Below are 57,671 nucleotides of genomic sequence, written 5' to 3'. Positions count from 1 at the left end.
ATCTTTTCAGATGAAACACGTCCAAGATTACAAGGTTCAACGTTAACAGCATTAGAACTACAACGAGCGGGGATTGATGTTACTGTTATTACGGATAATATGGCGGCTATGGTCATGTCACAAGGAAAGATTGATGCGGTAATCGTTGGATGTGACCGTGTGGCAGCAAACGGTGATGTAGCAAATAAAATTGGGACATTAGGCGTATCTATTCTAGCGAAATACTACAACATTCCGTTTTATGTAGCAGCACCAACACCGACAATCGACTTAAAAACACCGACAGGAAAAGAAATTCCAATCGAGGAAAGAGATGCTTCTGAAGTGATTAATCGCTTCGGACAATATTCTGCTCCGAAAGAAAGTAAAGTATATAATCCGGCATTTGATGTCACACCACATGAAAATGTAACAGCGATTATTACGGAAAAAGGGATTGTAAAAGCACCGTTTACGGAGAACTTAAAAAATCTATTTCAATAAGTAGATAGATTTAAAAAGTCAGTCATCATAAGCTTCATACTTAGGGGGATGTATATGTTATTACAAAAAGAAAGAGAAGAAATTGTAGCGTATGGAAAGAAAATGATTTCTAGCGGTTTAACAAAGGGGACAGGCGGCAATATTAGTATTTTTAATCGTGAACAAGGTCTTGTTGCGATTAGCCCAAGTGGTTTAGAGTATTATGAAACAAAACCTGAAGATGTAGTTATATTAAACTTAGATGGTGAAGTGGTAGAGGGAGAGAGAAAACCGTCAAGCGAGCTCGATATGCACCTTATTTATTATAGAAATCGTGAAGATATAAATGCGCTTGTGCATACACATTCACCTTATGCAAAGACGATTGCATCATTAGGGTGGGAGCTTCCTGCTGTATCATATTTAATTGCTTTCGCAGGCCCGAATGTTCGCTGTGCACCGTATGAAACATTTGGTACGAAGCAACTGGCAGATGCTGCTTTTGAAGGAATGATTGATCGCCGTGCCGTTTTACTTGAGAACCACGGTTTAATTGCAGGTGCAAATAACATAAAAATGGCGTTTACTGTTGCAGAAGAAATTGAGTTTTGTGCGCAAATTTATTATCAAACGAAAAGCGTCGGAGAGCCGAAGCTATTGCCAGAAGATGAGATGGCGAATTTGGCGAAGAAGTTTGAAGGGTATGGACAGCAGTAGAATGAAATAAAAACCCCCTCAAGAAAAAATCTTGAGGGGGTTTCTTTACGCCTTCTTAAGCAACAAATACATAAAGTAAGGGGCACCAATTAAAGCAACGACAATACCTGCTGGGATGCCATTAGGTTCAACGATGTTTCTTCCGATTGTGTCAGCAAATAGCAATAGCCATCCGCCGATTAAAAGGGCGATAGGCATGAAAATTTGATGTCTTGGACCTACTAAAGATTTCGCGATATGAGGAGCCATTAGTCCGATAAAGCTAATTCCTCCTGTTACGGAAACAGCTGCAGCTGCAAGCGCGACGGCTGCAACTAATAAGTATCTGCGTTCTTTTTCAATTTCAATTCCAACACCGATTGCGACTGGTTCGTTTAATGCTAGAATGTTTAATCGATTTGCTTTATAGAAAACGAACGGAATTAATACGATTAACCATGGGAGCATTGCTAAAACGAAGATCCAGTCATCTCCCCAAATATTTCCGGCAATCCATTTTGAAATAAAGTCTACTTTCATACGATCTGCGGATGAAATAAGGACAATCATCGTTCCAGATAGTGCAAATGCAAAACCGATACCGGTTAATGTTAATCGCACCGGCTGAAGTCCAGTTGATTTACTGTATGAAAATACGTAGATTAGAACAGCTGTCAGAAATGCCCCGATAAATCCAACGACAGGTAGTAAGTAAAGAAATGAACCTACATCTATTGGAAAGTATAAAAAGAAAATAGCAACAGCAACACCGGCCCCAGAGTTGATTCCGAGAATACCAGGTTCAGCTAAATCATTTCGAGTAATTCCTTGCAGAATAGCCCCTGATAAAGCGAGAGCCATACCAGCTAATAATGTAATAACAATTCTAGGTAGTCTTAAAGAGTATAAAACAAACTCCTCTTTAAAAGTCCCTTGTCCCATTAATGTTGGGAGTAGTCGATCATAGGATAAAGATGCTGAACCAAGTCCCATTCCAACTACAATGGTGGTGATGGTCAGTATTAGTAAAGCGAGTATAATAAGACGTTGTTTTCTTAGAATAGATTGCATCATGAGAATGTTTTTCCTCCTTTACGTACAACGAATAGGAAGAATGGTAGCCCTACAATTGCGACAATAGCGGCAACTGGTGTTTCGTATGGAGCGTTAATAGTACGTCCGATTGTATCTGCAAGTAGCATAAAGGAAGCTCCAGCAATTGCTGACATCGGTATAACAAATCGGTAATCTGGACCGACAATTGGGCGTACCATGTGAGGTACCATTAAACCGATAAATGCCATATTTCCGACAAGCGCTACAGAAGCACCAGCAAGTAAGATAATAATGATAAATAGAATGGTTTTAATAACAATAATTTTTTGACCTAGTCCAATAGCCACTTCTTCACTAAAACTAAGAACTGTCAATTTTTTTGCTAGTAAGATAGCGATAAAGATACTAATTGAAATGACTGGAATAATAATTTTCAATTGGCTCCAAGTAGTTCCAATTACGCCCCCAGCAGTCCAAAGCGATACATCTTGTGAAATTTTGAAGTAAATGCCGACTCCTTCTGAAATTGCGAGTAGAAATGCTGAAACGGCAGCACCGGCTAATACAATTCGAAGAGGGGACAGCCCGCCTTTTTTCATCATACCAATTCCAAATACCATAATTGCGCCAATTGCAGCACCGATAAAGCAAGCAAATGTTAAGTAAAGATAGCTGATGGAAGGATTGAAAGCAAGTGTCAGTGCAAGTGCAGCATTTGCTCCACCAGATAGCCCTAATAATCCAGGATCTGCAAGTGGATTTCGTGTTAATCCTTGCATAATTGCTCCAGAAACAGCAAGTCCAGCTCCTACAAAAATAGCAGCAACTTCACGTGGCAAACGTATTTCGCGAATAATAGATATTTTGTCCCCTTTAGCGGAGGAAGTAAGTGCTAACCATACGTCTTTTATTGAAGTATCTGCAGCACCTAATACCATTGCTACCATAAAAATAAGAAAGAATGCAATTATACTCAAAATTAGTTTGTATGTAAAAGCTATAGAACGTGGATTGTCGTGATCTTTTGTCATTCGTTTCACATCTTTTCTGTTCATAGAATAAAGGAAGAGGAATTCTTAAATTAAGAATTCCTCATGTTTGTATTATTTACCAAGAAAGCTCTTCTTGAAGAAGTCTAGTTGGAAATCTAATGTAAGTGGATCATTGAAATAGAATTCCATCATGTTTGCTTCGTATACGCGATTATTTTTTACTGCTGGGATGTTTTTATATGATTCTGTCTCTTGGAATGAGTTATCAGTATCTTTGTTTTTACTTACGATTAAGTAATCACCAGCAAATTCAGGTAATACTTCAGTAGATAATGCGTAGTAACCTTCTTTTAATGCTTTTTCTTTTACTTTTTCAGGCATTTTTAATTTCATTTCTTGGTACAGAATTTCTGTTCCACGGCCCCAGTTCTCGCCGTATACATAAAGTTGTTTGTTGAAGTTTTCTACAACAGAAACTGTTGCATCTTCACCGATTTTTGCTTTAATTTCTTTACCAGCGTCTTGTGCACGTTTCTTGAAGTCATCAATCCAAGTTTTTGCTTCTTTTTCTTTGTTTAATAATTTACCGATTTCTAAATGCTGTGTTAAGTAATCAACTTTTCCGTAAGTGTACGTTACAGTAGGAGCGATCTTCTTTAACTTATCAACATTTTTAATATTTGATAAACCAATGATTAAATCTGGATTTAGTTCAGCGATTTTTTCAACGTTTTCATCTGATACTTCAGCAACATCTTTCAGTTTGCTATCAAAGCGTGGGTTTTGTTTAGACCATGAATCTACCCCAACAAGATTTACATCTAATGACATTACGTTACCAGCGAATGATGATAAAACAACAACACGTTTTGGATTTGCAGGAACTTCTACTTTACCATTTTCAGATTGGTATGTAATTGTTTCTGATTTACTACCTTTTGCATCGTTCTTTTTGTCTGTAGAGCCATTGCTACAAGCGCTCATAACAAGAACGAAAAGAACTGTTAGTGAAATAAATAACTTTTTCATTGTTTTTCTCCTTTAACATAGATGATATGTGTATATAACAATTTGTTTAACTGTAATCTTTTTGAAAGAGTAGTGGTAATGCAAAATGCTTATTAAAAATCTTGAATATGAGATTCTACAATATAGTATTAACCATATTAATAAAAGAAGATGTAATCTCAAATTTGCTAATTATTAACAAATTGATAATGATTATCACTATTGATTCTTTAAATAATATAATTTTATATAGGTGTATTGTCAATAGTAATTTTGATTGTAAATTTTGCGGAAACAGGTTATATTTTATTGAGAATGATAATCAATGACTAGTGGCTGAGGAGTGACACGAATGAATCAAGAAGAATTGTTTGATGTAACTGTGATAGGCGGAGGACCTGCAGGGCTTTATTCAGCTTTTTATAGTGGACTCAGAGAGATGAAAACGAAAATAATAGAATTTCAACCACAGTTAGGTGGGAAAATACATGTTTATCCAGAGAAGATGATTTGGGATGTAGGAGGGCTGCTGCCAGTTACAGGTGATAAATTAATTGAACAACTTGTACAGCAAGGGCTAACATTTAAGCCAGAAGTGGTATTAAGTACAAAAGTAGAATCGATTATTCGTAACGAAGATGGCACTTTTACGTTAAAAGCAAGCACTGGAGAAGAACATTTTTCAAAAACAGTTATCGTCGCAACTGGAAGTGGTATATTGAAACCTCAAAAGTTATCAATTGAAGGTGCTGAGCGATTTGAAGTATCTAATTTAAATTATACAGTGAAATCTTTAAAGCGTTTCAAAGGTAAGACGGTCATTATTTCCGGCGGAGGAAATTCTGCTGTTGATTGGGCAAATGAATTAGAACCAATTGCGAAAAAAGTGTATGTAACATATAGAAAAGAAGAATTATCTGGTCATGAAGCACAAGTAAAACAACTGCTGAACAGCTCGGCGGAGTGTTTCTTTAATACATCGATTACAAAACTCATTGCTGGTGATAATCATGAAGCGATCGAATATGTAGAATTAACGAATCATGAAACAAGTGAAATTTCACATTTACCTATTGATGAAGTGATTATTAACCATGGATATGAACGTGACATTACGTTATTAGAAAATAGTGAGTTAGACGTTGCAATTATAGATAATTATTATATTGCAGGTAATGCGAATAGTGAGTCCTCTGTAGATGGATTATATGCTGCGGGAGATATTTTAAAACACGAAGGGAAATTACACTTAATTGCGGGAGCATTCCAAGATGCTGGAAATGCTGTAAATAAAGCGAAACAATTTATTCAACCTGATGCAAGTGAGTACGGAATGGTTTCTTCGCATAATGAAGTATTTACGAAGAGAAATCGTGAATTGATCAAGCAGATGATGAAATAATAAAGTGAAACTGTAATCAGTGGGGCTATTCTCCGCTGATTATGGCTACGCACTAATATAGCAGGATAAAGAAACAAGTAACCCCCATTTACTTCTCTTTTCGAGTGACGAGAGAGGTAAATGGGGGTTTTCCTGTTTACTATATTTTCAATCATTGTAATGACACCGGTTTCATCAGTTCATGTGATATGAACGTTTTATTTGTAAATCTCCCTAGAAAACAATGAATCTATGTTTTGCTGCCGCAGAACAGTATTACATTATGCTGTCCCTTTAGCTCGTTCGTTAGGAAATGGCATATTTAATATAGAAGCAATGTACTGTTTTCCATGCATTCGAGCTAATGATTCTAATATTTGACGGACGCGTTTTGTAAGATGTCCTTGTTCCTTTATAGCTTCACAATATGCGTCATAGAAAACGTATTTAGCCCAAAGGAAATCATCTTGTTGGAATAAAAAGTGATTTTTGTACCATTCCCCAATTGTATGGTAACAATTGTTTTCATGTATTACTGCGCTTTGAGAAAGAATACGATCAGATAAAGATGTAGTTAAATGAGAAATTGTGTTTTCTGTTTCAAATTGTAATGTTTTTTCTAACATTGTAATGATGTGACGAGTAGCCATATGTTAACTCTCCTTTGTGTAAATGGGTAATACCATTATATATTTAAAAAATCCTTACTATATTATTATACAATATATGGAATGCATCCACCTTCTTTTTAAATTGCATTTACAAAATCTTTTTTATTTGTTTACAAAAATAAAGTAAGATACAGTATATATGAAAAAAATAATAAAGGAATGAACGCGTTGTATATAACAGTAGAAGAAGCTGCGGAGTATTTGAATTTACCAAAATCGTATATTGAAGAGCTAATTCAGCAAAAGAAAATTCGTGCACTATTTGATGGAGAGCAATATTTATTAAATAAAGAACAATTCAATACACATTTAGAACAAATGGAAAAATATAAGCAATTAGTGGAAGATATATTGAACGAACCAATTCCAGAAGATATGGATGTTAAAGACGAAGATTAAACTATGGGAGATCCCGTATGAAGATATGCAGAAATGTATCTTCATACGGGATTTTTTGTTTCAAGATATCAAAATTTTAAGGAGTCTCCAGGGCTTTTCGGGAGTTTGATAGGTATTAGTCTACCAGGTTAAAAGCATATTTTTTTCTAGCTAGGACAAACATAGAGAACGTAACCTGTACAGATACATATACTATCAGTGCAAAAGCTTATAAATTAATGGAAGGGGTTTTCTCGTGAGTTTATTTCATTGGGATTTTTTGAAAGACTTAATTGGATCTTATGTAAGAGTAAACAGAGGTGGACCAGAATCTCAAAAAGGAACAATAGTATCATTAGGTGTGGACTACTTCGGATTAGAGAATGAAAAAGGAGAGAACCATTACTACCAGCTTCGCCATCTGAAAAGCATTACCCAAAATACGAAAGATGGTGGAGTAGGTGATTTAGAATGGGGAGAAGAAGACATTGCAGAAGACTTTGAAACGCTACTTCAAAGCTTCAAATACCGCTGGGTGAAAATTAACCGTGGTGGACCAGAGAAAATTGAAGGTATTTTACAAGATGTTTCTGGCGGTTATGTAACATTGATTATTAAAGAAGAAGTTGTATTAATTACACTATCTCATATTAAGAGTGTTAATTATAATGCATCTGTAAGTGGAGAGAGTGATGAGAGTAGCAATGAGAAAAGTAATGAAAACAGCAATAATTCAAGTCGAGCTCGCGCACTAAGACAATCAAGTAGAGGAAGATAAAACAGAAAGGAGGGTATGAATTTGAAGGATGTATTATGCTGTGATCAAATCAAAGGTTTAGTTGGTGAGAATGTAAAAGTAAATCTTCGTGGACCGGAAAGTCGAGTAGGTGTACTGTCATTGTTAGGAAAAGATTACCTTACACTACAATTACCTCATGGAGAATTAGTGTATTATCAGCTGAAACATGTGAAGAGTCTAGTCAGAAAAGTAAAAGAGGCACAAGGAGAATATGGTTCATGTTTTTATGCGGAAGAAGATACTTTTTTAGATGTATTAAATGACTTGAAGTATAAATGGATAAAGATTAATCGTGGTGGACCAGAGTGTGTGGAAGGTTTATTGAGTGATATACATGATGGAAATATTACACTAGTTAACGGTGATGAGGTCATTTATGTGATTAATTCCCATATTAAGAGCGTGAGTCAAATAGTTAAAAACAAAAAGACTGAAGAAGAATAATGTTTAATAAATAAAAGGGGCATTATGATTGAAAGTGAAGAATGATTTCATATTTCTCTGTAATTATTTTTGGATATATGAAAAAGGGCTTCTTACTATTAAAAAACAGAACATTGCCCCTGGTTATTTTTTGAAATGGAGAATAGGAGAGTAAAAATTCATAGGAAGGAGGATACAGATGAATGAGTTAAACAAAAGTATTGGAGAAAATATATATGTTAAATTAATTGGTGAAAAAAGATTTAAAGGTGTATTAATAGACGTAGGAAATGATATTGTTGTTCTTTACAATGGACAAGACTACGTATATATATCTTTATACCATGTACAATATTATAAGTTTTTAAGACCATATGATGAAGAGATATCAAAACCAGATGTGGATTCTGTAATTAAGAGGGAATCCCCTTCCATTTCTTTGAGAAAAGTATTAAGTACTTCTAAAGGGATTTTTACAGAAGTTTATGTAGCAGGAAATGCTCCAATACACGGTTATGTTACAAGTGTAATGAACGATTATATTGTTTTTTATAGTCCAGTTTATAAAACAGTATATATATCTTTAAAGCATTTGAAATGGTTAATTCCGTATAAAGAAAATCAAGTTCCGTATGCCCTCAATAAAAATGAACTCCCCGTGAATCCGTTAAATATTACGTTAGCTAGAACATTTGAAGAGCAGCTTATTAAAATGGCTGGAAAAATTATGGTGTTCGATTTAGGTGAGGAGTCTAATAAGATTGGAAAGATGGCGAAGATTGATGAGGGGCATATTGAAATATTAAAAGCACGTGATGCAAAAATGTATGTGAATATTCAACATGTGAAATCTGTCCATTGTCCGTAGACGAGTTGAAAGGGCTGGCTTTTTCTTTTATATGTAGAAGAAAAGGTCGAGCCTATTTGTTTAGATTGATTTGAATATGAGGGTAAAAATGAATTGAATATAAATATGTTAGCTTTATCTATGAAGAGCTAATCTTGTGCGAAATTATAAAAAATATGTACGAGCCATCTTGTAATATATTCAATTTATTTTTTGAGGGAGAACTGCTCAACTAATATATTAAAGGGGTTTTGTTTGTGGAGCAGTTTCCAAATTCGTTATCGATTACATTACTTGGTAGTGCTGGTGGAGCAGCAAAAGCAGTTTTAGCAATTTTAAATCAAGCGATAGTAAATGAAAAAGACCCGATTTATGAAGCGATAAAGAATGTTACATTTCATTTGGTTGATATAAAACAAAAAGATAGGGCTTATTATGGTGAGTTGTTTCCAAATTTGAAAGATCAATTGTTTTTATATGAAATTGACCTTCAAGATGTAGTGAAATTCAAACAACATTTGAAAGAAAAAAGCACGGGTGTTGTTATTGATGTTTCGGGGGCAGATACAATCAGAGTATTAAGTTGTTGTAATGAACTTGGAATTTGTTATATTAATTCAGCTTTGGAAAATGAGGAAGTAGATCAGGACGATAGTTTAATCGGCTTTCAGCTTACGGAAAGATATACGAGGTTTGAGAAGGAGAAAGAGAAATTTACAAATACAAAAGCAATTATAGGCTCAGGTATGAATCCAGGTGTTGTTCAATGGATGGTTGTTGAACTTATGAAGGAGCGGCCAAAAGAAAAGCCAAGAGCATGCTATATAGTAGAACATGATACGTCATTTTTGAATGATACAGCACTGATAAAGCCTCATACACTTTATGCTTCATGGGCAGTAGAGCGATTTCTAGATGAAGCGATATGGAGTTATCCGATGTATATGAGTCAGCATCGTCCTCTTTATTTTTATGAAGATGTATATGCTTCAGAGTATAAAGTAAAGTTAGGAGAGAAAGAGTTTTATGGCTGTTTAATGCCACATGAGGAAGTTTTAATTTTAGGAAAAAACTTCAATATGGAAGTGGGTTTTCTTTATCGAATTAATGAGTATACGACTAATGTAATTAGACAGAACTTAGATCAAGTAGAAGATTTATGGAATTGGAATCGTAAAGTATTTAATCCAGCCGAAGAAGAGATTGCGGGCGAGGATCTAGTAGGTGTATTACTCGTTTATGAAAATAGCGAGACATATATGTATAACGTGATGAATAGCAGTCAAGTTTTTCATAAATATAAAACGAATGCGACTTACTTCCAAGTAGGATGCGGAATTTATGCTGGCTTGTGTAGTTTACTGTTCGATAACTTTAAACAAGGTGCCTATTATGTAGAGGAATTATTATTAAATACAGAGAGTAAGTACGGGGAATATTTGAATTTATATATGAAGGATTTTGTAGTGGGCGGAAATGACTTTACGGATGGATTGCTACATGATCGGGTAAGATGGATATAAGTTGTGACGAAAAGGAAGGGGAAATCTCCTTCCTTTTCGTATGATAAGGTTACATCTTACCCTGAAAGCAATTTCATACTTATAATTTAAGGAGATAATATGTAGAGCTTTTGTATTGAGTATGAGGAGTATTTATATGAACAAATTTAAAAGCTTGATATATGAGGAAAGAGAAGCTTTTAAAGTATTTAAAAAAATTAACGGATTTGTTAGAGAAAATCGGTAAAGCTTTTTACAAAACAAAGGAGAATGGTACGGGACTGGGGTTAATGATTACATATAAAATCATTGAGGAACATCAAGGAAGTATCGCGATTCAAAGTAGCATGGGAATAGGAACGAAAGAGGAAATTTTTTTTACCGACAGCATAATGTGCTAGAGGAAAATATTTTTCAGAAAAGTGTTCTTGTTGTGTAAATATAAACATTTTATAAAATGTTTCAAGAAGGGTTTTTTTTATAAAATACTTCGTTTATAATGGAGGAAAATATCGACATGAGATTTGTTATTCATGTAACGGTTCGGTAGTGTTAGAGAAAGAAGGGGTGCACGCGCATCCTTTTTTCTATGCAGATATTATGAAAGAGGTGGTATGATGGAATTAACATTAAATTCGACTGTATGTTTACACACGATTCAATTTCGAAAAGAGCAAAAGAATTATATTGTAAAAGATACAATTACAGGAGAAAAATATGAAATGCCGCCACTTTGGATTGATGCATTGGCAATGATGCGTGACGGTTTTTTATTGGGGGAAATTGAGGAGAAATTAAAAGAAGAGTATCCAGACGAAGAAATAAATATGTTAGCATTTACGAGGCAACTGTTAGAGCTAGAGCTTGTCGGAATGGTAGATGGGGAAGAAATAGCTTGTACAAAGAAGAAAGAGAAAGATTATTTAGCTTGGTTACGTCCTCGTGTCGAGCAATTCTTTCTTAGTTTAAATAAAAAAAATAGAAGCAAAGGTCAGTGATGATCTTTGCTTTTTTGTATAGTTTGTTTAAAAAATTACAGCGAATGCCCTTGCGAAAGCACCGTCGCTATCTTTAATTTTTAAAGGTGCCGCTGAGAAAAAGAAACGTTTCGTGTTAATTGCATCTAAGTTGGTTAAGTTTTCGATTAAATAAATATTATTCCCAAGTAGTATGTGATGAATTGGCGATGTTTCTGTCGTTACCTCATCAGGAGAGATGAAATCTAAACCGACAGATTTTACTTTTAATTGAACTAGTTCTTCAGCTAATTCTTCAGAAAGATAAAAAGCTTCTTTCTCATATGCTTCTGTATTCCATTTCGTAGATAGATTGGAATGGAAAATGACAATATCACCTTCTTTTATGTCAGCGTTGTGTAATACTTCTTTAGGTAGTTTTCGTTCTTGTACATGAGTTACATCAATAAGAACAGCTTCGCCTACAAATTGATCTAGGGGTAATTGATCAATAGTCGTTGCGCCTGAAATGAAATGAGCAGGAGCATCACAATGCGTGCCAACATGAACGACAGAATGAAAATCTGTAACTTGATAGCCTGTCTCTTCAACGCTTGTAATGGCTCCTAAATTGATTTTTGGTGTTCCAGGGAATTGGGACATATTGTTTTCAAATGTTTGTGATAGGTCAATTACTTTCATTTTAAATACCTCCAATATATGTTTTGAAATAAAAAAACTCACCTTTCATAATCAAGAAAGATGAGTTTTGTACACAATAGTTACGTTTTATCTTTCAAAATGCAATGCATTTTGCAGGAATTAGCACCTATTCAGTTTGTATAAACTGAGGTTGCTGGGCGTCAAAGGGCCGGTCCCTCTGCCTCTCTTGATAAAGACATATTAAGTTTTCGTTTCTGAATATTCACTACTTTTAAATTGTAATTCATTTCCTTTTTTCGCGCAATACAAAATAGGTATTCACCCAAATAAAGTTGCTCGCATATTGTAGCTTATGTAAATAGAATGCTGCGAAGGAGTGAGTGCAGTGACAGGGAATGTATTGAATTATTACGCTGGTGGAAATACAGCTAGAGGATTTCATAATTTATACGACGAGAATTTAAAAGGGCTAAACAGGTTATTTATTTTAAAGGGGGGTCCTGGAACCGGGAAATCTTCTTTAATCAAAGCAATAGGCCGTGAGTGGGTTGAAAAAGGATATGATATTGAATTTTTGCACTGTTCTTCTGATAATAAATCGGTTGATGGTGTAATTATCCCGAAGTTAAAAGTAGGAATTGTTGATGGAACATCGCCGCATGTTATTGAGCCGAAAATGCCAGGAGTTGTCGAAGAGTATATTAATTTAGGGGTTGCTTGGGACTCAGATAAATTAAGAAAGCAGAAGGTGGAAATTGAACGATTTGTTTCAGAAGCAAGCAAGGCTTTTCAAACTGCTTACGCTTGTTTTAACGAGGCACTAGTTATACATGACGAGTGGGAGAAAATATATATTAATAATATTGATTTTAATAAAGCAAATGAACTAACCGATCAGCTGATTCAGAAGTTATTTACAGATAAAGGCGGGAAACAATCGCTTGTGAAACATCGGTTTTTAGGGGCAGCTACACCGAAAGGAGCAGTTGATTTTGTTCCTAATTTAACAGAGGGATTACCACATCGTTATTTTATAAAAGGACGCCCAGGATCTGGGAAATCAACAATGCTTAAAAAATTAGCTAAGGCAGCAGAAGAAAAAGGATTTGAAGTTGAAGTATATCATTGTGGATTTGATCCAAATAGTCTTGATATGGTTATCGTAAGAGAATTAGGGTTTGCAATTTTTGATAGCACCGCACCACATGAATATTTTCCGAGCCGCGAAGGTGATGAAATTATAGATATGTATGCCTTGATTGTGACACCAGGGACAGATGAGAAGTATGCGACAGAAATTCGTGACGTGTCGATTCAATATAAAGCAAAAATGAATGAAGCGATGTCTTTCTTAGCGAAAGCGAAATCAGTTCGTGATAAATTAGAACGAATATATATTGCTGCTATGGATTTTTCAAAAGTAGATGCATATAAAGAGGAGATTCAAAAAGAGTTTGAACGAATTGCGGTTAGTGTAACAGAAAAGAACAAGTAAAAAATAAAGGATTTTAGTAGGCTGTCGGGAATTTTCTGACAGCTATTTTAGTATGTAGTAAAATTAGCAGTATATTTGTCGAATTTCCAAGGAAATAATCAAAAAATGGAGAGGGTATGAAATGAGAGAGAAAATTAGAGTGGAGTTAGCAAGAATTGAACAAGAGAATGATGTGAAAATTTTATTTGCAGTGGAATCAGGGAGTCGTGCTTGGGGATTTCCATCGAAAGATAGTGATTATGATGTTAGATTTGTCTATATGCATCCGGTAGAGTGGTATTTATCAATTCATGATAAACGAGATGTAATTGAGTATCCGATTAGTGATGATTTAGATATAAGCGGATGGGATATTAAAAAGGCGTTACAGTTATTCGCAAAGTCAAACCCAGCTTTACTCGAATGGATTCGATCACCGATTTTCTATTCGAAAAACTCTCATTTTCCAGAACAGCTTCAGCAAATGAGTGATAAGCACTTTGATCCAAAAGCAACGATATATCATTACTTACATATGGCTTCAAAAAATTATCGTGAATTTTTGCAAGGTGAGAACGTAAAATTGAAAAAATACTTTTATGTATTGCGTCCTATTTTAGCTTGTAAGTGGCTAGAGGAGAAAACAACTTTACCACCTGTAGAATTCGATCGATTGATTACAGAATTATCGTTAGAACGTAGCGTATTAAATGAAATTGAACAGTTGTTAATAAAGAAAAAGGCAGGTACTGAATTAGATGTTGGATTAAAAATTGAGGTGTTGAATCAATTTTTAGAAGAACAAATTCATTACTATCAGCAATATGTAAAAGGAATTGAAAAGGGATCAGGAATCGATATTGAGAGTTTAAATACATTGTTTCGAGATATGTTGTTTGAAGTATATGAAAAAGAGCACAAGTGAGTTTGTGCTCTTTTTTTATTTTGTAGGAATAAAGAAAACAGATATAGCTGCAAGAAGACCCGCGAATGAGAATAAGTAAAAATTCCATGCTAAGTCATATTGCATTGTCATAATAATACCGACAAGAATAGGACCAGCAATCGCACCAACTCGGCCAAGTCCAAGTCCCCAGCCTAAGGAGGTAGCTCGGATATGGGATGGGAAGTATTGTGTTACATATGCATTTAATATTTGAGTAATACCGACTGATCCAATTCCAGCAAGGCCGATTAAAAGATAAATGATTGTAACAGATGGTTTAATTGTCAATAGTCCAATACATATAGCTGCCATAAGATAGGAGATGCTAATAACAATTTTAGCCCCTATACGATCCGCGATTGCTCCAGCAAATAATGCACCGATTGCGGCAGTAATATTTAGCATAAGTAAAAATGATAGACTAGATCCAAGAGGGTATCCTGCTTGGCGCATCATCTGCGGTAACCAAGTGTTTAAACCGTATATTAAAAACATTCCCATTATATAAGTAATCCAAAAAAGCAGCGTCGCTTTTATGTACTCTTTTGAGAATAACGTAAGAAATCCATTTTTTTTTCTTATATTAGATGGGGCTTGATGAGTTTCCTCTTTTGCATTGATTTCAATTTGAAAACGATTAAGGATTTGGTCCACTTCTTCTTGGCGATTACGTGATAACAAAAATTGAATGGATTCAGGTAAATAACGAATGATGAAAGGAATGAGGAGTAGTGGAATCATTCCGATGCCAAACATAATTCTCCATCCGAAATCTTCTAACATAAACATAGACAAAATAGCACCTAACACGATACCTAAAGGATAGCCAGTAAACATAAGAGCGTAAATAAAAGATTGTCGCTTTTTTGGTGAATATTCAACAGTAAGTGCTGAAGCTGTTGGAATAACACCGCCTAATCCGATTCCTCCGATAAATCGAGATAAACCAAATAATTCAGGGGAAGGAGCAAGTGCAGCAAGGCCCATTGTGATGGAGAAAAGTGCTAAACAGCATATAAGCGTCCATTTTCGTCCAATTAGATCTGTAATGGTTCCAACTAGAATAGCGCCAATAAACATCCCAAATAAAGCATAGCTAGCAATTGTACCAGCGTGTGCCGGTGAAAGTGCCCAGCTTTTGTCTTCTAGGAGCTTTGGCAGAACGGCACCGTAAATACCTAAATCATATCCATCAGCTAGAATGGCTAGCCAACAAATAAAAACAACAAGTTTTGTAATAGAGCTTGAAAAGATAGTTTTTGTAGATTCTAGATGAGGTGGAGCTGAAGTTTGCATAATATTCCCTCCTTTTATTTATAGATAAATATATTATTTTATTTGATGTTAATATTTCCCTTCTTATGTCGAAGTTTATCTGACAAAGGTTTTATAAGAAGTCAACAGGAATCCTGTTGAACTTCTTTATTTGTTTACTCATTATCAACTCGTTTTAACGGTTGATCTGCTGGACCTTCCATAACATCCCCATCAATTGAAAAGCGGGAACCGTGACAAGGACAGTCCCAAGTACAATCACCATTATTCCATTCAACTTCGCAGCCGAGATGTGTACAAGTTGTATCGACAATATGTAATTTTCCATCTTTGTCTTTATAAGCACCTGCTCGTTTCCCGTTAACATGAACGACAGATCCTTCACCAACTTCGAGATCTTCTGGCTTACGTAATGCGGTTTCAATCTTTCCTTCAATTAAATGTTTCGCAACATCAATGTTCTGGGAGAGGAACGTTTTTATATCTGGATTTGCATGGAAGCGTGATGGTGCATACAGCTCTTTATATGGGCTGTGGACTTTTAGAATGGAATCCTTCAGTAAATGAGCGGCAGCAGTTCCAGTTGTCATTCCCCATTTACGATATCCAGTTGCAACAAATATATTTGGATTTCTTTCGTTAATATGTCCGATATAAGGAAGCTTATCTAGGGTGATTAAATCTTGTGCTGACCATCTATAGGGAACTTCATCTACTCCAAACGTTGCTTCTGCAAAAGAATACAGTGCTTCATAATGAAGCATTGTGTTTACTCCTTGTCCTGTTTTATGACTTTCTCCGCCAATTAAAATTAATTTTTCCCCATTGCTTGTTGTATAGCGCAAGGAGCGTTTTGGGTCATCAATACTTAAATACATGCCACCTGGATAATCCGTTTTTGCTTTGATTGCAAGAGCATACGAGCGCTCTGCGTACATTCGTGTAAAGAAAAAACTATTTGCATCATAAAAAGGAAAATGTGAACAAGAAACAACGTATTTGCAAGTGATACGTTGTCCGCCCTTTGTAATGACTTGTGGATCATCACCTTTTTCTACATCAATCGCTGTTGTTTGTTCATAAACTTTGCCGCCCATCTCGACAAACTTTTCTAAAAGTGTTTTCAAATAAAGGAGGGGATGGAATTGTGCTTGATTTTTCATGACAAGTGCAGATTGTACTGGAATTGGAATCGATAGAGATTGAACATAGTCACAAGGTATATTTAATTTTTGATAGGCTTCATATTCTTTTGATAAATTTCTTAATCCATTATCAGTAGTTGTATATAAATATGAATCTTCATTTGAGAAATTACAGTCGATTTTATATGTTTGCACCGTTTCATTTATGAATTGTAGAGCATGATTATTTGATTCATAGTAAAGTCGGGCTTTGTCCACACCGAAATGATTTATTAATTCATCATAAATAAGATCATGTTGTGCTGTTACCTTTGCTGTTGTATGTCCAGTCGTTCCATTTAAAATAAGACCGGAATCAATTAAAACAACGTTCATACCTTCTTTTGCAAGTAAATAGGCTGTGGTGATACCTGTAATACCAGCTCCGATAACAGCAACTTCTGTCTTTATATTTTCAGATAAATGGGGAAATGCAGGAACCTGAGTAGATTCAATCCAATAAGATAATGGCAATTGTGGAAATGTATCGCTTGTCATTATAGAAACCTCCCGATTTTAGAACAATTTTCCTTATAATATTTCCATATTATATGAAAATCATGTGTGCTGTTTTAGAAGGAGTCTATTTTTATTAAAAGAAAGATAAAGTTATTTTAGTATAATTATTTAATGTTGTCGGTATGAAGAGGTGGGAGTTGTGTAAAGCTAGATGCAGGTGAGTTTATTTGTTGTTTACATCGAGGGTTCTTGAATAAGATAGAGTCTATAGGATGTAAGCGTATGTATATGTATAACGGATAAAACCTTATAAAATCTATGTTTTTTCTTTAGTGAAATAAAGTATAATTATAAAAATATAACCAACTTTTATTACTAGGTCATAAAAGTTGTTGACAATATAGAAATTCTATTGATATGATTCATCATGTGGAAAGGTTGATAGAGAGTAAAAAGAGAAATGTTTTTCATTGATAATAAAAGCGAAAAATAAGTGACGATAGAGTGAGTATATTTTCCTTATAATAGATGCTTTTTTAATCACCTAGTAAAATCAATCTGGAAGCAAGAATTGATATATGTAAGTTGCGCAAGGCGCGGCATAAGAAAGGGGCAAAAGGATGAAGGAGCTTCATACGTTTGGGTGGTATGCAGCACGTGTATCACCACATTTGCCGAAAAAAGCATTTAAACCAGTTCCTACTCGTTTATTTGGTGGACTGGCTTATTTGCTTGTGGCATTGGCGGGGTTAATATCGATTGGTGTATTTGAATTGAATGTGTGGGCGAATCTAGGAATTGCGATTGTTCTCGGATTATGTTTTGCTTCACTTGGGTTTTTAGGACATGAAATTTTACATGGAACTGTTGTAAGAAAGGCATGGCTTCGTGATTTCTTAGGCGCCATTGCATTTATGCCATTATCAACAGGCCCTAAACTGTGGAGAAAGTGGCATAATGCAACGCATCATGTTCATACGCAGCATGAAGAGAATGATCCAGATGCATGGCCGACACTTGAGAAGCTTAAGAAGAGTAAGTTTCTGAGTTGGGTGTATCGTATGCCTCTTCATGTACGTTCATTCTTTAGTTTTCTGTCACTAACCATTCAATTTACGTTACATTCGACTCGAATGTTCTTTCATTTTATAAAGGATTTTAAGTCATCCAATCAAAAATCTGTATGGCTTCAACTTCTTTTGCCTTGGACTGTTTGGATTAGTTTATTGTTTATTATGGGACCTGGAAAATGGTTATTTGCATATGTAATTCCATTGTTAATTGCTAACTTTATTGTAATGGCATATATCGCAACAAATCATCGCTTAAATCCAATTGTTCCAGTAAATGATCCGTTAGCGAACTGTTTATCAGTAACAGTGCCGCGCTGGGTAGACGTTTTACATTTCAATTTCTCATATCATACAGAACACCATTTGTTCCCTGCTATGAGCTCTAAATACTATCCGTTAGTAAAAGAGAAAATTAAAGAAATGTGGCCGGAACGCTATCATGAGATGCCAATGACAAAAGCTTTGGCAGCGCTATGGAATACACCACGTGTGTATTATCAAGGAAGTGAATTAGTGGATCCGCATAGAGAGCATTTCTATGGTTCTTTAGGAAATGGACTAGATCCTCATAATATTTCATATCGTGAGGACCATATAGAGGAAGAAGAGAGTATTAAAAAAATAAATCAGTAAAAATTGATATATTTTGCAGTGAAAAAGCAAGCCATTTCAGGCTTGCTTTTTTTTATAAAGAGACTTCTTTTTTATTCTTTTTGCTAAATTGAACTGAATTTGTTTCTTTTCGTTGTAATCGTTTTTCTAAAAGATTAACAAAATAAGTAAATAGAAGAACAAGTACGAGGTAATATAAACCAACAATTATGTATGTATCTAATTGTTGGAAGTTACTTGCAGCAATTGATAAACCTGATCCCCATAATTCGGACAATCCTACATATGCAACGAGAGAGGAGTCCTTTAATCCAATAATAAACTGATTTCCTAAAGGAGGAAGAGATTGACGAAATGCTTGCGGTAATACAATACGGCGCATTGCTAAAGGATAAGGCATACCTAAAGAACGAGCAGCTTCCAATTGTCCACGGTCGACAGATTGAATGGAACCGCGGAAAATTTCAGTAATATATGCACCGTTATGGATTGCTAAAGCAATTGCTCCTGCCCAAAAAGGAGTGAAGACAATAATCGATGTAATACCGAAATAGAGAATGGCAATTTGAACAATTAAAGGTGTACCACGAATAATGGCGATATATACATGAGCAATACTATTTAAAATCTTATTGTTAGAGATTCGAAAAAAAGCGAATAGTAATCCAATTAGTGAACCAAGTAATAGGGATGTTAGTGTTAATTGTAATGTGACAATAGTAGCCTTTAAGAGTGTGGGATAAGTAGACATAAAAATTTCAAACATATGTGTCACCTCATATTGTATGGATTTTGGTAGGGAATGAAATACCCCACATAAAAAGTGGGGCATAATGTATGAAACATTTGACTAGCTAATTTACTTCGTTTTTTCCTCTTCGCCGAGAATATTACGCCCAAACCATTTTTTACTGATTTTTTCATACGTACCATCTTTAATGATTTCATCTAAAGCTTTATTTACTTTCTCAACCATTTCTTTATCATCTTTACGAATAGCAATTCCCATTTCATCAAGATTTAATGGTTTTCCAGCTTCTTTTATATTTGATTTACCTTCTTTGATCATACGTAAACCAACCATTTGATCAGTGATTACTGCATCAATACGTCCAGGCTCTAAGTCCATAAGTGCAGTAATATCGCTGTCATATTCTGTGATTTGATCTGTATGTTTTGCAACAAGGTCTTTAAAAGTACTAGCCTTTACAACACCAATTTTCTTACCTTTCAAATCTTCTGGAGAAGAGATAGATGTATTCTTTTTAGCCACAAAAATTTGGGCACCAGAACGATAATAAGGATTTGAGAAACTAACAGCTTTTAAGCGTTCTTCTGTAATTGCCATACTGCCCAATATAGCATCATATTTTTTCGATTGTAGACCTTGAATTAGCGTTTCCCATGGATTTGTAATAGGAGTGGGTTTCATATTCATTTTTTTTGCAAGTGCCTCACCAATTTCTACATCAAAACCGGCAAGCTTTCCGTCATTTTCTTTATAGTTAAAAGGTTTATATAAGCCACTCATCGCATAACGAAATTCTTTTTTACCATTTGAAGAAGTAGTAGCACTTTCCTTACTACAGGCTCCTAGTATGAAGGATGTACATAATGTAATACTCGCAACAATGGTTAATAGTTTTCTTTTCATAAAACCCCTCCTATATATTGATCATACGGATGGTTTTAAGTATGTTACTGAGATATTTTATTTGGACAATTAGTTGTGCACCGTATGAATGTATTTCTTTTCATTTGAAACAGAAGTTACATTATAAAACGTTGCGTAAAAATTGTTTTGCTCGTTCATGTGATGGAGCTGAAAAGAATTGTGCTGGCGGAGCGTCCTCTACAATCTTTCCGTCATCCATAAATATGACGCGATCAGCTACATCTCTTGCGAAATTCATTTCATGAGTAACAATAATCATGGTCATTCCTTCTTCAGCAAGTTCTTTCATAACTTGCAATACTTCTCCAACAAGTTCAGGGTCTAAGGCTGAGGTAGGTTCATCAAATAGCATAATTTTAGGATTCATAGCAAGAGCTCGTGCAATGGCAATGCGCTGTTTTTGACCACCTGACAGGAGGTGAGGAGTTACATCTGCTTTATCTTGTAGGCCGACTTTTTGCAAAAGCTGATTTCCGATATCCTTTGCATTTACCGTTTCTAATTTTTTTACATGGATAGGTGCTTCTATGATGTTTTCTAGTGAGGTCATATGAGGAAAGAGGTTAAAGTGCTGAAAAACCATACCGACATTTTCACGGACTTTGTTTAAATTTGAATGCTGTGGATCAATTCGTTCACCTTGTAAGCGAATTTCACCTTCATCGTACATTTCTAAAAAGTTAAGACAGCGAAGTAATGTACTTTTACCGGAACCACTGGCACCAATTAAAACAACAACTTCTTTTTCTTTTACTTGTAAATCAATTCCTTTTAAAACATCAAGCGAGCCGAATGATTTTACTAGATTTCGAACCTGAATCATACAAAACCCCCAGTCAAAATATATTTTACAAATGTTGCCCCTTATTTCTGTTATTAGTCATAAATTGTCATAATCCTTTATTTTTTTCAGTTAATTTGATATTCAAAGAAATAATGATTTTTAAAATCCCTATATCTTTCTATAACGAAAATATGGATAATAATATATAGGTAGTACTTATGTTGCTTATAAAAAGGGGGAAAGAAGAGATGGAAAAAGAAAGGAAGACATTTTCCTTTGGTTTACGTACACAACTTATGCTATTTACTACAGTTTTAGCTTTTATTACATATTCAACAAGTATATTTTTTATTTACGTAATCTACGATTATTTTCAAAGTTATGTAAGTCAAACTGTTTATAATATTATCGTTATGTTATTAGGTGTAGTATGGTCTGGAATTTTAGCGTATGGAGCAGCAATCTTTTTAATTAAACCACTTCGAAAGTTGGAGGAGGCTGCAAGGAAAGCGGCCGATGGCGATATTCGTGAAGATGTCCCGTTACCAAAAACAGATGATGAGATTAAATCTTTAAGTGTTGCATTTAATATGATGCTAGGGAACTTAAGAGGTATGGTAAAAAATATTGATACTACATTTTCGTATACAAATAATCAAGTTCAGCAAATTAGAAGGCAAACAGGGGAAGCAACAAAGCAAGCACGAGGTGTGTCTGAAACCCTTGCAGAGATTTCTTCTGGCGCCGAGCAATCAGCAGCTTCCATTCAGGCGATTGTTTCTGCTGTTGATACAACAACTTCTATTGCGAGTGAAGTAGAAGAAAAAGCAAAACAGTCTGACGAGTTGTCTTTAGAAATGGTTCAAGCTTTAGGGCAAAGTACACGAGTCTTCACTTCTTTAATTCAAGGTATTCAAACATTGGCAAAAGAAAATGAAAATTCGATGCAAAATGTACAGAAGTTAGAAGAACGAATGAAACAAGTAGAACATATTGTTTCTGTTGTGAGTGAGATTGCTAGTCAAACGAATTTATTAGCACTGAATGCTTCTATTGAGGCGGCTCGTGCTGGAGAGCATGGAAGGGGCTTTGCAGTTGTAGCTGAAGAAGTACGTAAACTTGCCGATGAAAGCGATCATTCTGCAAGAAATATATCGCAGTTATTACGGAATATGCAAGAAGAAGTGCAACAAGTCGCATTGAAAATGACAGAGCAAGTGAAAACGGCTAAAGAAGAGGCGAAACGTGGGGAAGCTACTGAATTAATTTTAAAAGAAATGTCATCAAGTATTATGGAAGTTGCCGATGCAACGAAGCAAATTAGTGGCTATATGAACGAACAAGTGAGTCACATTCATCAAACCGGAGCACAGACGAAGGCTGTAGCAGCAATTGCTGAGGAAACATCAGCTGGTTCACAAGAAGTAGCACGTGTGACGTTGCAACAATCTAAAAATATGGTAGTAATCGATCAATTGTTAAAGGATTTAGAAAAGCAAGCAACGGACTTAAAACAAACAATTGAACGATTTTCAATGTAAAAAGGAAGAACAGCATTCTGTTCTTCCTTTTTTATGTATGAAAAGGAGGGATACTTTGTTGAAAACGAAAAACATTGCAAGGATCATATATGGTTTTCACTTTACGCAATCTTTGAAAGTTAGGGCCGTAATAACTAGTTTGCCAATTTTTAATGTCGATATCGGGCCAATTGATAAAGCTTTCTCGTAAATCTTTAACCGAGCATATGTAACGTGCGTGGACAAGAGCAGGTGAGGAATGAGATTTGCTTTTGTGAGAAATAAATAAAGCATAAGAATAAGGAATCTACATAGAGTTCAATGAAAACAGTTGCAAACTATTCATATTTTGTTATGATAGTGTTACGAAAACGTTTGCATAAAATTCTGATGGGATGCAAAAGGAGAGAATGACTATGAAAAAGACATGGTGGAAAGAAGCGGTTGCGTATCAAATTTATCCGCGTAGCTTTATGGATTCAAATGGTGATGGTATTGGAGATTTACAAGGTATTATTGCAAAACTGGATTATTTAAAAGATTTAGGTATAGATGTAATTTGGATTTGTCCAATGTATAAGTCACCTAATGATGATAATGGCTATGACATTAGTGATTATCAAGATATTATGGATGAATTTGGTACGATGGAAGACTTTGATGCTTTACTAGATGAAGTTCATAAGCGTGATATGAAGCTTATTATTGATTTAGTTATTAATCATACGAGTGATGAACATCCATGGTTTATTGAGTCACGTTCATCTAAAGACAATCCGAAGCGTGATTGGTATATTTGGCATGATGGTAAAGATGGTGCGGAACCAAACAACTGGGAAAGTATTTTTAATGGTTCGGCATGGGAATATGATGAAGTAACAGGACAATATTATTTACACTTATTCTCGCGTAAACAACCAGATTTAAACTGGGAGAATAAAGAAGTTCGCGAAGTGTTATACGATACAGTTAATTGGTGGCTTGATAAAGGAATTGATGGTTTCCGAGTGGATGCAATCAGCCATATTAAAAAAGAAGATGGTTTCAAAGATATGCCAAATCCAAAAGAACTAAAGTATGTACCATCTTTTGATAAACATATGAATGTGGATGGTATTCAACCTTTATTAGAAGAGTTAAAAGAAAATACGTTTTCTAAGTATGATATTATGACTGTTGGTGAAGCGAATGGCGTTAAGATTGAAGATGCTGAGCTTTGGGTTGGAGAAGAGCAAGGTAAGTTCAATATGGTATTCCAATTCGAACATTTAAGTTTATGGGATGCAGAAAAGAAGAAAGATCTTGATGTTGTAGGTTTGAAAAAGGTATTAACGAAATGGCAAAAAGGGTTAGAAAATAAAGGATGGAATGCTTTATATATTGAGAATCACGATAAGCCACGTATCGTTTCAACTTGGGGAGACGATAAACAATATTGGCGTGAAAGTGCAACAGCTCTTGGAGCAATGTATTTCTTTATGCACGGTACACCGTTTATTTATCAAGGACAAGAAATTGGGATGACGAACGTTCAATTCCCAAATATTGAAGATTATGATGATGTAGCAATTAAAAATTTATATCGAGAGAAAATTGCAGAGGGCGTATCACATCAAGATATGATGGAAATTATATGGGCTTCTTGCCGCGATAATTCACGTACACCTATGCAGTGGAACGATGAGATGAATGCTGGCTTTACAACAGGTGCATCTTGGTTTGGTATGAATCCAAACTATAAAGAAATTAATGTTGAAAAGCAAAAGAATGAAGAGAACTCTATTTTCAATTTCTATAAGAAAATGATTGCCTTGAAAAAAGAGCACGATGTACTGAATTACGGTACGTATGATTTACTTTTAGAAGATGATCCACAAATTTATGCATATACTCGTACATTAAACGATGAAAAAATTGTTGTAATTAGTAATATCTCAAAAGAGGTAGCTGTGTATAATGAGGGTTTATTTGCACTAGAACGCAAACGTTTGCTTTTAAATAACTATGAAGTTGTAGAAAATGAACAAGTAACTTCAATCACGTTAAAACCTTATGAAACAAGGGTTTATCGCATTTCATAATAAAAAAGGATGCTCTTAGAGCATCTTTTTTTATGAAAAAAAATAAATTTCTATTGCAAAGTGAAAACGCTTTTATTAAAATAGATTTATGAAAACGGTTGCGTAAAGATAAAAATAAAGTAGCATAAGGAATCGTTTTCATAATAGAAACAGAAATTATAATTTAAATCATTATGTTGTTATAAATAAAGGGGAGGAAGAACAGATGAAAATTACGTCTTTTGATTTTTGGCAAAAGTTCGGGAAAGCATTATTAGTTGTTGTAGCTGTAATGCCAGCAGCGGGTTTAATGATTTCTATCGGTAAGTTAATTGGGATGTCTGCTGGGGATATTAACGCAGTTCATACAATCGCTCGCGTAATGGAAGACATCGGTTGGGCAATTATTACAAATCTACACATCTTATTCGCAGTAGCAATTGGGGGATCTTGGGCGAAAGATCGTGCAGGTGGTGCATTTGCAGCGCTATTAGCATTCGTCTTAACAAACAGAATTACAGGAGCTATATTTGGCGTAAACGCTGAAATGTTAACGGATTCAAAAGCTACAGTTTCTTCAGTATTAGCAGGAGATTTAGTTGTAAAAGATTACTTCACTTCTGTACTTGGTGCACCAGCATTAAACATGGGAGTTTTCGTAGGGATTATCACAGGTTTCTTAGGAGCTAATTTATATAACAAATATTATAACTATAACAAACTGCCACAGGCATTAGCATTCTTTAATGGAAAACGATTCGTACCATTCGTTGTAATTGTTTGGTCTACAGTCACTGCAATTGTATTATCACTTTTATGGCCGTTCATCCAAAGTGGATTAAATGAATTCGGTCGCTGGATTGCAGCATCTAAAGATAGTGCACCAGTTGTTGCACCATTTGTATATGGAACGTTAGAGCGTTTATTATTACCATTTGGATTACATCATATGTTAACGATTCCGATGAACTACACAGAGCTAGGCGGAACATATACGATGTTAACTGGCTCAAAAGTTGGACAAATTGTAGCAGGACAAGATCCTTTATGGCTTGCATGGATTACAGACTTAAATAATTTACTAGCAAATGGAGATACGAAAGCATATAACGATTTATTAAATAACGTTGTACCAGCTCGTTTCAAAGCTGGACAAGTTATTGGCTCAACAGCAGCGTTAATGGGTATTGCTTTCGCGATGTTCCGTAATGTTGATAAAGAAAAACGTGCAAAATATAAACCAATGTTCTTATCGGCTGCATTAGCAGTATTCTTAACAGGTGTAACAGAACCAATTGAATTCATGTTCATGTTTATTGCTCCAGTATTATATGTTGTATATGCAATTACAACAGGACTTGCATTCGCATTAGCAGATTTAATTAACTTACGTGTTCACGCGTTTGGATTTATTGAATTAATTACTCGTACACCGATGATGGTTAATGCAGGACTAACAAGAGATTTAATCAATTTCGTTATCGTTTCATTAGTGTTCTTCGGTCTGAACTTTACATTATTCAATTTCTTAATTAAAAAATTCAATTTACCAACACCAGGACGTGCAGGTAACTATATTGATAATGAAGATGAGTCATCAGAAGGAACAGGAAATGTACAGGATGGTTCATTAGCAACAAAAGTTATTGATTTATTAGGGGGTAAAGAAAATATTGCTGACGTAGATGCTTGTATGACGCGTTTACGTGTAACAGTAAAAGATTTAGATGTTGTTGCACCAGAAGCACAGTGGAAACAAAATGGTGCTTTAGGACTTATCGTAAAAGATAAAGGTGTACAAGCAGTATATGGTCCGAAAGCTGACGTATTAAAGTCAGACATTCAAGATATGTTAGGTGCGTAATAAGATGAAATTGCTAACTTTAAACTGTCACTCTTGGCAAGAAGAGAATCAAATGGAAAAGATAAAATATCTTGCTAAAGTCATTCAAGAAGAAGAGTACGATGTCATCGCATTGCAAGAAGTAAGTCAGTCGATACAAGCTGGAAATGTATGCGGTAACAAGAAAGAAGATAATTTTGGACTTTTACTATTAGAAGAGTTAAAAGCGTTACATGTAAAAGATTACAATATTACTTGGGATTTCTCTCATATTGGTTATGATGTGTATGAAGAAGGATTAGCGATTATAACGAAGCATAATGTTGTAAAGGAAGATACGTTCTTTATTTCAGAAAATAAGGATACAACGTATTGGAAAACACGCAAAATTGTAAGTACGACAATTGCTTATAATGATAAGAACATAACGTTTTACTCTTGCCACCTCGGTTGGTGGAATGATGAAGAAGAATCATTCAAAGATCAAGTTAATCGTTTGATGGGGCGTGTAGATAGTAATGAACTTTCCTTCTTAATGGGTGATTTTAATAATAACGCCCGTTTACAAGGTGAAGGTTATGAATATATGATGCAAAAAGGTTTGTATGACACATATGAACTAGCAATAGAGAAGGATGAAGGAACAACTGTCCAAGGTGAGATTGCTGGTTGGGATGAAAATAAACATAACTTACGAATCGATCTAATATTGTGTAACCAAAGTGAAAAAGTTCGTTCTTCAAAAGTCATTTTTAATGGTACGAACAGAAATGTAATTTCAGATCATTTCGGTGTAGAAGTACAAGTAGATATATAATAGAAGAAATCCTCACAGATGATGAAAAGCTGTGAGGATTTTTTTGAGGAATACAAGTATTGCCAAGAGAAAATACTTGTATTTTTTATGACATTTCCTATATATTTGTTATTATTGAATGTAAAACTAATTTGGTCATTTTGTATGCATACTTTTTTTACTTCGTTATATAATGAAGTAAGTGAAATATTTAATGGGAAAAATAGTGTGTTTTCGTTTAATCCACGATGTAGAAAGTGATATAATTGCAAAATGCATGTATCATTTTCTAAAGAAGGAAAAATATATAATTAGGTGATAACTTATATGAAACAAATTTGGCGTATTTATAAGACAGACTTACGGAATGTGGCCAAACATTGGGCTGCGATTGTTATTGTTTTAGGATTAATGATTTTACCATCGTTATATGCATGGTTTAACATTAAAGCTTCTTGGGATCCTTATGGAAATACGAAAGGAATCCAGATTGCAGTTTCTAACCAAGATGTTGGATCAAATTTAAGAGGGAAAGATATTAACATCGGGAAAGAAATTGTAGATTCACTTAAGAAGGACAAAAATTTTGGGTGGAAGTTTGTTGATGAAAAGCAAGCGATTTATGGGGTAGAGCGTGGAGATTATTCTGCAAGTATTACTATTCCAAAGGATTTCTCTGAAAAGATTGCAACAGTCTTGAATGAAAATCCACAGAAACCAGAAATTGATTATTACGTAAATGAAAAGGTCAATGCCATTGCGCCGAAGATTACAGCTAAAGGTGCATCGGGGCTGACAGAAGAGATTAGTAAAAACTTTGTTAAAACAGCAAACGGCGAGATTTTTGAAATCTTCAACGATCTTGGAATCGATTTAGAAACTAACTTACCGAGTATTGAGAAGGTCAAGGATCTTGTCTTTAAGTTAGAAGCACAATTCCCAGAAATGAATACACTTGTGGATAAGGCATTAGATGATGCGACTCGGGCAGAAGATGTTGTGAAAGTAGCGCAAAAGGAGTTGCCAGTTGTAGAAAGTGTTATGAATGATGGGCAAGAAGCGTTAGGGAATTTAGATAAATTCTTTGCGAGAAATGATGAAACATTGAAACGTGCACCTGGAACAATTAAGAATAATTTAATTGTAATGCAACAAGGTTTAGATAGTGCGGCAGCAATTACGGATTTCTTAAAAAATCCATCATTTGATTCTAATCTGACACTTCCAGATCCGGCTAAATTCCCGGTGTTGCCTAATATAACTATTCCGCACGTACCACAAATACCAGAAATTCCAGCGTTACCGCAAGTGAATGGTGAGGGGTATAAAAATATTGCTAAAAATATTGATCAAACTGTAAATAATGTTTTTAGTTCTACTCGTGTTGGAACGGCATATGTGAAAAGTGTTATGGATGGTCTTCAAAATAAGGGCGTGGATCCAGCTGTAGCACAGAAAAACGTTCAGGATGCTTCAAAACTTCTCCAAGACCGTATTGATAGTGTTTCATATTTAATTGATTTCTTTACAACTTTTAAAGAATCAGCTTCAACGGACTTTGGTAAACAGTTCTTTGGGAACAGAGTAGAAAGTTTAACGGTGCTTAAAAATTCTATGGTGGATGTTAACAATAGAGTTAAGCATGTAGGAGATTTAATTAGTTCCGGACAAGAAGTTAAACAAGATGTGCGAGATGCTGTGAATCAAAAATTAGATACAGTAAATAATTTAGTAAATCAAGCTGAAAAGGATTATAATGCAACATTTGTAGCAGATTTCGAAAAAGCAGTAAGCACAGCTGAGCAATTGAAAAACACAGCTGAAAATGTAAAAGAAGACGCTCAGCAGTTAAGAGGGAATTTAAATCAAGATATAAAAGCAGCAAATGATTTAGTAAACCAAACAAATGAAGCATTAGACAATGGTAGAGAAAAATATGATAAGGCTGTAAATGATTACAGCAGATTAAAAACGGAGCTTGAAAAAGCAAGAGAAGACTTAAGTAACAAAGGTGTTAATGGATTAGATTCTACAAAAGTAGCCTTAAATGATTTAAATGGACAGTTCAAAGCAGGATGGAATTTAGTTAATGATATGATTCCGGTTATGGAAAGTACAAATAAAGTTTTGGGCGATGTGAATAGTGATAAAAATCTTAATGGCACAATTGCTAAGTTAAATAAAGCAAAAGATGGTTTGCAAAAAGGAATGGATTTAACTGATAAAGGAATTGACGCTATTAATAAAGGTCAAAAACCAGCAGCAGATGTTATTGAAAGTATTAATCAAGTGTCTAAAAATGTTTCGGGCCAAATTGGTGACATTTTAGCTAAATATGACTCGGAAATCACTCCGAATTTCAATGCAGCAATTGCTCGTACAAAAGAGATGTCTAAAAATACATCTCAAATTTTAGGCGAGGCAGATAAGAAGCTTCCAGATGTGAAAAAATTACTTGAAGACTCATCAAAAGGCTTAGTAGATGGTCAAAAGAAAATTGCAGATATTAAAGCTGAAATGCCAGCTACTGAGAAAAAGATTAAAGAATTAGCAAATAAAATTCGTGATTTTGAATCAGAAGAGGATATAAAAGATATCATACGCTTATTGAAAAATGATGTTGAAAAGCAAAGTGATTACTTCGCGAATCCAGTAAATTTAAAAGAGAATAAGTTATTTGCGATGCCGAACTACGGTTCAGCGATGTCACCATTCTACACAGTGCTTGCATTATGGGTAGGCGCACTATTAATGGTTTCGTTATTAACGGTAGAAGTACATGAAGAGGGCGCGAATTATAAGAGCCATGAAATATACTTTGGACGTTTATTAACATTCTTAACGATAGGTCTTTCACAAGCGTTTATCGTATCGATGGGAGATATATTCTTACTCGGTACGTACGTAGTCGATAAATTCTGGTTTGTGTTATTTAGTTTATTTATTGGCGGAGTATTTGTTTGTATCGTGTACTCACTCGTTTCTATTTTCGGAAACGTTGGGAAATCGATGGCAATTATTTTACTTGTGCTTCAAGTAGCAGGATCGGGTGGTACGTTCCCAATTCAAATGACACCACCATTCTTCCAAGCGATTTATCCGTTCTTACCATTCACATATGCAATTAGTGCAATTCGTGAAACAGTAGGTGGCATGCTTTGGGATATAGTTATTAGAGATTTACTTGTATTAAGTGTGTTCGTAGTAGTCATCGTTATCGCTGCGTTATTATTGAAAACACCAATTAACAAATCGAGTGAAAAGTTTGTTGAGAACGCAAAAGGAAGTAAAATTATTCATTAATAAAAAAAGGTTCCTACCGATAGAGGTAGGAACCTTTTTGTTTAATCAAATTTTAATTTCTTTAATGCTTCTGCGAACGGGTTGTTTAATGGTTCTTCTTCTTTATTCTGTTGTTTCATATATTTTTGAACGTCGCGCTTATCAGCCTTGCTTCCAGATTCCTTTTTACGTCTTTCTTGGAATGTGGATAATTTCTCGCGATAGCCACATTTACATGCAAAGATTTGTCCTGCACCTTCACCACGTAATTCTAACTTCTTCTTACATTGCGGACAACGAGCGTTTGTTGTACGAGATACGTTTTTACGATGACCACATTCACGGTCTTGGCAAACGAGCATTTTTCCTTTTTTGCCGTTTACCTCTAGCATTGGTTTACCGCAATCTGGACAAGACTTCGTTGAAATGTTGTCATGTTTATATTTTTTATCACTTGATTTTATTTCAGCAACAATTTCTTTCGTATAGTTCTTCATTTCTGAAATGAATACTTCTTTTTTCAGTTTACCCTTTGCGATTGCCTCTAGCTTTTGTTCCCACTCACCAGTTAGTGTAGGTGATTTTAACTCTTCTGGCACTAAATCAAGTAACTGACGGCCTTTTGAAGTAATATGAATATCTTTACCACGTTTTTCAAGTAAGAACGAATTGAATAACTTGTCGATAATATCAGCTCGTGTCGCTACAGTACCTAATCCACCAGTTGACTTTAACGTGTCAGCAAGTTGTTTGTTTTGTGTATCCATATATTTTGTAGGATTTTCCATTGCTGAAAGTAAAGTTGCCTCGTTAAAACGTGCAGGTGCTTTCGTTTGACCTGATGTTTGCATAATTAACTTTACAGTTAATGTATCGCCTTTTTCAATGTGAGGTAGAAGTTGTTCTTTTACGTCATCAGTTATATCATCATCTTCAAAGCGATTTTCATATACTTCTTTCCAACCGGCATGTAGAATAGTTTTTCCACGTGCGATGAACGTTTCATTGCCAACTTTTGTGCGTAACGTTAGTTGCTCGTATTCGAATGCTGGGAATAAAACGGCTAAGAAACGTTTTACAACTAAATCATAAATTTTACGTTCTTTATCTGTGAAGGCTGAGAAGTTAACGTATCCTTCTGTCGGAATAATTGCGTGATGATCACTTACTTTACTATCATCAACAAATGACTTATTAGACTTGATAGGCTTTTGTAATACTTTATGTGCTAAAGGACGGTACTCTCCAACGCCACATGCTTTTAGACGCTCTGGAAGTGTTCCAACGATATCAGATGAAATATAGCGTGAATCTGTACGAGGGTACGTTAGCACTTTATGTTGTTCATACAATTTCTGCATAATGTTTAATGTTTCTTTAGCAGAGTAACTGAACTTTTTATTTGCATCACGTTGCAATTCAGTTAAATCGTAAAGACCAGGAGAGAATGACTTCTTCTGTTTTTTATCAATTTCCACAACGGTAGCATTATGCTTATCTAAACCTTTTACAATACCATCAATTTTTTCTTTATTAAAACTGCGGCTATTACCATTTGCATCTTGCCAAGTTAGTTTTAACTGATTCGTTGTTTGTGCTTCGATGCCGTAGTAAGTTTGAGCTTTGAAGTTCTTTATTTCATCTTCGCGATTAGCGATCATAGCGACAGTAGGTGTTTGCACGCGGCCGCAATTCAGCTGGGCGTTAAAGCGAGTCGTTAATGCTCGAGTCGCGTTAAGACCGATGTACCAGTCAGCTTCTGAACGTGCGACAGCCGAAGCGTATAAATTGTCATATGCTTTACCTGGTTTTAAATTTGCGAAGCCATCTTTAATTGCTTTGTCAGTAACAGATGAAATCCATAAACGCTTAATAGGCTTCTGTATTTTAACTTTATCGATAATCCAACGTGCGACTAATTCGCCTTCACGTCCAGCATCTGTCGCTACAATAATTTCATTTACATCTTTTCTAAGAAGCTGACTCTTCACAGCATTAAATTGTTTACCAGTTTGTTTAATAACCGTTAATTTCAAACGCTCGGGTAGCATCGGTAAATCTTCTAAATTCCACTTTTTATATTTCACATCATAGCTTTCTGGATCTGCTAATGTAACGAGATGACCTAAAGCCCAAGTTACAATATATTTACTACCTTCAAGGTAGCCGTTTCCTTTTTTATCGCACTTCAGTACGAGAGCAATATCACGGGCAACGGAAGGCTTTTCAGCGATTACAACGCTTTTTGACATATTTAAAACATCCTTTCAAATTTCCATACGTTAACTATAGCATACATCTTCTTGAGATTCAGTTTCGCTCCAGATTTGAACGTTTTTTAGTGGGATAACATCTGTTTGAAAGTGAATGATGGCGACAGAACATAATATGCACCATGATGAGACTATGAGAAATAGATACTTATTTATTATACGTATTGTTTTATTAGTTGCTTCTATATTAAATAGAAAAGTAAAGAACTTGTTATTTTACTAGAATAAGAGTAGACTTTGAAGTAGAAGAATACTAAACACATGGGAGTTTGTGGATGCAAACTGAGAGTATGACTAATCCGTCATTGACCATTTGAACCTGTTGGATAATGCCAGCGTAGGGAGAGTGTAAAAGCACAAAAAGGCACTTTGCGTACGCGCAAAGTGTCTTTTTGTGTATCTCCCATCACTATAGTTAGGGGATGAGAAGAATGAATATGAAAGAAATTAGTAAAGTAGTGGATTTGGTGAGAGAAACTAATCCGCTCGTTCATAATATTACCAATGTTGTTGTAACAAACTTTACAGCTAACGGTTTGTTAGCGTTAGGAGCATCGCCTGTCATGGCGTATGCAAAAGAAGAAGTAGCAGAAATGGCTAGCATTGCTGGAGCGTTAGTATTAAATATGGGGACACTTCGCCCTGAAGAAGTAGAAGCGATGTTACTTGCAGGTAAATCAGCAAATGTGAACAATGTACCAGTACTGTTTGATCCAGTTGGTGCAGGAGCAACATCGTATCGAACAGAAGTTGCGAGACATATTCCGGCCGAAATTGATTTAGCGATTATCCGCGGAAATGCAGCTGAAATAGCGAACGTTATTAATGAGAGATGGGAAATTAAAGGGGTAGACGCCGGTGCTGGAAATGGCAATGTCGTAAGTATTGCAAGGCAGGCAGCGGATGAATTAAATACAGTAGCGGTGATTACTGGAAAAGAAGATGTTGTTACAGATGGAGAACGAACGATCCTTATTCGAAATGGTCACCCTATTTTAACGAAAGTTACGGGAACTGGTTGTTTACTAACTTCTGTAATAGGAGCATTTGTAGCAGTAGAAAAGGATTATGTAAAGGCAGCAGTAGCGGCATTAACGTTTTATGGTGTAGCTGCGGAACTGGCAGCTGCTAAGACAGTGGAGCAGGGACCTGGTAGTTTCCAAATTGAATTTTTAAATCAGTTAGCGAATACCACTTCGGGTGATATTGAGAAGTATGGGAAGATTGAGCTTATATAGTAAGGAGGGGAACTAGATGCCCTGTATTACAAAGGCTGAAATGTCTAGATTATTATCAGTATATTTTATCATGGGAAGTAACAATTGTGCGAAGGAACCACTACAAGTATTGAGAGATGCACTTGAAGGCGGTATAACAATTTTTCAATTTCGTGAAAAGGGGGAAGGCGCTTTAACGGGAGAGAAACGTATTTGTTTTGCGAAAGAATTACAAGCAGTCTGTAAGGAGTACGGTGTACCATTCATTGTAAATGATGATGTGGAACTGGCTCTCGAGTTAGATGCAGATGGTGTGCATGTTGGACAAGATGATGAAGGAATTACTTCTGTTCGTGAAAAAATGGGAGATAAAATTGTTGGTGTATCTACCCATACAATTGAAGAAGCACGCTGGGCAATTAAAAACGGAGCTGATTATTTAGGTGTTGGCCCTATTTTCCCAACGAGTACGAAAAAAGATACGAAAGCTGTGCAAGGAACGAAAGGTTTAGCTCATTTTAGAGAACAAGAAATTACAATACCAATCGTTGGGATTGGTGGCATTACAATTGAAAATACCGCTGGGGTTATAGAAGCCGGTGCGGACGGCGTTTCTGTTATTTCCGCGATTAGTTTAGCTGAATCTCCGTATGAAAGTACGAAGAAGCTAGTAGAGGAAGTAAGTAACAGTTTGTAGAAGAAGGCTATGTAGTATTAAAAGGCTACATAGCTTTTTATTTTTTTCTGATATTGATATTTAGAAAAAGGGAGATGATTGTTTGAAACGTAAACAGTTTGTAGAGTTGCAAAATGAATTATTTCGTTTATTCGAACAAGGAGACTTTGATGTTATTTATAGATACATAGATAAAGCGAAAAGAGAGTTCCCTGAAAGGATGGATAAAACTAGCTTTTGGGAAGCGTGTGTACTTTCGATAGAAGGGAAGTATGAAGAAGCAATTGTTAGTTTAAATGAAGCTTTAGAAAAGGGGATTTGGTGGAATCCACATACACTTATGCAGGATGAAGATTTAAAGGAATTACGAGAGAATGAAGCTTTTAAAATGATAGTGAAAAAGTGTGAAGAAATCTTTAAGAAACAGCAGCTAACAGCCGACCCGAAATTATTTACTTATGGAAATGAAGAGGCGAAGACAGGACTATTTTCTTTACATTGGAGAGGATCAAACATAAATGATTTTGCACCGTATTGGTATGGAGAAGAAATATTACGTGAGTATATGTTAGGTTTTTCTCAATCCTCACAAGTACATGGAATGAATTCTTATAGCTGGGATAATCATGATATAGCTATAAAAGATATTATGAAAAGTTTTAATGATTTTATGGGTAAATATGACTTGGAAGACACCATCCTTGCGGGAGCTTCTCAAGGGGGAAATATAGCGATAGAGTTAGCGTTAAAGAATATGTTAGAGACTCAAAAATTTATAGCAGCTATACCCGCTATTCGAGATGTTGAGGCAATTGAAAGTATAGTCGTATCAAATGATATAACGAATGTAGAAGGATATATTGTTACGGGAGATAAAGATCCGTTTTACGAAAACACGCTTCAATTAATGTCGATGTTCGAGAAATATAATGTGAACTGTAAATTAATTGTGAGAGAAGGTTTGGGTCATCTTTTCCCAGCGGACTTCACACAAATATTAAAGAACATAATGGCAGAATGGACAGTTAAAAATATTTAAACAAACGTTTGATTAAAAAAGCACAAACCCTTTAAAACCTTGGGTTTGTGCTTGTTCTTTAAAACATAATTGAAATTAAGAGCATTCCAATTCCGATAGAAGTGAATGTTGCGATTAGGCCTGGAATCATAAAGCTATGATTTAAAACATATTTACCAATGCCAGTTGTACCAGTGCGATCAAAGTTAATGGCAGCAACGATTGTTCCATAGTTTGGAATGAAAAAATATCCATTTACTGCAGGGAACATTGCGATTAGTAGTGCTGGTGGAATACCGAGTGATAATCCAAGGGGCATTAAAGCACGTACTGTTGCTGCTTGGCTATATAGTAAAATAGAGAGAATGAATAATGCGATGGCAAATAGCCATGGTGCACTTGTTACTAGGTGCTGAATTGATCCTTGAATCATATTTAAGTTTCCGTTAAAGAAAGTATCTCCCATCCAAGCGATACCGAAAATAGCAACAACTGCTGTTGCCCCCGCTTTAAAGACGTTACCAGACACGATGCTTTCTACATTTGGTTTGCAGAAAATAATAATAAGAGCTGCGATAGTTAACATAACCATTTCAATTGTGTTTGGCATGGAAAGACGAATTAACTTCCCGTCAACCATCCATCCTGGACGAAGTGCTTCAAATGAACCGAGAAGTACGACAAGGAAAGTTCCTACTAAGAAAAGGATAACGGATAGTTTAGCGCCTTTTAAACCAACAAATTCTTTCTTCTCTTCAATTTTAGGAATCATTCCTTCTTTTAAACGTTTCAAGTATTCAGGGTCTTCATTTAATTCTTTCCCCATTTTGCTAGCAACAAATGCAGCTACCATACAAGCGATGAAGGTAGAAGGAATACTTACTTTTAAAATATCTAATAAGGTGATTTTATAGTCAACTAGCATTGCTAAAAGTGCAACTGTTGCAGCTGATATAGGGCTAGCTGTAATTGCTTGTTGGGAAGCGATTACGGCAATTGACATTGGTCGTTCCGGTCTAATCCCAGATTCGCGAGAGACTTCTGCGATAACAGGAAGTACAGAATAAGCAACGTGACCAGTTCCTGCGCACAGTGTAAATAAATAAGTAACAATTGGAGCAAAGAATGTAATACGCTTTGGATTTTTTCGCAATGCTTTCTCAGCTAGATGAACAAGGTAGTCCATTCCTCCAGCGGCTTGCAGTGCACCGGCAGCTGTAATTACTGCTAAAATCATAAGCATTACATCAATAGGAGGAGCTGTAGGTTGTAAGTGGAAGACGAAAACAAGTATTGCCATGCCAACGCCACCCATTACTCCTAGACCAACGCCGCCTAGGCGTGCGCCAATAAAAATGCAGAGTAGTAACGTAAGAAATTGTAGCCAAAACATGATAAACTACCTCCGAAATTCATTAGTTAAGATATATTTGAATAATTTAATTTGAAAGAAAATTAAAACAAATACTCAAAATAATCCTTGTGTTATATACATTTTTTATTATATAACACAAGAAATGTAACATTCACGAACTTTGTTAAATTATTTCGAAAAAATAATGCATTGAGACTTTACATTTGCATCTCTAAATAGGTAGACATTTTAATTTTTATGTTGTAATCTTTGATAGAGAATAATTTAATTCTCATAGAACTCCCATATCGTTCAACTCGTTCAGCGAGAAAGGCAAACTGATGGAAACATTAGGACGCAAAACTACAGGAGCTAAGGCCGAAAGGTTATGCTAGCCAGTTACCGGACGGATAGGGTTGGTCTTGACCAATGCTCTTTTCATTGGTCTTTTTTTTGTTTATAAACAAATGAGAACCGTTATCGTTTATTAATAAGGTTTATATTTTAATAGCGTTACTTTATAGTAAGTTAATTAAGAAAGGTGATGTTAATGAGAAAATATTGGCATAAGCTATCATTTCTTCAAAAAAATGTATTGTTAACTGTGTTAGTTATTTTGACGCTTGTCGGTACTATGGGAGCGTTAAGTTTTAACATGTTTCAAAATAGTATGATGTCTATGTTTGAAAGGCATTCTTTTGAAACAGGAGATACGGTATTACATAAATTAGACGCGGAAATATTGAGAGATGTTGCAAAAGACCCAACGGCAGAAAGAGAAAAGAGAGAGAAGTTAACAGAGAAATTAGATGAATCAACGGAAGAATTGAACAGTGTTGGACAAACCTATATTGTTGGAGCGAAAAAAAATGAAAAAGGTGAGCTACAAATCATTGATTTATCTACAGGTTTAGCAAATGTTGTTGAAGTAAGGCCGGGAGAATATTATAAACAACCAGACCTTTGGATGAAAGCATATGATAAAGTAATGAGCACAAAAAAAGCAAACATGACAGAAGTATATGAAGACGCATTAGGAACATGGGTAACGATATTAGAGCCAATTAAAGATGGAGAAGGTAACATTGTGGCACTTGTTGCAGCTGATGTAGATGCTTCTATTGTTCCTAGTACAAAAGAAAAGTTCATTATACAAGGTTTAATGTTTATTTGTATTTCTGTTTTAATTGCAACTTTTATTCAATTCTTAATTGTGCGTAACGCACTTGCTCCATTGCGGGATTTACGTGAAGGATTGCGCAGAGTCGGTGAAGGTGATTTAAGTATTAAATTAGAGGAAAGACCAGATGATATTGGTATTATTAATGCGTATTTTAATAATACCATTGAGAAGTTTAAAGGAATTATAGATAAAGTGAAGCAGACAGCAGAACAGGTTTCCTCATCTTCGCAAGAATTGTCAGTGAGTACGAAAGAGAATAGCATGGCAGTCCAAGGAATTGTAAGTTCTATAGTTGAGTTAAGGGCTGGCGTTCAATCACAAGAAACTTCAGTACCAAAGTATTTAAGTATTGTATATAAAATGGAAGATAAGATGGAAGAGATAACTAATATTGCAAAACAAATGGCGAAAGAGTCTGAAGGTATGAAGCATCATTCAGTAAAAGGAAATGGTGTTATTGAACAGACCATTAATCAAATGAACATAATACAAAATGCAGTACAAGATTTATCTTCTATCATTCATTCTTTGGAAACAAGATCAAAAGAAATTAGTGATATTGTAAATGTAATTACAGGTATTTCAAATCAAACGAATTCGCTAGCTTTAAATGCTTCTATTGAAGCTTCACGTGCTGAGGCAACCGGAAAGGGATTTGCCGTTGTTGATGAAGTGCGTAAATTAGCAGAGCAGACGGAAGCATCAGCAAAAGATATAGCGAAATTAATAGGGGAAACACAAGTTGAAACGGAAGAAGCTGTTGTTTCAATACAAAAAGCTTCAAAAGAAGTAGAATCCGGAATTAAACTTTTTCAAAGTAGTGGTGCTTTCTTTGAAAAAATTTCAAAATCAGCACAATCTGTTACAAGTCAAGTTAGAGTTGTTTCTAGTAATTCAAGTGATATATTGCAAAGTAGCCAAAATATTGTTCGTGTTGTAAATGAACTATCACTTATTGCAAATAAGTATGCAAATAGTAGTAATAATATTGAAGAAAGTATGAAAGAACAGGAAATGTCTGTACAAGATATTGCTGAATTAGCTAGTTCTTTAAGCTGGCTTTCACAGGAGTTACAAGAGTTAATAGGGGAATTCAAAAGTTAAATGAAATGATTATACGTGCTTTTGTTTGTTCAATAAAATAAATCATGCTACAATGAAAACGAATTAAGGACCGGGGAGCCAATTGGCTGAGAGGATGTAAACAAACATCGACCCTCAACCTGATCTGGATAATGCCAGCGTAGGGAGTTACTTAAAGTGATGTAGCATATGTTATTCTATAATAACTTGCATACAAGGCTTTCCTACGCAGTAGGAAAGCCTTTTCTTGTTTTAATATTTCATTTTATAAGGGGGATTTTACTATGTCACAACAAGTTACAATTTCATTTTCAGTAGTACCACAAGCGAAGAACAAAGATGTGTATTCTGTTGTTGATAAAGCAATTGAAGTTGTACAACAATCGGGAGTTCGTTATGAAGTAGGGGCAATGGAAACAACGCTGGAAGGAGAATTAGATGTACTTCTTGATATCATTAAACGTGCGCAACAAGCTTGTGTGGATGCTGGAGCAGAAGAAGTGATTACTTCTATTAAAATCCATTATCGTCCAAGCACTGGTGTAACGATAGATGAAAAGGTTTGGAAGTACCGTGATGAATATGCAAAACCAGAAGCAATCTAAAATAATTACAACAATTTGGCTTATCCTTCTCATAGCGATATGGGAAGGATCTGTTTCATTATTTAAAATTGAACCGTGGATTTTACCGAAGCCTTCTGCCATTGTTCAAGAATTAATTGGAATGAAAGATTTACTATTACCGAATACGATGCAAACGTTACAAGAGGTTCTAATCGGACTGTTTTTTGCGATTTTAATTGGGACAAGTATTGCAATTATTATGGATGTTATCCCTTTATTTCGTATTTTAATAAATCCGTTGCTTGTTATTTCGCAAACGATTCCAATCGTTGTACTTGCACCGTTATTTATTATTTGGTTTGGATATGGAATGCTACCGAAAGTAATGGTAGTAATACTCGTTTGTTTCTTCCCGATTGCGCTCAGCATTTTAGAAGGTTTTCAAACGGTAGATAAAAATATGTTGAAGTTGTTGCAAACGATGAAGGCAACGAAATGGCAAGTTTACCAGAAAGTAAAGTTTCCAGCAGTGCTGCCATACTTTTTCTCAGGTTTAAAAATTGCAGTTACATATAGCGTAATGGGAGCAATTATTGGGGAATGGCTCGGTGCAAGCGAAGGATTAGGAGTTATGCTTACAAGAGCTACAAAATCCTTTCTAACAGCCCGAGTATTTGGTGTGGCGGCAATTATTGTTATGGTGACATTATGTCTGTATTTTATCGTGGAGTTTATGGCAAGAATAACAGCACCATGGATATATAGAAAGGACGGCAGAAAATGAAAAAAGGTTTAAAAGTTATGTTGGCTGCCTTATTAGCAGTAGGTGTAGCTGGATGTAATCCGGCGAAGAAAGAAGAAAGTGCAAGTAAAGATCAAAAAGTAAAAGTAGTATTAGATTGGTTTCCGAATACGAATCATACTGGCCTATATGTAGCGCAAGCGAAAGATTATTATAAAAAGCAAGGATTAGATGTAGAAATTATTCAGCCAGGTGATAATGTGACAGCGGAGCAAATGATAGCTTCCGGAAAAGCTGACTTCGCAATAAGCGCACAAGAAAATGTAACGTTGGCTCGTGTGGAAGGTATTCCTGTTGTATCTATAGGAGCAATCATTCAACATAACACTTCAGCTTTTGCATCACTTAAAAAAGATAATATGACGTCACCAAAAGATTTTGAAGGTAAACGTTACGGCGGCTGGGGAGGACCAGCAGAAGAAGCAACGTTGAAGACAATCATGGAGAAGCATCAAGCTGATTTTAATAAAGTTGAAAAAATCATCTTAGGACAAACAGATTTCTTTAAATCAATCGGTCGTGATGCAGACTTTGAATGGATATATTACGGATGGGATGGAATTGAAGCGAAGCGCCAAGGAAAAGAGTTAAATACGATTATGGTGAAAGACTTAGACCCAGCGCTTGATTTCTATAGTCCTGTTATTATTACGAGTGAAAAACATACGAAGCAAGATAAAGACTTTGTGAAAAAGTTTATGAGTGCAACGACAGAAGGTTATAATTTTGCAATTAAAGAACCGAAAGAAGCTGCTGATATTTTAATTAAAGCAGTTCCAGATGTGAATAAAGAATTAGTACAAGAAAGTCAAAAATGGTTAAGTACGAAGTATCAAGATGATGCAAAAGTGTGGGGAGTACAGAAGGAAGAAGTTTGGACGAATTACATGAATTTCTTATATGATAACAAAGTTATTAAGAAGAAAATTGATGTGAAAGATGCCTTTACAAATGAGTTCCTTCCAAGTGAAAAATGAGTGGATTACAAATAAAAGAGATCGTAAAAGCTTTTGATGGAAAGAATGTATTGGCAAATATTAGTGCTTCTATACGAGAGGGAGAGTTCGTTTCCTTTGTAGGACCGAGTGGTTGCGGGAAAAGCACATTATTAAATATGATTGCAAATGTTGAAAATCCAACAAGTGGGAATGTAACGTATAAGGATAGGCACGTACAAGAGCAAGATGTTGTAAGTTATATGCCGCAGCAGGATTTATTACTACCGTGGCGATCAGCTTTGCAAAATATAGTTCTTCCGTTGGAAATCGAAGGGAAACCGAAAAAACAAAGGCTAACAGAAGGAATGGAAGCATTAAAGCAATTTGAACTAGATGAATATGCAGACCATTATCCAGATGAATTGTCTGGTGGTATGCGTCAAAGGATTAGTTTTCTGCGCACATATTTATGTGAAAAGCCAATTATGCTACTTGATGAGCCTTTTGGAAAATTAGATGCCTTTACAAAAATGGAAGTACATAGTTGGCTTTTAAACTCTTGGCACCAAGAGAAGCAAACAATTGTTATGGTTACACATGACTTAGATGAGGCAATCTTACTGTCGGATCGCGTATTTATTTTATCTCAAAGACCAGCATCAATAGTTGGAGAGGTGCAAGTGAAATTACCTAGACCAAGAACGATGGATATGTTAACATCACTTGAGTTAAAAAAGGATAAGGAAGAAATTCTGAGAGTATTAGCTCCGTATATGAAAAAATAGAAAAAGCCTTTTAACAGTTTTTGGTATAATCGCTGTTAAGAGGCTTTTTTATATAGGGGGAGAAAGATGAAATCTATAGAGCAAATAGTTGATTCGTTAACAGCTGATAATCTTGAAGAAGGAAAGTCCTTATTAAAAAATCATATTTTATTGATGAAGTATGGTATGGAACATCATGAATTAAAAGAAGAAGAAATGACAGAAGTTTTAAAGTGGGTGCAAGGCCGGAATCAATTAAGAGAAGATGTTCCAGAATTACGCGATTTACATTTAGTTAAAAAATTTCAAGTGTTATTAGATGAATTTATTCATTCTATAATTTCAAATGGTTATGTGGAAGATGCGGTAGAAGTTTTAGAGAGTGTATTAAAAAGTATGGGAGCAGTCGCTCATATTGTAAAAATTATGTTTGTTGGCAAAAGAAAAGTTAATAGAAATTCTTTAGAAATGGTAGAAGAGTTAAAACGAGAGTGCTACAACTTAATGGAACAGCGTGCTGCTGTCGGGTTGCATGCTCAAATCTTTCACGTTTTAGGTTTCGTTCATTCGATCCAGTTTGATTTAGAAGAAAGGTCGCAGGAACATGGACGAACTGTAATAGGCCTTTTAACGGATTTTAAGACGAAGGAATTGAAATCTGTACAACAATTTCAAAACGAAGAACATATTCCAGAAGTGAAAAATATGGTTAGTAAAGAGTATGGGGTAGAACTACAAAGAAGAATTTATATGTGGAAATCGTTAACGCTCATCTTTACAAGTCCATATGCATTAGAAAAGATGTATAAAGAAATTTACGCAGAAAATGGAAAAGCGGAGAAGGAACAAAAGAAAAAATAGAGAATAGAATATAACAGAGTAGTTTATACTCTTAATATAACAAATGTTAAAGGAGTGAAAGGATACAATGACTTTATCAACTGTTCTTCAAATGGTTTTAGCTTGATGCGGGAGAAGTCTGCCCATTTTTAACGATTAAGCTAAATTGAAGACAGCAGGTAAAGAACCTTAATCCTTTTTTACGATAATATGTAATGGGTAAGGTGTATTCACCTTACCCATTTTTTATATATACAATTAAATAAGGCTTTATACTGTTGCTCTCTCTATTTAGCTTATGAACCATAAGTAGAGGAGAGAAAAAAATGAGTATATTAACAGTAGAAAATTTAAGTCATTCGTATGGTGAGAAAACCATTTTATATAATGCGTGTTTTCGACTATTAAAGGGCGAGCATGTTGGGTTAGTTGGGAAAAATGGAATTGGAAAATCAACCTTGTTAAGGATTTTAACAGGAGAACTTATACATGATGACGGAAACATTGAATGGTTTCCACATGTGAAGATAGGCTTTTTACAGCAACATATGGATTTACAAGAGGGGATAACAATTGAAGGATACTTACAAAGTGCATTTTCTAATTTGTATGCGATTGAATGTGAAATGTTAAAAATTACAGAAGAGATGGCTGGAGCAGGAGAAGTAGAAAAGTTGTTAGTAAAGTATGGAGAATTACAAACTATATTGGAAAGCTCTAATTTCTATCAAATTCATACAGAAATTGAAGAAGTAGCAATCGGTTTAGGTTTATTTGAAATAGGGTTGAAAAAGGATGTTTCAAAGTTAAGTGGAGGACAGCGAACAAAGTTATTACTTGGGAAGCTCCTTTTAGAAAAAGCTGATGTTTTATTGCTAGATGAGCCAACAAACTATTTAGATACAGCCCATATAGAATGGTTGCAATCGTATTTAAGACTGTATGAAAAAGCTTATGTGATCATTTCACATGACGAAGTATTTTTGAACAGTATTACGAATGTTATTTATCATCTAGAAGAACGGAAAGTGAAGCGGTACGTAGGAAATTATGAAAAATTTGTGCAAAGTTATCAATTGCAAAGGAAACAATTACAATCGGCGCATGCGAAACAGCAAAAAGAAATTGCTCAGTTAGAAACATTTATTCAAAAAAATAAAATTCGAAAAGCGAAACAGGCCAAAAGTCGAGAGAAAGTATTGGAGAAAATGCAAAGGGTTGAAAAGGTTAATCATGTACCTCGATCCCGTTTTGATTTCAATGTTTATGAGGAGCCAGTTAGTCGCATATTACAGGCTGAAAAACTAAGGATAGGATATAGTTCTCCGTTATGTCCAGAATTGAATTTGCAAGTGAAAAAAGGAGAAAAGATAGCGATTGTTGGTCATAATGGAATTGGAAAAACGACAATGTTAAAAACGTTATTAGGTCAAATAAAGCCGTTAAGCGGTTCAATTTCTGTTGGAGAACGAGTAAATCCTGCTTATTTTGCGCAGGAAGAATTTGCTTCAGAAACAACACCATTAGAAAAAGTTTGGGCAGAACGACCAGATATGACAAAGAAAGAAGTACGCCAAGCATTAGCAAAGTGTGGATTGAAAGAAGAACATGTATTAAAACCTATTCGTTTATTAAGCGGCGGGGAACAAACGAAAGTACGTTTATGTGAACTTATCGTAACGAAAAGCAATGTTTTAATTTTAGATGAACCGACTAATCATTTGGATACAGAAACAAAGAAGTCTTTGCGGGAAGCATTACAACAATATAAAGGAACAATTTTACTTGTCTCACATGAGCCTTCTTTCTATGAAGCATGGATAACAAAAGTATGGAATATAGAAGAATGGGATGCTGAACGATATGAATAAAGAAAAGGCATTAGCTTGTATAAGCTAATGCCTTTTCCCTGTGATTAACATGATTTTCGAGAACTCTTACATGAGAATTGTATGAAGAAGCACTCTTATGGTGCGCTTATAAGCGTGCTTTTTCTTATGTTATGTTTATATTTAGATGCCTTTCCCTAATAGGCGACTATCTTTCTTTGTATATATAGATAGTTTGAAATGGAATGAAAATAATTCCTATATGTAAAGGATAATGTGATTAGTATAGGAAGACAATAGAACTTAAAGGAAATTCATGTAAAATTCAGATGAACTTCACATGAACTTCATATTAGAAACTAAATATAATTATAATAGGTTATTGTAATAACAATTTGTGATTTTTCATAAAATTAAAAGTTTGAATTTAGGATAGAGCACTCAAACCTAAATTCAAACTTTAGTGAAATAATTAATGGAGGTTACGCTTAGTTTTCGCTAATGGATGCATTTAGAAGTTCGGCGGGAGTGCCTGTTCCTGCCCCTCCGATTGTAACGGATCCACCAGGAGGAATTTCACCATTCCATCCTGCATTCGTAATTACGTAATGATTATTTATTTTACTACTAATTTTAGAATCCCAAACTTGTGTTAAATTGCCGTTATAATCAAATTCTAATTTCCAGTTTTTAATAGGGGTCGTTCCACTATTTTTAATTACAATCGAGAAGTTGTAACCACTTCCCCAATTTGAAGTGACTGAAAAGGTAGCATTACCATTTCCACCAGGAGGTGTTGTATCAGTATCATCTGTTTTTACAATAATAGAAGTAGGCTGTGATTTATTCCCGGCAGCATCTTTTGCTATTATTGAAAATGTGTATTCGGTATTAGATTTTAAGTTTTTGATTGTAATGCTATTTGTTGTTGTACTCCATTTCTCTTCTCCGGCAGTAATTTCATATTCCGTAACTCCTACGTTATCAGTAGATGCAGTCCAGTTTAATTGAACGGAGTTTGAATTTTTATTTGTAATAGCAATATTTTTTACGTTTGTTGGGGGCTCAGTATCTTTTTGAGTAATAGGTCCACCAAGTAATTCTTTTACTAACGTATCAAGTAATTTTGGTCCACTGCAACTATATTTTGGACTTGTACGGCAATCCCCGCTTAGTTCCCAAAACATTGCGCCACTTAGACCCTTTGTCTTTATATAGTCTGTTTTATATTTCATAGATTCGTTGTCATCATAGCTAATAAACGTGCCTGTAGTCGCATTATATAAATAAGGTACTTTCGCTACATCGTTCCAGTGGCGAACAAAACCATTTTTATTAACATAATTAGCTGCTAAATCACCATAATCGTACACACCTGTGTCACCGGTAGAATAATCATCCCAAGTACCTTTAGAAGCGAGCTTTCCGTCACTACCTGGTTTACAAGGTTGGTATTGCCCATTATTTTCTTTTCCGCAACTTTTCCATCCACGTCCGTAAAAAGGTACACCTAATACGAGTTTATCCGCTGGAACCCCTTCATTTGTATAAATGTCTATCGCACCATCTACATAAAATTTTGTATCCGCTGCTGGGTCATTTGGATCTTTGTATAGTGCTGCATTATGGTTAGAAGTAGCTTCCCATCCACCGTGGAAATCATATGTCATAATATTAATCCAATCAAGTATTTGAGAGATCTTCTTTAGCTCTGTATGATCCGCATAACGTTGGCTTGCACCTGATGCGATTGTTAGTAAATATTGTTTCCCATCTTCTGCAGTAGCTTTCGTTAATGCATTTCGAACATCTTGAAGGAGTAGGGTGAAGTTTTGCTTATCTTCAGGACGATAACTACCACCAGGAATCGTTTCAACGCCCGGATATTCCCAATCTAAATCAACGCCGTCAAATCCATATTCACGAAGAAAAGCTACTGTAGATTCAGCGAATACTTTTCTTGTTTTTTCATCAGCTGCCATATCAGAAAAGCGGTTAGACCAAGTCCAGCCACCAACTGAAATTATTGTTTTTAAGTGAGGATACTTAGCTTTTAATCGTTTCAGTTCTCCGAAATTTCCACAACGGGCATATTTATCACAATCTTCCCAAGTTGTACCTGATCCCGGATAAGATTTTGTGACATCAGCCCAAGGTTCACCGAGTACGAGAGTGCCATTAGGAACCTCTTTATTTTGCAGTGGTACTCCAGACTCTTTACAGTTCCACGTTTGTTTATTTGGATTATCGGGGTGAGTAGAAGGGTTTCCATGTTTTCCATTCCAGCAAATATCAGCGAAAGCATAGTTTAAATGAGTTAGCTTTGATGCATCAATGTCTGCAACTTGATAATTACGTCCGTAAATGCCCCATGAAGGAAAATACCCAACAATTTTTTGACCTTGCTTTGGTGAATCTGCTAATGCAACATTTGGAGTAATAAAGTTTGTGAGAAAAAGAGGTAAGAAGAGTAGTAGGGATAGTAATAGCAGTGTGAATTTTTTGGAGCTCATAGTCATTTCTCCTTTCAAAATAAAAGATATATTTAAAGGCATGCGCCAGTAAACCAAAGTGAATCTAGACGTATGAAACGTCTAGATAAAAATGATCAGACATCACGAAGTCTATACAAGGGAGCTGGGGGTGATTAAATCGTAGCAAATGTAAGATTTAGTGTAAACGCTTTATTTGATTCGCAAAGATTTTCTCAATATGAAATGGCTCTAATACAGACTACACATGAAAATAAAATATTGATTAGGGAGGAAAAGGCTCCTTGTAATTAAATTTGAGAAAAAATTGTATAAAGTCAATTTATAATAGCGTAGCAAGATGAGAAAATATCATGTAAAATAATAGTAAAAATATGTAAAGGAGCGAATGGTGTGGATGTCTTTTTGAACATTGCTGAAGAAAAAATTCGACAAGCAATACGGAATGGAGACCTTGATCATATTCCGGGAAAAGGAAAACCACTACAATTAGAAGACCTTTCAATGGTACCTCCAGAACTTAGAATGAGTTATAAAATCTTAAAAAATGCGGGTATGATTCCACCAGAAATGGAACTACAAAAAGATATATTAAAAATAGAAGATTTAATTGCTTGCTGTTATGATGAAGCAGAGCGAAAAAAATTACAAGAAGAGTTAACAGTAAAAACGCTTCGTTTTCAGCAAGTAATGGAAAAGAGAAAGATTAAAGAGAGTTCAGCTTTTCGTATGTATCAGGATAAAGTGAAACTTTAATCAGTGGGGAGGTTCATCCTCCACTGATTATTAGTTGAACCAATCGGGCATTTACGGGCAGTTGACCGCTCACCTAACTTCTTTGTCTCAGCTGGATTTTGAGGTGAGAGTCTTACTGCCCCGTTATGCGGGGTAAAGTATTTCGTAAATTACGCTAAGAGGGATAAGATGAATACATTTAAAACGATAGAAGCGTTAGCGACATATATTGAAGAACAACAATTAGTACTTCTGTTTATTAAAACAGAAAATTGTGGTGTTTGTGATGTTATGTTAAGAAAAGTAAATTGCGTATTAGAGAATTATGATTACGTAGAGAAAGTAGAAATATTACTACAAGACATGCAAGAGATCGCGGGGCGATATGCAGTATTTACAGGGCCAACAGTTTTATTATTTTATAATGGAAAAGAGATCCTTCGTGAATCGCGCTTTATTTCACTTGAAAATTTAGAGAGAACCATTCAATTATTCGAAGATTAAGGGAGGCTTTTATATGGAATTTATTATTGTCATACTATTATTTGTTGTAGTTGGAACGATCGTAACGGCAGTTCGATCAAACAAAAAGAAGGTAAATCTTACGAAACAAAATAACATTCATAATTCATCTAACAACTCATCACCATTATTTTTCTTTGCTGGATCTGATAATGATAGCTCGCATGGAGGTTCACATGATTGTGGAGGATCTTTCGGTGGAGATAGCGGAGGCAGCTGCGATGGTGGCGGAGGTGGCGGTGATTGATGAAAATGCGCCTTATATAGGCGTATTTCTTTTTAAACAAACGTTTGATTAATATTTTTAACGTACTAAGGGGAATAGAAATGAAAAGGGAACTGAAAGTGAAAAACAAGGGGAAAGTAGTGTTATTTTTATTAGCTGCGGGAGGCGTAGTTCTTGTTAAATTAGGATTTAAAATTGGAATAATACATATGATTCGAACGTGGTTTGAGAGTACGTTTTCTTAAATAAGGAATATAGCCTCTTGTAATAGAGGTTTTTAATTTGTTATTATTAGACTGAACGGTCGGTTTAAAGAGGTGTAAATATGAGAAGAAGTGCAGAAGAGATAAAGAAAGAAATTGCATATAAAGCAGAAAGTCTGTTTTCACAGAAGGGTTATGCAGCTACATCTATGGAAGAGATTTGTGAAATTACAGAGCGAAGTAAAGGAAGCATTTATTATCACTTTAAAAGTAAAGAAGAATTATTTTTATTTGTAGTAAAACAGCATACGTATGATTGGCTTGAAAAATGGAATGAAAAAGAGAAGTTGTATAGTACGAATACTGAAAAACTATATGGTCTCGCGGAATATCATGTCGAGGACATACAGCAACCAATTTCAAATGCAATAGAGGAATTCTCTATGAGCCAAGTTGTAAGTAAAGAGATTTTGGATGAACTATTGGCTTTAACTAGAGAATCATATGTTATGTTTGAGAAACTAATTGAAGCAGGTATACAGTCTGGAGAGTTTCGTGAAGATAGTACGCGCGACCTTATGTATATTGTGAATGGATTATTATCAGGGCTTGGAGTACTTTACTACGAGTTAGATTATAAAGAGCTGCAACGTATTTATAAAAAGGCAATAGATGTATTGTTAAAAGGAATGGCAGCTGAATAATAAGTCAGTTGCTTTTCTTACAAAATAAATTAGACCGAACGGTCGGTTTATGAAAGGGGAATGAAAATGAACGCTTTATTTAAAAACCGAGCATTTATGCTCGTTATGGCATCTGATATTTTACAACAATTTGCAATTTGGATCAGAAATATGGCTCTTTTGTATTTCATAATGGAGCGAACGAATAATGATCCAGTTTCAGTTTCGTTGTTATCGGTTATGGAATATGCACCTATTTTTATTTTCTCGTTTATCGGTGGGGCGCTAGCTGATCGTTGGAATCCGAAAAGAACGATGGTTGCTGGAGATGTATTAAGTGTACTGTCTATTGTAGGAATTGTCTTGTTGTTAAAGCTGGATTATTGGCAGGCTATATTTTTTGCAACACTCATTTCCGCGATCGTAGGCCAATTTTCTCAGCCATCATCTTCGCGTATATTTAAGCGCTACGTAAAAGAAGAGCAGGTAGCAAATGCGATTGCATTTAACCAAACATTACAGTCATTATTTATGATTTTTGGACCAGTGGTAGGATCACTTGTGTATACACAACTTGGTTTATTTACGTCACTATATAGCTTAATCATTTTATTTTTGTTATCTGCTATTGCTCTTTCGTTTTTACCAAAATGGGTGGAACAAGAGCAAGTGGCGAGAGATTCATTAAAAAATGATATAAAAGAAGGATGGAAATACGTTCTTCATACGAAAAATTTACGTATGATTACGATCACTTTCACCGTTATGGGCTTAGCTGTTGGATTAACGAATCCATTAGAAGTGTTTCTTGTAATAGAGCGTCTTGGAATGGAAAAGGAAGCAGTTCAATATTTAGCCGCAGCTGATGGGATAGGTATGTTAATCGGTGGTATTGTTGCTACAGTTTTCGCTTCAAAAGTGAACCCGAAAAAGATGTTTGTATTCGGTATGAGCATATTAGCAATGTCATTTTTAGTAGAAGGGCTATCTACATCATTTTGGATTACTAGTTTCATGAGGTTTGGAACAGGTATTTGTTTAGCTTGTGTTAATATCGTTGTCGGTACGCTTATGATTCAACTTGTACCAGAAAATATGATTGGAAGAGTAAATGGAACAATTTTACCACTGTTTATGGGGGCAATGTTAATCGGAACTTCACTAGCTGGAGGATTGAAGGAGATGACCTCACTAGTTACTGTATTTTGTATAGCAATGGCACTTATTTTATTTGCGATAGGGCCAGTTCTACGCATGCAAATAAATAAAGAAGATGTCGCTAATAAAGAAGAACTAACAAATTCATTAGCTTCGAAATAATCAGTGTAAGGGAGCAGGATTGCTCCCTTTTCTTGTGGCAATCTTTTGACAATGACATGCCCCAACTATATACTGATGATGTAAAAACGAGTTTACAGGTTAGGAGAAATGGTGTGAAAAATCAAATCTATGAATTACGCACTGAAAACAATATTTCACAAGGTGCATTGGCTGATAAGTGTAAAGTTTCTAGACAGACGATAAATGCAATTGAGAATAATAAATATGATCCAAGCTTAGCGTTAGCATTCCGTTTGGCTGAAGTATTAGGAACAACTGTTGATAAACTATTTTTGTACAAGTTGTAGGGGGAGTAGTTGTTGGGGAAAGAGAAAATAAGCCTTGTAGTTACGGCATTAGTAGCTATAAGTACGTTAGTGTTTGCACTTTATTATTGGTTAACTGAACTTCAAGTAAACTGGTATGCACTATTTATTTGTAGCATCGCATTACATTATATGTTTAAAAGTTTGGCATCGCATAATGTGGAAGGGACAACGGAGGAGAAAGAAGATGTAGAAAAACATGTATTAAAAATAAGTGCAAATGTTACGTATTATGTACTTGTTGTATTAATTTTTGGTTTGTTTTTCGCATCGGTAGGTTTTAATAAATGGATTGATTTTCATAACATACCGCTTTTGTTTGCGTTATGCGCTGCGATAGTTGTAAAGCCGGCTGTAGAATTTTTAATTGTAAGACGTTATCGCTAAAAATAAAGAAAAGATCCTCTTCTCATGAGAAGAGGATCTTTTTCTTATAGCGTTTTAGTTTTTGGACTAGGTGGTGTAACGGATGTATTATTTTCGGGAACTCTAGTTAGTAAGAATCCACCGATAACGAACAGTACAATAATACTAAGGACACCAGCGTTGGTTTTTCCTGTTAATTGCGTTGTAACACCGACTAATACTGGACCCATAATTGCCGCGAATTTACCAAAGATATTATAAAATCCGAAGAATTCATTTGCAGATTCTTTTGGTACTAGTTTTGCAAAATAGGAACGACTAAGTGCTTGAATACCACCTTGAGAAGTGGCAACTAACATTGCTAAAATCCAGAAATCGAGTGTCGTTTTTAAGAAATAAGCATATATGCAGATAATGATATAAATAATAATACCGACGTATAGCATTTTTTTACCTGTAAATGTTTCTGATAACTTTCCGTATAATAAGGCGAATGGACAAGCAACAATTTGTGTGACAAATAAGATGATTAATAGATTCGTTGCACTAATACCGAGATCTGTTCCGTAAGCGGTAGACATAGTAATAATTGTATCGACCCCGTCAATGTAGAAGAAGTAAGCGATTAGGAACATAAATACAGTTTTATATTCTTTAATATTTTTAAAAGTATCAGCAAGGCGTTTGAAGCTCATTGCAATTGGTCTTGGATGACGTTCAATATAATGTGTTTGCTCTACATTTTTTAGCATTGGAATTGTAAATAATCCCCACCAAAGAGCTGTTATTGCGAACGAAATTTGACTAGCAATGCCGACTGATAAAGGGATAGTTCCTTTTTGAGCAAGAATAATAAGAGCGATACAACCGATAAAAGGAATTGTGCTCCCAATATAACCTAATGCAAAGCCTCTTGTAGAAATTCGGTCCATTCTATCTTTAGAGGTAACATCTACTAAAAATGCATCATAAAAAATGTTTGCTCCCGCAAAACCGACTAATGCGAGCATGTAGCAGCCTAGTAATAAGTACCACTGAGATGTTGGGACGACTGCTAGCATACTTGTAAATACGATACCGAGTCCAAAGAAGAATGTGAAAAATCGTTTTTTAAATCCTTTATAATCAGCAACTGTGCCGAGAATAGGAGCAAGTATAGAAATTAAAAGTGTAGCGAATGAGTTTGCATATCCCCAATATGCTGTTGAAGTTGCACCAGATAGTCCGGCTTCTTTTGCAGCTGCTTTAAAGTAAATTGGGAATAATGCAGTTGTAATGACGAGCGAATATACCGAATTCGCCCAATCGTATAATATCCAGCTTTTTTCTTGTCTGGACATTTTTTTCATATAATGTTCCCCCTTAAATTGTTCTACTAACAGTGTACAAAAATAAAAATTATAAAAAGAGAAACAGTGATGATTTTTACATAACTTTTACATATATACACAGTTCTTTACAATTGAAGTAAATCCTCTACAATTGATCCGTCTGTTTCACCTAAGTGTAAACCGAGTAGTCTAGCGATAGTTGGACCTTCATCAATAAGTCTCATGTACGGGATGGTAACGCCGCTTTTTATCCCTTTCCCAGCAGCGATAAAAATTGTTTCATAGTTAGGTTTTGTTGGAGAGTATCCATGCGTACCAAATGTATATTTTTTACTAGGCGTAACGTCTTTTTCATTAATCTCTTTTATAAAATCTCCTGTATAGTTTTCAGTGAAATAATACTCTTCTCGCGCTTCTAACATAAATAAACAATTACCATCGGCACCGCAGTCTTTTGCAGCTTCATCATGAAGCATAAATTCAATACCGTTTTGTTTATTTTGAAGTAGTTCTTCAAGTAGTAGTTGTACTTTTCGAATTGTATCTGTATCATTTTTGTCTTTCACATATACATAGGCAGAGCCGTCGCAACTTTGGCAATAGGCCTTCCAGTCTATTAATTTTCCTTTTGAGTTTATAGATATAAGCCCTTTTTGATGAAATAGTACATTTAATTGAATGGCTTTGTTTTCACTTAAAGCGCTATGATCACCAAGAGTGATAATTGTACTCTCTTCGTATAGATTACTGTCTTTTAAAGCTTGAATAATTTTCCCTAGCCGTTCATCATGTCTATGAATTGCGGCTATTGTTTCTTTGGATTCAAAGCCGTAATAGTGTCTTTGGGTGTCTAAATCGGTGAAGTGTACAAACATGACATTCGGCTTTTTCGTCTGAATTGTATGCACAGCGGAAGCGAGTACGAAATCATCGAGTTCAGGCTGTGATAAGCCATTTCTTATATGACCAAAACGCTGATTCAAATCTAATTGATATAGCGGGCTACCGCTAAATAATGAAACTAAAATTTGATTTTGCCACGGTCTATTTGGAAAAATTTCAGGTAAATTGTAATCAATATTTGCTCTGCCGGTAACAGGCCATAGAAGGGCAGCTGTCGTTAAATTTGCTTTACGTGCTTCATCGTATAACGTTGTTCCTTTAATGGATTTTCGGTACCAATGCCAATCTGGTGACTCACGTCCAGGTTGAAGTAACGTATTGCTAACTACGCCATGTTTATTAGGGTAGTTTCCAGTAACGATTGTTGAGTGGCTTGGATATGTTACAGAAGGATAAATAGGTTCAACTTTTTTCGCAATCGCGCCCTTGTTTATTAATGTTTGGAAATTAGGAAGTTTTTGTAATATAGGAAAATCTAAAGCTGATAAGCAATCGAAAGATAAAATAATGACATGATTTGTTAATGCTTTATCCATAAAGTTCCCTCCTGATTATATAAAGCTTATTCTTATATATTACTATTAATACCTAGTAATAAAAATATATTTCTAGGTAAAAATTTATTATTTATTTTCAGAAAAATTAAACATATAATTAAGTATAGGGAAATGAATGGAAGGAGGGAATACTATGGATTGGCTAGATGGATTTAGTATCTTTTACATCATTGGCGGAATTACGATTATCCTTGTATTTGCTATTTCGTATTTACTAAAGAAACGGTTTCCAAACAAACAGTTCGATATTATATTTGCACTTAGTTTAATACTTCTTTGCTTAGCATCCTTTCCGGTTACAATGATGGTGATTGGTGGATGGGAAGGAATGGGATATGGATTTATTGGTTTCTTCGTTCTACTTGGTACACTTATCGGTATGATTGCACATCAACTGGTAAAAATCTCGCGAAAAAGCTACGTATAAAACTGCAAAAAATGAAAAGAATATATAAAAATGAGAAAATTAGCTATTGTTTAAAAAAAGAATTTGTATTATGATAATCAACAAATTTATTTCGTTATAACGATGAAAAAGGACTAGTACATGTTCAACCTTTTTAGCAGAGAGAGAATCCGCCAGGCTGAAAGATTCTTAAAAAGGCGATATGGAACCTACCTTTGCGTTCTGCATATGCAGCGGGAATTTCCCGTTATCAAAAAGAGAGCATGCACAATTTTTTGTGCATGAATCAGGGTGGTAACGCCGGCAAAGCTCGGTCCCTATTTAGGGACGCGGGCTTTTTTGTATTTTCAAAAGGAGGAAGACTGACTATGGCAAAAGAACAAGTACAAGCGATTACGAAGATGGAAGAGGATTTTGCACAGTGGTACACAGATATTGTAAAAAAAGCAGAACTTGTTGATTATTCAAGTGTAAAAGGATGTATGATTCTACGCCCGTACGGTTATGCCTTATGGGAAAATATGCAGAAAGTTATGGATGAAAAGTTAAAAGCAACTGGTCATGAAAATGTATATATGCCAATGTTTATTCCAGAAAGTTTATTGCAAAAAGAGAAGGATCATGTAGAAGGATTTGCTCCTGAAGTAGCATGGGTGACACATGGCGGGGATGAAAAATTAGCGGAGAGACTTTGTATACGGCCTACATCTGAAACTTTATTCTGTGAGCATTTTTCAAAAATTGTGCAATCCTATAATGATTTGCCAAAGCTATATAATCAGTGGTGTTCAGTAGTTCGTTGGGAGAAAACAACGAGACCATTCCTTCGTACAACGGAATTCTTATGGCAAGAGGGTCATACAATTCATGAAACAGCAGAAGAATCGCAAGCTGAAACGTTACATATTTTAAATCTATATGCTTCTTTCTGTGAAGATTACTTAGCGATACCAGTAATTAAAGGGCAAAAAACAGAAAAAGAAAAGTTTGCAGGAGCAAAGGCAACTTATACGATCGAAAGTTTAATGCATGATGGGAAAGCACTTCAAACAGGAACATCCCATAACTTTGGAACGAATTTCTCTGAAGCATTTGATATTAAATTTTTAGATCGCAACGGTAAGTGGCAATACGTACACCAAACATCTTGGGGTGTATCAACAAGAATGATAGGTGGACTTATTATGGTTCATAGCGATAATAATGGTCTTGTAATGCCTCCTAAAGTCGCACCAGTGCAAGTTGTTATTGTACCAATTGCGCAGCATAAAGAAGGAGTTTTAGCGAAAGCAACAGAGTTACAAGAACATATTCAAAAGGTTGCACGAGTAAAAATAGATGCTAGTAATAAAACACCAGGCTGGAAATTTAATGAGTATGAAATGAAGGGCATTCCAATTCGATTAGAAGTTGGTCCTAAAGATATTGAAAAGAATCAAGTTGTACTTGTTAGAAGAGATACGAAAGAAAAAGAATTTATATCAATGGATCAATTAGAAAAACGTATTCCAGCACTACTTGAGGAAATTCATAATTCTTTATTTAATAAAGCAAAAGTATTTCGCGATGAGAATACGTATAGTGGGACGAATTTCGAAGAGATGAAAAAAGTAGCTGATGAAAAGCAAGGGTTTATTAAGGCGATGTGGTGTGGAGAATTAGCTTGTGAAGAGAAATTAAAAGAAGAAGTTGGAGTATCTTCACGTTGTATGCCTTTTGAGCAAGAACATTTAGCTGACGAATGTATTTGCTGTAGTAAAGAAGCAAAGCACATGGTCTATTGGGGAAAAGCATATTAATACTCTTTCTTATAGATGCCAAAAGGACTTTGGGTTGCATAATAAACTGCAATCCAAAGCCCTTTTTAGTTTTATATTGGTTTCATGTATTTTTTAGATGGAAGGATGTTGGTCTTTATTTTGCATTTTTACGGCGAATAAACAATAACATACCAATTAGGAATGTTGAAAGTCCTATTAAAATAGATGCAGGATAATGCGCTGCAGTATTAGGTAACTTATCACCTTGTTTTGTCGCATTATCTTTTACGTTACCACCTTGTGAACTGCTATCCCCTTTAACTCGATTGCCATCTTGGGAGCCTTTGCCATCTTGCAAACTGCTATCGCCCTTAACTCGATTGCCACCAGAACCGTTGCCACCAGAACCGTTGCCACCAGAACCGTTGCCACCAGAACCGTTGCCACCAGAACCGCTGCCACCAGAACCGTTGCCACCAGA

The 57,671-nt window shown here is 35.2% G+C and carries 53 protein-coding genes, 3 pseudogenes, 4 riboswitches and 1 other annotated feature (1 of these 61 running past the window's edge); of the genes and pseudogenes, 39 read left to right on the top strand and 17 right to left on the bottom strand.

Annotated elements, in window-relative coordinates; translation table 11 throughout:
• Together mtnA and DN392_RS25520 are read left to right on the top strand one after the other, a co-directional pair.
• Positions 1–483, top strand: partial view of an S-methyl-5-thioribose-1-phosphate isomerase gene (gene mtnA / locus DN392_RS25525; RefSeq protein WP_000392489.1) — the 3' end only. 561 nt of this gene lie to the left of the window's left edge; the window shows 483 of its 1,044 coding nt (coding positions 562–1,044); its start codon lies beyond the left edge, outside the window; it ends in the stop codon at positions 481–483.
• Positions 484–537: 54 nt separating this feature from the next.
• Positions 538–1,179, top strand: coding sequence for an L-fuculose-phosphate aldolase (locus DN392_RS25520; RefSeq protein ID WP_000926561.1), 642 nt, complete (start codon positions 538–540; stop codon positions 1,177–1,179).
• Positions 1,180–1,224: 45 nt separating this feature from the next.
• On the opposite strand, the gene DN392_RS25515 is transcribed toward DN392_RS25520, so the two are convergent.
• The 3 genes from DN392_RS25515 to DN392_RS25505 are packed head-to-tail and all read right to left on the bottom strand — an operon-like array spanning position 1,225 to position 4,235.
• Entirely contained in the window at positions 1,225–2,232 is a 1,008-nt protein-coding gene (locus DN392_RS25515; protein ID WP_000983747.1) for a FecCD family ABC transporter permease, read from the bottom strand.
• Positions 2,229–3,269: a FecCD family ABC transporter permease gene (locus tag DN392_RS25510; protein ID WP_142292458.1), complete on the bottom strand. Its 1,041-nt coding sequence runs from the start codon at positions 3,267–3,269 to the stop codon at positions 2,229–2,231. The genes DN392_RS25515 and DN392_RS25510 overlap by 4 nt, the downstream gene beginning before the upstream one ends.
• Positions 3,270–3,317: 48 nt before the next feature.
• Positions 3,318–4,235: an iron-hydroxamate ABC transporter substrate-binding protein gene (locus DN392_RS25505; protein WP_000732568.1), complete on the bottom strand. Its 918-nt coding sequence runs from the start codon at positions 4,233–4,235 to the stop codon at positions 3,318–3,320.
• 331 nt (positions 4,236–4,566) lie between these two features.
• Here DN392_RS25505 and DN392_RS25495 point away from each other — a divergent pair, with 331 nt between their 5' ends.
• Positions 4,567–5,616, top strand: a complete 1,050-nt coding sequence (locus DN392_RS25495) for an NAD(P)/FAD-dependent oxidoreductase (RefSeq protein WP_001070940.1) — start codon at positions 4,567–4,569, stop codon at positions 5,614–5,616.
• Positions 5,617–5,876: 260 nt separating this feature from the next.
• On the opposite strand, the gene DN392_RS25485 is transcribed toward DN392_RS25495, so the two are convergent.
• Positions 5,877–6,245 (bottom strand): hypothetical protein, encoded by a 369-nt coding sequence (locus tag DN392_RS25485; RefSeq protein WP_000235470.1) that lies wholly within the window; start codon positions 6,243–6,245, stop codon positions 5,877–5,879.
• Between the two features lie 180 nt (positions 6,246–6,425).
• Between DN392_RS25485 and DN392_RS25480 the strand changes: the two genes are divergently transcribed.
• The 7 genes and pseudogenes from DN392_RS25480 to DN392_RS25450 all read left to right on the top strand — a co-directional run bounded on the left by DN392_RS25480 (position 6,426) and on the right by DN392_RS25450 (position 11,213).
• A complete protein-coding gene (locus DN392_RS25480; protein ID WP_002006755.1) occupies positions 6,426–6,665 on the top strand; it encodes a helix-turn-helix domain-containing protein in 240 nt (79 codons plus the stop codon).
• A 235-nt stretch (positions 6,666–6,900) separates the two neighbouring features.
• On the top strand, positions 6,901–7,422 hold the full coding sequence (locus DN392_RS25475) for a hypothetical protein (protein WP_000051644.1): 522 nt from the start codon (positions 6,901–6,903) through the stop codon (positions 7,420–7,422).
• A gap of 21 nt (positions 7,423–7,443) precedes the next feature.
• Positions 7,444–7,887 (top strand): hypothetical protein, encoded by a 444-nt coding sequence (locus DN392_RS25470; protein WP_000655885.1) that lies wholly within the window; start codon positions 7,444–7,446, stop codon positions 7,885–7,887.
• Between the two features lie 178 nt (positions 7,888–8,065).
• Complete coding sequence (locus DN392_RS25465) at positions 8,066–8,734, top strand: LSm family protein (protein ID WP_001004278.1); 669 nt, start codon at positions 8,066–8,068, stop codon at positions 8,732–8,734.
• Between the two features lie 236 nt (positions 8,735–8,970).
• A complete protein-coding gene (locus DN392_RS25460) occupies positions 8,971–10,236 on the top strand; it encodes a hypothetical protein (protein WP_000434733.1) in 1,266 nt (421 codons plus the stop codon).
• 209 nt (positions 10,237–10,445) lie between these two features.
• Positions 10,446–10,616 (top strand): annotated as a pseudogene (locus DN392_RS25455) (ATP-binding protein); the annotation flags it as partial.
• Positions 10,617–10,832: 216 nt separating this feature from the next.
• Complete coding sequence (locus DN392_RS25450; RefSeq protein ID WP_000424111.1) at positions 10,833–11,213, top strand: hypothetical protein; 381 nt, start codon at positions 10,833–10,835, stop codon at positions 11,211–11,213.
• Between the two features lie 27 nt (positions 11,214–11,240).
• On the opposite strand, the gene DN392_RS25445 is transcribed toward DN392_RS25450, so the two are convergent.
• Positions 11,241–11,873, bottom strand: coding sequence for a cyclase family protein (locus DN392_RS25445; RefSeq protein ID WP_046958871.1), 633 nt, complete (start codon positions 11,871–11,873; stop codon positions 11,241–11,243).
• 84 nt (positions 11,874–11,957) lie between these two features.
• A riboswitch (SAM riboswitch) is annotated at positions 11,958–12,070 on the bottom strand.
• A 149-nt stretch (positions 12,071–12,219) separates the two neighbouring features.
• Between DN392_RS25445 and DN392_RS25440 the strand changes: the two genes are divergently transcribed.
• A complete protein-coding gene (locus DN392_RS25440; RefSeq protein WP_000147454.1) occupies positions 12,220–13,329 on the top strand; it encodes a PRK06851 family protein in 1,110 nt (369 codons plus the stop codon).
• 121 nt (positions 13,330–13,450) lie between these two features.
• Positions 13,451–14,233, top strand: a complete 783-nt coding sequence (locus DN392_RS25435) for a nucleotidyltransferase domain-containing protein (protein WP_001208302.1) — start codon at positions 13,451–13,453, stop codon at positions 14,231–14,233.
• Positions 14,234–14,248: 15 nt separating this feature from the next.
• Here DN392_RS25435 and DN392_RS25430 read toward each other — a convergent pair whose 3' ends face one another.
• Entirely contained in the window at positions 14,249–15,550 is a 1,302-nt protein-coding gene (locus DN392_RS25430) for an MFS transporter (RefSeq protein WP_061672142.1), read from the bottom strand.
• Positions 15,551–15,684: 134 nt separating this feature from the next.
• Positions 15,685–17,211 (bottom strand): FAD-dependent oxidoreductase, encoded by a 1,527-nt coding sequence (locus DN392_RS25425; protein ID WP_061672143.1) that lies wholly within the window; start codon positions 17,209–17,211, stop codon positions 15,685–15,687.
• A gap of 581 nt (positions 17,212–17,792) precedes the next feature.
• On the opposite strand from DN392_RS25425, the gene desB reads away from it, so the two are divergent.
• Positions 17,793–18,878, top strand: a complete 1,086-nt coding sequence (gene desB / locus DN392_RS25420) for a Delta(10) desaturase DesB (protein WP_061672144.1) — start codon at positions 17,793–17,795, stop codon at positions 18,876–18,878.
• A gap of 52 nt (positions 18,879–18,930) precedes the next feature.
• Here desB and DN392_RS25415 read toward each other — a convergent pair whose 3' ends face one another.
• The 3 genes from DN392_RS25415 to DN392_RS25405 all read right to left on the bottom strand — a co-directional run bounded on the left by DN392_RS25415 (position 18,931) and on the right by DN392_RS25405 (position 21,355).
• On the bottom strand, positions 18,931–19,623 hold the full coding sequence (locus DN392_RS25415) for an amino acid ABC transporter permease (protein WP_000461606.1): 693 nt from the start codon (positions 19,621–19,623) through the stop codon (positions 18,931–18,933).
• Between the two features lie 93 nt (positions 19,624–19,716).
• Positions 19,717–20,511, bottom strand: coding sequence for an ABC transporter substrate-binding protein (locus DN392_RS25410; RefSeq protein WP_046953749.1), 795 nt, complete (start codon positions 20,509–20,511; stop codon positions 19,717–19,719).
• Positions 20,512–20,632: 121 nt separating this feature from the next.
• Positions 20,633–21,355 carry an amino acid ABC transporter ATP-binding protein gene (locus DN392_RS25405; RefSeq protein ID WP_064056277.1) on the bottom strand — a complete coding sequence of 241 codons (723 nt, stop codon included), beginning with the start codon at positions 21,353–21,355 and terminating at the stop codon, positions 20,633–20,635.
• A 179-nt stretch (positions 21,356–21,534) separates the two neighbouring features.
• Here DN392_RS25405 and DN392_RS31420 point away from each other — a divergent pair.
• Together DN392_RS31420 and DN392_RS25400 are read left to right on the top strand one after the other, a co-directional pair.
• Positions 21,535–21,915: pseudogene (locus tag DN392_RS31420) on the top strand (HAMP domain-containing protein); the annotation flags it as partial.
• Positions 21,907–22,857 carry a methyl-accepting chemotaxis protein gene (locus DN392_RS25400; RefSeq protein WP_412677961.1) on the top strand — a complete coding sequence of 317 codons (951 nt, stop codon included), beginning with the start codon at positions 21,907–21,909 and terminating at the stop codon, positions 22,855–22,857. The pseudogene DN392_RS31420 and the gene DN392_RS25400, both read left to right, overlap by 9 nt.
• 31 nt (positions 22,858–22,888) lie before the next feature.
• Here DN392_RS25400 and DN392_RS25395 read toward each other — a convergent pair.
• Positions 22,889–23,071, bottom strand: a pseudogene (locus DN392_RS25395) (BBE domain-containing protein); the annotation flags it as partial.
• Between the two features lie 181 nt (positions 23,072–23,252).
• Between DN392_RS25395 and DN392_RS25390 the strand changes: the two are divergent.
• The 4 genes from DN392_RS25390 to DN392_RS25370 all read left to right on the top strand — a co-directional run bounded on the left by DN392_RS25390 (position 23,253) and on the right by DN392_RS25370 (position 30,838).
• Positions 23,253–24,917 (top strand): glycoside hydrolase family 13 protein, encoded by a 1,665-nt coding sequence (locus tag DN392_RS25390; RefSeq protein WP_046953754.1) that lies wholly within the window; start codon positions 23,253–23,255, stop codon positions 24,915–24,917.
• Between the two features lie 205 nt (positions 24,918–25,122).
• Positions 25,123–26,760, top strand: coding sequence for a PTS transporter subunit IIBC (locus DN392_RS25385; protein ID WP_064056276.1), 1,638 nt, complete (start codon positions 25,123–25,125; stop codon positions 26,758–26,760).
• 4 nt (positions 26,761–26,764) lie between these two features.
• Complete coding sequence (locus tag DN392_RS25380) at positions 26,765–27,556, top strand: endonuclease/exonuclease/phosphatase family protein (RefSeq protein ID WP_064056275.1); 792 nt, start codon at positions 26,765–26,767, stop codon at positions 27,554–27,556.
• A 306-nt stretch (positions 27,557–27,862) separates the two neighbouring features.
• Positions 27,863–30,838: a YhgE/Pip domain-containing protein gene (locus tag DN392_RS25370; RefSeq protein WP_000810108.1), complete on the top strand. Its 2,976-nt coding sequence runs from the start codon at positions 27,863–27,865 to the stop codon at positions 30,836–30,838.
• Positions 30,839–30,879: 41 nt separating this feature from the next.
• Here DN392_RS25370 and topB read toward each other — a convergent pair whose 3' ends face one another.
• Positions 30,880–33,069, bottom strand: coding sequence for a DNA topoisomerase III (gene topB / locus DN392_RS25365; protein WP_088321603.1), 2,190 nt, complete (start codon positions 33,067–33,069; stop codon positions 30,880–30,882).
• 272 nt (positions 33,070–33,341) lie between these two features.
• Positions 33,342–33,451: riboswitch (TPP riboswitch) on the top strand.
• A 61-nt stretch (positions 33,452–33,512) separates the two neighbouring features.
• Here topB and thiM point away from each other — a divergent pair.
• The 3 genes from thiM to DN392_RS25345 all read left to right on the top strand — a co-directional run bounded on the left by thiM (position 33,513) and on the right by DN392_RS25345 (position 36,022).
• On the top strand, positions 33,513–34,328 hold the full coding sequence (thiM, locus tag DN392_RS25355) for a hydroxyethylthiazole kinase (protein ID WP_098110585.1): 816 nt from the start codon (positions 33,513–33,515) through the stop codon (positions 34,326–34,328).
• 16 nt (positions 34,329–34,344) lie between these two features.
• A complete protein-coding gene (gene thiE, locus DN392_RS25350) occupies positions 34,345–35,004 on the top strand; it encodes a thiamine phosphate synthase (protein WP_061672150.1) in 660 nt (219 codons plus the stop codon).
• A gap of 82 nt (positions 35,005–35,086) precedes the next feature.
• On the top strand, positions 35,087–36,022 hold the full coding sequence (locus DN392_RS25345) for an alpha/beta hydrolase (protein ID WP_016089483.1): 936 nt from the start codon (positions 35,087–35,089) through the stop codon (positions 36,020–36,022).
• Positions 36,023–36,080: 58 nt separating this feature from the next.
• On the opposite strand, the gene DN392_RS25340 is transcribed toward DN392_RS25345, so the two are convergent.
• Positions 36,081–37,394, bottom strand: a complete 1,314-nt coding sequence (locus DN392_RS25340) for an anaerobic C4-dicarboxylate transporter family protein (RefSeq protein ID WP_000498721.1) — start codon at positions 37,392–37,394, stop codon at positions 36,081–36,083.
• A 283-nt stretch (positions 37,395–37,677) separates the two neighbouring features.
• Positions 37,678–37,762, top strand: a riboswitch (cyclic di-GMP riboswitch).
• A gap of 143 nt (positions 37,763–37,905) precedes the next feature.
• Between DN392_RS25340 and DN392_RS25335 the strand changes: the two genes are divergently transcribed.
• The 7 genes from DN392_RS25335 (at position 37,906) to DN392_RS25305 (ending at position 45,402) form a co-directional block, all read left to right on the top strand.
• Positions 37,906–39,642, top strand: coding sequence for a methyl-accepting chemotaxis protein (locus DN392_RS25335; protein WP_001234177.1), 1,737 nt, complete (start codon positions 37,906–37,908; stop codon positions 39,640–39,642).
• 61 nt (positions 39,643–39,703) lie between these two features.
• A riboswitch (TPP riboswitch) is annotated at positions 39,704–39,805 on the top strand.
• A 100-nt stretch (positions 39,806–39,905) separates the two neighbouring features.
• On the top strand, positions 39,906–40,226 hold the full coding sequence (locus DN392_RS25330) for an MTH1187 family thiamine-binding protein (protein WP_000082897.1): 321 nt from the start codon (positions 39,906–39,908) through the stop codon (positions 40,224–40,226).
• On the top strand, positions 40,198–40,971 hold the full coding sequence (locus DN392_RS25325) for an ABC transporter permease (protein ID WP_001057159.1): 774 nt from the start codon (positions 40,198–40,200) through the stop codon (positions 40,969–40,971). Before DN392_RS25330 ends, DN392_RS25325 begins: the two co-directional genes overlap by 29 nt.
• Complete coding sequence (locus DN392_RS25320; protein ID WP_000715550.1) at positions 40,968–41,966, top strand: ABC transporter substrate-binding protein; 999 nt, start codon at positions 40,968–40,970, stop codon at positions 41,964–41,966. Before DN392_RS25325 ends, DN392_RS25320 begins: the two co-directional genes overlap by 4 nt.
• Positions 41,963–42,712, top strand: a complete 750-nt coding sequence (locus tag DN392_RS25315; protein ID WP_000016074.1) for an ABC transporter ATP-binding protein — start codon at positions 41,963–41,965, stop codon at positions 42,710–42,712. Before DN392_RS25320 ends, DN392_RS25315 begins: the two co-directional genes overlap by 4 nt.
• A 66-nt stretch (positions 42,713–42,778) precedes the next feature.
• Positions 42,779–43,552, top strand: coding sequence for a hypothetical protein (locus DN392_RS25310; protein WP_000835395.1), 774 nt, complete (start codon positions 42,779–42,781; stop codon positions 43,550–43,552).
• Between the two features lie 305 nt (positions 43,553–43,857).
• Positions 43,858–45,402 carry an ABC-F family ATP-binding cassette domain-containing protein gene (locus tag DN392_RS25305; RefSeq protein ID WP_088321604.1) on the top strand — a complete coding sequence of 515 codons (1,545 nt, stop codon included), beginning with the start codon at positions 43,858–43,860 and terminating at the stop codon, positions 45,400–45,402.
• Positions 45,403–45,848: 446 nt separating this feature from the next.
• Here DN392_RS25305 and DN392_RS25300 read toward each other — a convergent pair whose 3' ends face one another.
• Positions 45,849–47,873 (bottom strand): glycosyl hydrolase family 18 protein, encoded by a 2,025-nt coding sequence (locus DN392_RS25300; protein ID WP_000095624.1) that lies wholly within the window; start codon positions 47,871–47,873, stop codon positions 45,849–45,851.
• A 372-nt stretch (positions 47,874–48,245) separates the two neighbouring features.
• Here DN392_RS25300 and DN392_RS25295 point away from each other — a divergent pair, with 372 nt between their 5' ends.
• From DN392_RS25295 to DN392_RS25260, 8 genes are all read left to right on the top strand, one after another.
• Positions 48,246–48,608 carry a DnaJ family domain-containing protein gene (locus DN392_RS25295; RefSeq protein ID WP_000382353.1) on the top strand — a complete coding sequence of 121 codons (363 nt, stop codon included), beginning with the start codon at positions 48,246–48,248 and terminating at the stop codon, positions 48,606–48,608.
• Between the two features lie 168 nt (positions 48,609–48,776).
• Complete coding sequence (locus DN392_RS25290) at positions 48,777–49,091, top strand: thioredoxin family protein (protein WP_001091335.1); 315 nt, start codon at positions 48,777–48,779, stop codon at positions 49,089–49,091.
• Positions 49,092–49,104: 13 nt separating this feature from the next.
• Entirely contained in the window at positions 49,105–49,356 is a 252-nt protein-coding gene (locus DN392_RS25285) for a hypothetical protein (RefSeq protein ID WP_000394367.1), read from the top strand.
• An 80-nt stretch (positions 49,357–49,436) separates the two neighbouring features.
• Positions 49,437–49,580, top strand: coding sequence for a hypothetical protein (locus DN392_RS25280; RefSeq protein WP_000817921.1), 144 nt, complete (start codon positions 49,437–49,439; stop codon positions 49,578–49,580).
• Between the two features lie 80 nt (positions 49,581–49,660).
• Entirely contained in the window at positions 49,661–50,242 is a 582-nt protein-coding gene (locus DN392_RS25275) for a TetR/AcrR family transcriptional regulator (RefSeq protein ID WP_001254437.1), read from the top strand.
• Positions 50,243–50,308: 66 nt separating this feature from the next.
• Positions 50,309–51,541, top strand: coding sequence for an MFS transporter (locus DN392_RS25270; RefSeq protein WP_000992574.1), 1,233 nt, complete (start codon positions 50,309–50,311; stop codon positions 51,539–51,541).
• Between the two features lie 56 nt (positions 51,542–51,597).
• Positions 51,598–51,849 carry a helix-turn-helix transcriptional regulator gene (locus tag DN392_RS25265; protein WP_074651450.1) on the top strand — a complete coding sequence of 84 codons (252 nt, stop codon included), beginning with the start codon at positions 51,598–51,600 and terminating at the stop codon, positions 51,847–51,849.
• A gap of 12 nt (positions 51,850–51,861) precedes the next feature.
• Positions 51,862–52,254, top strand: coding sequence for a hypothetical protein (locus DN392_RS25260; protein ID WP_000514014.1), 393 nt, complete (start codon positions 51,862–51,864; stop codon positions 52,252–52,254).
• A 44-nt stretch (positions 52,255–52,298) separates the two neighbouring features.
• On the opposite strand, the gene DN392_RS25255 is transcribed toward DN392_RS25260, so the two are convergent.
• Positions 52,299–53,582 (bottom strand): MFS transporter, encoded by a 1,284-nt coding sequence (locus tag DN392_RS25255; RefSeq protein WP_000738836.1) that lies wholly within the window; start codon positions 53,580–53,582, stop codon positions 52,299–52,301.
• Positions 53,583–53,689: 107 nt separating this feature from the next.
• A complete protein-coding gene (locus tag DN392_RS25250; protein WP_000356425.1) occupies positions 53,690–55,003 on the bottom strand; it encodes an alkaline phosphatase family protein in 1,314 nt (437 codons plus the stop codon).
• Positions 55,004–55,157: 154 nt separating this feature from the next.
• Here DN392_RS25250 and DN392_RS25245 point away from each other — a divergent pair, with 154 nt between their 5' ends.
• Both DN392_RS25245 and proS read left to right on the top strand, forming a co-directional pair.
• Positions 55,158–55,451, top strand: a complete 294-nt coding sequence (locus DN392_RS25245; RefSeq protein WP_000383868.1) for a YesK-like family protein — start codon at positions 55,158–55,160, stop codon at positions 55,449–55,451.
• Between the two features lie 93 nt (positions 55,452–55,544).
• Positions 55,545–55,752 (top strand) — a binding site (T-box leader).
• Positions 55,753–55,798: 46 nt separating this feature from the next.
• On the top strand, positions 55,799–57,229 hold the full coding sequence (proS, locus tag DN392_RS25240; RefSeq protein ID WP_088321605.1) for a proline--tRNA ligase: 1,431 nt from the start codon (positions 55,799–55,801) through the stop codon (positions 57,227–57,229).
• A 115-nt stretch (positions 57,230–57,344) separates the two neighbouring features.
• Here proS and DN392_RS25235 read toward each other — a convergent pair.
• The coding region (locus DN392_RS25235) for an LPXTG cell wall anchor domain-containing protein (protein WP_149238113.1) at positions 57,345–57,671 on the bottom strand (327 nt) is incomplete at its 5' end.

This window comes from Bacillus sp. BB51/4, assembly GCF_008368845.1.
Taxonomy (GTDB): domain Bacteria; phylum Bacillota; class Bacilli; order Bacillales; family Bacillaceae_G; genus Bacillus_A; species Bacillus_A wiedmannii.
The sequence above is the reverse complement of the archived record's forward strand: the minus strand, read 5'-3'. Positions and strand labels throughout refer to the sequence as shown.

What these genes read in the sequence shown, in the direction of transcription:
- DN392_RS25520 (WP_000926561.1), top strand. Translation starts at nt 538, where the DNA reads ATGTTATTACAAAAAGAAAGAGAAGAAATTGTAGCGTATGGAAAGAAA.
- DN392_RS25515 (WP_000983747.1), bottom strand. Translation starts at nt 2,232, where the DNA reads ATGATGCAATCTATTCTAAGAAAACAACGTCTTATTATACTCGCTTTA.
- DN392_RS25510 (WP_142292458.1), bottom strand. Translation starts at nt 3,269, where the DNA reads ATGAACAGAAAAGATGTGAAACGAATGACAAAAGATCACGACAATCCA.
- DN392_RS25505 (WP_000732568.1), bottom strand. Translation starts at nt 4,235, where the DNA reads ATGAAAAAGTTATTTATTTCACTAACAGTTCTTTTCGTTCTTGTTATG.
- DN392_RS25495 (WP_001070940.1), top strand. Translation starts at nt 4,567, where the DNA reads ATGAATCAAGAAGAATTGTTTGATGTAACTGTGATAGGCGGAGGACCT.
- DN392_RS25485 (WP_000235470.1), bottom strand. Translation starts at nt 6,245, where the DNA reads ATGGCTACTCGTCACATCATTACAATGTTAGAAAAAACATTACAATTT.
- DN392_RS25480 (WP_002006755.1), top strand. Translation starts at nt 6,426, where the DNA reads ATGAACGCGTTGTATATAACAGTAGAAGAAGCTGCGGAGTATTTGAAT.
- DN392_RS25465 (WP_001004278.1), top strand. Translation starts at nt 8,066, where the DNA reads ATGAATGAGTTAAACAAAAGTATTGGAGAAAATATATATGTTAAATTA.
- DN392_RS25450 (WP_000424111.1), top strand. Translation starts at nt 10,833, where the DNA reads ATGGAATTAACATTAAATTCGACTGTATGTTTACACACGATTCAATTT.
- DN392_RS25445 (WP_046958871.1), bottom strand. Translation starts at nt 11,873, where the DNA reads ATGAAAGTAATTGACCTATCACAAACATTTGAAAACAATATGTCCCAA.
- DN392_RS25435 (WP_001208302.1), top strand. Translation starts at nt 13,451, where the DNA reads ATGAGAGAGAAAATTAGAGTGGAGTTAGCAAGAATTGAACAAGAGAAT.
- DN392_RS25430 (WP_061672142.1), bottom strand. Translation starts at nt 15,550, where the DNA reads ATGCAAACTTCAGCTCCACCTCATCTAGAATCTACAAAAACTATCTTT.
- DN392_RS25425 (WP_061672143.1), bottom strand. Translation starts at nt 17,211, where the DNA reads ATGACAAGCGATACATTTCCACAATTGCCATTATCTTATTGGATTGAA.
- desB (WP_061672144.1), top strand. Translation starts at nt 17,793, where the DNA reads ATGAAGGAGCTTCATACGTTTGGGTGGTATGCAGCACGTGTATCACCA.
- DN392_RS25415 (WP_000461606.1), bottom strand. Translation starts at nt 19,623, where the DNA reads ATGTTTGAAATTTTTATGTCTACTTATCCCACACTCTTAAAGGCTACT.
- DN392_RS25410 (WP_046953749.1), bottom strand. Translation starts at nt 20,511, where the DNA reads ATGAAAAGAAAACTATTAACCATTGTTGCGAGTATTACATTATGTACA.
- DN392_RS25405 (WP_064056277.1), bottom strand. Translation starts at nt 21,355, where the DNA reads ATGATTCAGGTTCGAAATCTAGTAAAATCATTCGGCTCGCTTGATGTT.
- DN392_RS25400 (WP_412677961.1), top strand. Translation starts at nt 21,907, where the DNA reads ATGATGCTAGGGAACTTAAGAGGTATGGTAAAAAATATTGATACTACA.
- DN392_RS25390 (WP_046953754.1), top strand. Translation starts at nt 23,253, where the DNA reads ATGAAAAAGACATGGTGGAAAGAAGCGGTTGCGTATCAAATTTATCCG.
- DN392_RS25385 (WP_064056276.1), top strand. Translation starts at nt 25,123, where the DNA reads ATGAAAATTACGTCTTTTGATTTTTGGCAAAAGTTCGGGAAAGCATTA.
- DN392_RS25380 (WP_064056275.1), top strand. Translation starts at nt 26,765, where the DNA reads ATGAAATTGCTAACTTTAAACTGTCACTCTTGGCAAGAAGAGAATCAA.
- DN392_RS25370 (WP_000810108.1), top strand. Translation starts at nt 27,863, where the DNA reads ATGAAACAAATTTGGCGTATTTATAAGACAGACTTACGGAATGTGGCC.
- topB (WP_088321603.1), bottom strand. Translation starts at nt 33,069, where the DNA reads ATGTCAAAAAGCGTTGTAATCGCTGAAAAGCCTTCCGTTGCCCGTGAT.
- thiM (WP_098110585.1), top strand. Translation starts at nt 33,513, where the DNA reads ATGAGAAGAATGAATATGAAAGAAATTAGTAAAGTAGTGGATTTGGTG.
- thiE (WP_061672150.1), top strand. Translation starts at nt 34,345, where the DNA reads ATGCCCTGTATTACAAAGGCTGAAATGTCTAGATTATTATCAGTATAT.
- DN392_RS25340 (WP_000498721.1), bottom strand. Translation starts at nt 37,394, where the DNA reads ATGTTTTGGCTACAATTTCTTACGTTACTACTCTGCATTTTTATTGGC.
- DN392_RS25335 (WP_001234177.1), top strand. Translation starts at nt 37,906, where the DNA reads ATGAGAAAATATTGGCATAAGCTATCATTTCTTCAAAAAAATGTATTG.
- DN392_RS25330 (WP_000082897.1), top strand. Translation starts at nt 39,906, where the DNA reads ATGTCACAACAAGTTACAATTTCATTTTCAGTAGTACCACAAGCGAAG.
- DN392_RS25325 (WP_001057159.1), top strand. Translation starts at nt 40,198, where the DNA reads ATGAATATGCAAAACCAGAAGCAATCTAAAATAATTACAACAATTTGG.
- DN392_RS25320 (WP_000715550.1), top strand. Translation starts at nt 40,968, where the DNA reads ATGAAAAAAGGTTTAAAAGTTATGTTGGCTGCCTTATTAGCAGTAGGT.
- DN392_RS25315 (WP_000016074.1), top strand. Translation starts at nt 41,963, where the DNA reads ATGAGTGGATTACAAATAAAAGAGATCGTAAAAGCTTTTGATGGAAAG.
- DN392_RS25310 (WP_000835395.1), top strand. Translation starts at nt 42,779, where the DNA reads ATGAAATCTATAGAGCAAATAGTTGATTCGTTAACAGCTGATAATCTT.
- DN392_RS25305 (WP_088321604.1), top strand. Translation starts at nt 43,858, where the DNA reads ATGAGTATATTAACAGTAGAAAATTTAAGTCATTCGTATGGTGAGAAA.
- DN392_RS25300 (WP_000095624.1), bottom strand. Translation starts at nt 47,873, where the DNA reads ATGAGCTCCAAAAAATTCACACTGCTATTACTATCCCTACTACTCTTC.
- DN392_RS25290 (WP_001091335.1), top strand. Translation starts at nt 48,777, where the DNA reads ATGAATACATTTAAAACGATAGAAGCGTTAGCGACATATATTGAAGAA.
- DN392_RS25285 (WP_000394367.1), top strand. Translation starts at nt 49,105, where the DNA reads ATGGAATTTATTATTGTCATACTATTATTTGTTGTAGTTGGAACGATC.
- DN392_RS25280 (WP_000817921.1), top strand. Translation starts at nt 49,437, where the DNA reads ATGAAAAGGGAACTGAAAGTGAAAAACAAGGGGAAAGTAGTGTTATTT.
- DN392_RS25275 (WP_001254437.1), top strand. Translation starts at nt 49,661, where the DNA reads ATGAGAAGAAGTGCAGAAGAGATAAAGAAAGAAATTGCATATAAAGCA.
- DN392_RS25270 (WP_000992574.1), top strand. Translation starts at nt 50,309, where the DNA reads ATGAACGCTTTATTTAAAAACCGAGCATTTATGCTCGTTATGGCATCT.
- DN392_RS25265 (WP_074651450.1), top strand. Translation starts at nt 51,598, where the DNA reads ATGCCCCAACTATATACTGATGATGTAAAAACGAGTTTACAGGTTAGG.
- DN392_RS25255 (WP_000738836.1), bottom strand. Translation starts at nt 53,582, where the DNA reads ATGAAAAAAATGTCCAGACAAGAAAAAAGCTGGATATTATACGATTGG.
- DN392_RS25250 (WP_000356425.1), bottom strand. Translation starts at nt 55,003, where the DNA reads ATGGATAAAGCATTAACAAATCATGTCATTATTTTATCTTTCGATTGC.
- DN392_RS25245 (WP_000383868.1), top strand. Translation starts at nt 55,158, where the DNA reads ATGGATTGGCTAGATGGATTTAGTATCTTTTACATCATTGGCGGAATT.
- proS (WP_088321605.1), top strand. Translation starts at nt 55,799, where the DNA reads ATGGCAAAAGAACAAGTACAAGCGATTACGAAGATGGAAGAGGATTTT.